Origin of the sequence: Diaphorobacter nitroreducens (assembly GCF_002214645.1) — a bacterium.
Classification (GTDB): domain Bacteria; phylum Pseudomonadota; class Gammaproteobacteria; order Burkholderiales; family Burkholderiaceae_C; genus Diaphorobacter; species Diaphorobacter nitroreducens.
Map to the genome: position 1 here is coordinate 1,969,608 of NZ_CP016278.1, position 56,089 is coordinate 2,025,696.

The 56,089-nt window shown below is 64.3% G+C and carries 56 protein-coding genes; 40 read left to right on the forward strand and 16 right to left on the reverse strand.

Annotated features, from left to right (window positions below):
- Positions 1-407 precede the first annotated feature (407 nt).
- The 12 genes from BA022_RS09215 (at position 408) to BA022_RS09270 (ending at position 12,227) form a co-directional block, all read left to right on the forward strand.
- On the forward strand, positions 408-851 hold the full coding sequence (locus BA022_RS09215; protein WP_228403799.1) for a hypothetical protein: 444 nt from the start codon (positions 408-410) through the stop codon (positions 849-851).
- Between the two features lie 178 nt (positions 852-1,029).
- Positions 1,030-1,263, forward strand: a complete 234-nt coding sequence (locus tag BA022_RS09220; RefSeq protein WP_088887307.1) for a hypothetical protein — start codon at positions 1,030-1,032, stop codon at positions 1,261-1,263.
- A 9-nt stretch (positions 1,264-1,272) separates the two neighbouring features.
- A complete protein-coding gene (locus tag BA022_RS09225; RefSeq protein WP_228403801.1) occupies positions 1,273-1,596 on the forward strand; it encodes a hypothetical protein in 324 nt (107 codons plus the stop codon).
- A gap of 75 nt (positions 1,597-1,671) precedes the next feature.
- A complete protein-coding gene (locus BA022_RS09230) occupies positions 1,672-3,273 on the forward strand; it encodes an ATPase (RefSeq protein ID WP_088887309.1) in 1,602 nt (533 codons plus the stop codon).
- Between the two features lie 229 nt (positions 3,274-3,502).
- The gene (locus BA022_RS09235) at positions 3,503-4,570 is read left to right on the forward strand and encodes a DUF7146 domain-containing protein (RefSeq protein WP_088888583.1); all 1,068 of its coding nucleotides are present in this window, start codon (positions 3,503-3,505) and stop codon (positions 4,568-4,570) included.
- Positions 4,571-4,851: 281 nt separating this feature from the next.
- Positions 4,852-5,913, forward strand: coding sequence for a DUF932 domain-containing protein (locus BA022_RS09240; RefSeq protein ID WP_088888584.1), 1,062 nt, complete (start codon positions 4,852-4,854; stop codon positions 5,911-5,913).
- Between the two features lie 74 nt (positions 5,914-5,987).
- Positions 5,988-6,440 (forward strand): 5' nucleotidase, NT5C type, encoded by a 453-nt coding sequence (locus tag BA022_RS09245; RefSeq protein WP_187306050.1) that lies wholly within the window; start codon positions 5,988-5,990, stop codon positions 6,438-6,440.
- A gap of 448 nt (positions 6,441-6,888) precedes the next feature.
- Positions 6,889-7,245, forward strand: a complete 357-nt coding sequence (locus BA022_RS09250; RefSeq protein ID WP_088887311.1) for a flagellar transcriptional regulator FlhD — start codon at positions 6,889-6,891, stop codon at positions 7,243-7,245.
- A complete protein-coding gene (locus tag BA022_RS09255; RefSeq protein WP_088887312.1) occupies positions 7,242-7,889 on the forward strand; it encodes a FlhC family transcriptional regulator in 648 nt (215 codons plus the stop codon). Before BA022_RS09250 ends, BA022_RS09255 begins: the two co-directional genes overlap by 4 nt.
- A 78-nt stretch (positions 7,890-7,967) precedes the next feature.
- Positions 7,968-9,698, forward strand: a complete 1,731-nt coding sequence (gene mobH / locus BA022_RS09260) for a MobH family relaxase (RefSeq protein ID WP_088887313.1) — start codon at positions 7,968-7,970, stop codon at positions 9,696-9,698.
- A 1-nt stretch (position 9,699) separates the two neighbouring features.
- Positions 9,700-11,607, forward strand: coding sequence for a conjugative transfer system coupling protein TraD (gene traD, locus BA022_RS09265; RefSeq protein WP_088887314.1), 1,908 nt, complete (start codon positions 9,700-9,702; stop codon positions 11,605-11,607).
- The gene (locus BA022_RS09270; protein WP_088887315.1) at positions 11,604-12,227 is read left to right on the forward strand and encodes an IncC plasmid conjugative DNA transfer DtrJ family protein; all 624 of its coding nucleotides are present in this window, start codon (positions 11,604-11,606) and stop codon (positions 12,225-12,227) included. Before traD ends, BA022_RS09270 begins: the two co-directional genes overlap by 4 nt.
- Before the next feature lie 141 nt (positions 12,228-12,368).
- Here the strand turns inward: BA022_RS09270 and BA022_RS09275 are convergent, their stop codons facing one another.
- Positions 12,369-13,439, reverse strand: coding sequence for a DUF6685 family protein (locus tag BA022_RS09275; protein WP_148665167.1), 1,071 nt, complete (start codon positions 13,437-13,439; stop codon positions 12,369-12,371).
- Positions 13,440-13,835: 396 nt separating this feature from the next.
- On the opposite strand from BA022_RS09275, the gene BA022_RS09280 reads away from it, so the two are divergent.
- The 23 genes from BA022_RS09280 (at position 13,836) to xth (ending at position 36,971) form a co-directional block, all read left to right on the forward strand.
- Positions 13,836-14,330, forward strand: coding sequence for a hypothetical protein (locus BA022_RS09280; protein ID WP_088887317.1), 495 nt, complete (start codon positions 13,836-13,838; stop codon positions 14,328-14,330).
- Between the two features lie 176 nt (positions 14,331-14,506).
- Complete coding sequence (locus tag BA022_RS09285; protein WP_088887318.1) at positions 14,507-15,052, forward strand: lytic transglycosylase domain-containing protein; 546 nt, start codon at positions 14,507-14,509, stop codon at positions 15,050-15,052.
- Between the two features lie 359 nt (positions 15,053-15,411).
- Entirely contained in the window at positions 15,412-15,741 is a 330-nt protein-coding gene (locus BA022_RS19325; RefSeq protein WP_187306051.1) for an OmpA family protein, read from the forward strand.
- A gap of 158 nt (positions 15,742-15,899) precedes the next feature.
- Positions 15,900-16,247, forward strand: coding sequence for a hypothetical protein (locus BA022_RS09295; protein WP_088887320.1), 348 nt, complete (start codon positions 15,900-15,902; stop codon positions 16,245-16,247).
- 27 nt (positions 16,248-16,274) lie between these two features.
- The gene (gene traL, locus BA022_RS09300; RefSeq protein ID WP_088887321.1) at positions 16,275-16,574 is read left to right on the forward strand and encodes a type IV conjugative transfer system protein TraL; all 300 of its coding nucleotides are present in this window, start codon (positions 16,275-16,277) and stop codon (positions 16,572-16,574) included.
- A 15-nt stretch (positions 16,575-16,589) separates the two neighbouring features.
- Positions 16,590-17,156, forward strand: a complete 567-nt coding sequence (traE, locus tag BA022_RS09305; protein WP_088887322.1) for a type IV conjugative transfer system protein TraE — start codon at positions 16,590-16,592, stop codon at positions 17,154-17,156.
- Positions 17,143-18,015 carry a type-F conjugative transfer system secretin TraK gene (locus BA022_RS09310; protein ID WP_088887323.1) on the forward strand — a complete coding sequence of 291 codons (873 nt, stop codon included), beginning with the start codon at positions 17,143-17,145 and terminating at the stop codon, positions 18,013-18,015. Before traE ends, BA022_RS09310 begins: the two co-directional genes overlap by 14 nt.
- The gene (locus tag BA022_RS09315) at positions 18,012-19,451 is read left to right on the forward strand and encodes a TraB/VirB10 family protein (RefSeq protein WP_088887324.1); all 1,440 of its coding nucleotides are present in this window, start codon (positions 18,012-18,014) and stop codon (positions 19,449-19,451) included. Before BA022_RS09310 ends, BA022_RS09315 begins: the two co-directional genes overlap by 4 nt.
- Positions 19,435-20,280, forward strand: coding sequence for a DsbC family protein (locus BA022_RS09320; protein WP_187306052.1), 846 nt, complete (start codon positions 19,435-19,437; stop codon positions 20,278-20,280). Before BA022_RS09315 ends, BA022_RS09320 begins: the two co-directional genes overlap by 17 nt.
- The gene (gene traV / locus BA022_RS09325) at positions 20,277-20,888 is read left to right on the forward strand and encodes a type IV conjugative transfer system lipoprotein TraV (protein WP_088887326.1); all 612 of its coding nucleotides are present in this window, start codon (positions 20,277-20,279) and stop codon (positions 20,886-20,888) included. Before BA022_RS09320 ends, traV begins: the two co-directional genes overlap by 4 nt.
- Positions 20,885-23,431, forward strand: a complete 2,547-nt coding sequence (traC, locus tag BA022_RS09330) for a type IV secretion system protein TraC (protein ID WP_088887327.1) — start codon at positions 20,885-20,887, stop codon at positions 23,429-23,431. The genes traV and traC overlap by 4 nt, the downstream gene beginning before the upstream one ends.
- Positions 23,432-23,439: 8 nt before the next feature.
- The gene (locus tag BA022_RS09335; RefSeq protein WP_228403803.1) at positions 23,440-23,793 is read left to right on the forward strand and encodes a hypothetical protein; all 354 of its coding nucleotides are present in this window, start codon (positions 23,440-23,442) and stop codon (positions 23,791-23,793) included.
- On the forward strand, positions 23,790-24,383 hold the full coding sequence (traF, locus tag BA022_RS09340; RefSeq protein WP_228403805.1) for a conjugative transfer signal peptidase TraF: 594 nt from the start codon (positions 23,790-23,792) through the stop codon (positions 24,381-24,383). Before BA022_RS09335 ends, traF (BA022_RS09340) begins: the two co-directional genes overlap by 4 nt.
- A gap of 11 nt (positions 24,384-24,394) precedes the next feature.
- Positions 24,395-24,799, forward strand: coding sequence for a hypothetical protein (locus BA022_RS09345; protein ID WP_088887329.1), 405 nt, complete (start codon positions 24,395-24,397; stop codon positions 24,797-24,799).
- Positions 24,796-25,440: a type-F conjugative transfer system protein TraW gene (traW, locus tag BA022_RS09350; protein WP_088887330.1), complete on the forward strand. Its 645-nt coding sequence runs from the start codon at positions 24,796-24,798 to the stop codon at positions 25,438-25,440. The genes BA022_RS09345 and traW overlap by 4 nt, the downstream gene beginning before the upstream one ends.
- Positions 25,437-26,447 carry a TraU family protein gene (locus BA022_RS09355; RefSeq protein WP_088887331.1) on the forward strand — a complete coding sequence of 337 codons (1,011 nt, stop codon included), beginning with the start codon at positions 25,437-25,439 and terminating at the stop codon, positions 26,445-26,447. Before traW ends, BA022_RS09355 begins: the two co-directional genes overlap by 4 nt.
- An 88-nt stretch (positions 26,448-26,535) precedes the next feature.
- Positions 26,536-27,177 (forward strand): type-F conjugative transfer system pilin assembly protein TrbC, encoded by a 642-nt coding sequence (gene trbC, locus BA022_RS09360; RefSeq protein ID WP_088887332.1) that lies wholly within the window; start codon positions 26,536-26,538, stop codon positions 27,175-27,177.
- Between the two features lie 12 nt (positions 27,178-27,189).
- Positions 27,190-29,505: a type-F conjugative transfer system mating-pair stabilization protein TraN gene (traN, locus tag BA022_RS09365; RefSeq protein ID WP_088887333.1), complete on the forward strand. Its 2,316-nt coding sequence runs from the start codon at positions 27,190-27,192 to the stop codon at positions 29,503-29,505.
- Positions 29,502-29,879, forward strand: coding sequence for a hypothetical protein (locus BA022_RS09370; protein WP_088887334.1), 378 nt, complete (start codon positions 29,502-29,504; stop codon positions 29,877-29,879). The genes traN and BA022_RS09370 overlap by 4 nt, the downstream gene beginning before the upstream one ends.
- 8 nt (positions 29,880-29,887) lie before the next feature.
- Positions 29,888-30,736, forward strand: a complete 849-nt coding sequence (traF, locus tag BA022_RS09375) for a conjugal transfer protein TraF (protein ID WP_088887335.1) — start codon at positions 29,888-29,890, stop codon at positions 30,734-30,736.
- Between the two features lie 9 nt (positions 30,737-30,745).
- Entirely contained in the window at positions 30,746-32,188 is a 1,443-nt protein-coding gene (locus BA022_RS09380) for a conjugal transfer protein TraH (protein ID WP_088887336.1), read from the forward strand.
- A 25-nt stretch (positions 32,189-32,213) separates the two neighbouring features.
- Positions 32,214-35,000 carry a conjugal transfer protein TraG N-terminal domain-containing protein gene (locus BA022_RS09385; protein WP_088887337.1) on the forward strand — a complete coding sequence of 929 codons (2,787 nt, stop codon included), beginning with the start codon at positions 32,214-32,216 and terminating at the stop codon, positions 34,998-35,000.
- Positions 35,001-36,194: 1,194 nt separating this feature from the next.
- Positions 36,195-36,971 carry an exodeoxyribonuclease III gene (xth, locus tag BA022_RS09395; protein WP_088887339.1) on the forward strand — a complete coding sequence of 259 codons (777 nt, stop codon included), beginning with the start codon at positions 36,195-36,197 and terminating at the stop codon, positions 36,969-36,971.
- Positions 36,972-37,013: 42 nt separating this feature from the next.
- Here the strand turns inward: xth and BA022_RS09400 are convergent, their stop codons facing one another.
- The 14 genes from BA022_RS09400 to BA022_RS09465 all read right to left on the reverse strand — a co-directional run bounded on the left by BA022_RS09400 (position 37,014) and on the right by BA022_RS09465 (position 50,328).
- Positions 37,014-37,967: a ferritin-like domain-containing protein gene (locus BA022_RS09400; RefSeq protein ID WP_015912810.1), complete on the reverse strand. Its 954-nt coding sequence runs from the start codon at positions 37,965-37,967 to the stop codon at positions 37,014-37,016.
- Between the two features lie 181 nt (positions 37,968-38,148).
- Positions 38,149-39,684, reverse strand: a complete 1,536-nt coding sequence (ntrC, locus tag BA022_RS09405) for a nitrogen regulation protein NR(I) (RefSeq protein WP_088887340.1) — start codon at positions 39,682-39,684, stop codon at positions 38,149-38,151.
- A gap of 51 nt (positions 39,685-39,735) precedes the next feature.
- Positions 39,736-40,806, reverse strand: a complete 1,071-nt coding sequence (gene glnL / locus BA022_RS09410) for a nitrogen regulation protein NR(II) (RefSeq protein WP_047351613.1) — start codon at positions 40,804-40,806, stop codon at positions 39,736-39,738.
- 34 nt (positions 40,807-40,840) lie between these two features.
- A complete protein-coding gene (locus BA022_RS09415) occupies positions 40,841-41,344 on the reverse strand; it encodes a hypothetical protein (protein WP_015912808.1) in 504 nt (167 codons plus the stop codon).
- A gap of 206 nt (positions 41,345-41,550) precedes the next feature.
- Positions 41,551-42,966, reverse strand: a complete 1,416-nt coding sequence (gene glnA / locus BA022_RS09420; protein ID WP_047351607.1) for a type I glutamate--ammonia ligase — start codon at positions 42,964-42,966, stop codon at positions 41,551-41,553.
- Positions 42,967-43,122: 156 nt separating this feature from the next.
- A complete protein-coding gene (locus tag BA022_RS09425; protein ID WP_088887341.1) occupies positions 43,123-43,944 on the reverse strand; it encodes a competence/damage-inducible protein A in 822 nt (273 codons plus the stop codon).
- Entirely contained in the window at positions 43,941-44,831 is an 891-nt protein-coding gene (locus tag BA022_RS09430; RefSeq protein ID WP_228403807.1) for an EI24 domain-containing protein, read from the reverse strand. The genes BA022_RS09425 and BA022_RS09430 overlap by 4 nt, the downstream gene beginning before the upstream one ends.
- 27 nt (positions 44,832-44,858) lie before the next feature.
- Positions 44,859-45,857 carry a sterol desaturase family protein gene (locus BA022_RS09435; RefSeq protein WP_088887343.1) on the reverse strand — a complete coding sequence of 333 codons (999 nt, stop codon included), beginning with the start codon at positions 45,855-45,857 and terminating at the stop codon, positions 44,859-44,861.
- 50 nt (positions 45,858-45,907) lie between these two features.
- On the reverse strand, positions 45,908-46,744 hold the full coding sequence (locus BA022_RS09440; protein ID WP_088887344.1) for a polysaccharide deacetylase family protein: 837 nt from the start codon (positions 46,742-46,744) through the stop codon (positions 45,908-45,910).
- On the reverse strand, positions 46,731-47,666 hold the full coding sequence (locus BA022_RS09445; RefSeq protein WP_088887345.1) for a YncE family protein: 936 nt from the start codon (positions 47,664-47,666) through the stop codon (positions 46,731-46,733). Before BA022_RS09445 ends, BA022_RS09440 begins: the two co-directional genes overlap by 14 nt.
- A gap of 242 nt (positions 47,667-47,908) precedes the next feature.
- The gene (locus BA022_RS09450) at positions 47,909-48,481 is read right to left on the reverse strand and encodes a DUF3102 domain-containing protein (protein ID WP_088887346.1); all 573 of its coding nucleotides are present in this window, start codon (positions 48,479-48,481) and stop codon (positions 47,909-47,911) included.
- Positions 48,478-49,008: a hypothetical protein gene (locus BA022_RS09455; protein WP_088887347.1), complete on the reverse strand. Its 531-nt coding sequence runs from the start codon at positions 49,006-49,008 to the stop codon at positions 48,478-48,480. Before BA022_RS09455 ends, BA022_RS09450 begins: the two co-directional genes overlap by 4 nt.
- 10 nt (positions 49,009-49,018) lie before the next feature.
- Entirely contained in the window at positions 49,019-49,234 is a 216-nt protein-coding gene (locus BA022_RS09460; RefSeq protein WP_088887348.1) for a hypothetical protein, read from the reverse strand.
- A gap of 734 nt (positions 49,235-49,968) precedes the next feature.
- A complete protein-coding gene (locus BA022_RS09465; RefSeq protein WP_088887349.1) occupies positions 49,969-50,328 on the reverse strand; it encodes a hypothetical protein in 360 nt (119 codons plus the stop codon).
- A gap of 153 nt (positions 50,329-50,481) precedes the next feature.
- Here BA022_RS09465 and BA022_RS09470 point away from each other — a divergent pair, with 153 nt between their 5' ends.
- Genes BA022_RS09470 through BA022_RS09480 form a run of 3 tightly spaced genes read left to right on the forward strand, consistent with a single transcriptional unit; the run spans position 50,482 to position 52,451 of the window.
- On the forward strand, positions 50,482-51,075 hold the full coding sequence (locus tag BA022_RS09470; protein WP_148665168.1) for a Mor transcription activator family protein: 594 nt from the start codon (positions 50,482-50,484) through the stop codon (positions 51,073-51,075).
- An 8-nt stretch (positions 51,076-51,083) separates the two neighbouring features.
- The gene (locus BA022_RS09475; RefSeq protein WP_088887351.1) at positions 51,084-51,842 is read left to right on the forward strand and encodes a hypothetical protein; all 759 of its coding nucleotides are present in this window, start codon (positions 51,084-51,086) and stop codon (positions 51,840-51,842) included.
- Positions 51,843-51,854: 12 nt separating this feature from the next.
- A complete protein-coding gene (locus BA022_RS09480; RefSeq protein WP_088887352.1) occupies positions 51,855-52,451 on the forward strand; it encodes a hypothetical protein in 597 nt (198 codons plus the stop codon).
- 33 nt (positions 52,452-52,484) lie between these two features.
- On the opposite strand, the gene BA022_RS19555 is transcribed toward BA022_RS09480, so the two are convergent.
- Positions 52,485-52,610 (reverse strand): hypothetical protein, encoded by a 126-nt coding sequence (locus BA022_RS19555; RefSeq protein ID WP_257789743.1) that lies wholly within the window; start codon positions 52,608-52,610, stop codon positions 52,485-52,487.
- Positions 52,611-52,631: 21 nt separating this feature from the next.
- Between BA022_RS19555 and BA022_RS09485 the strand changes: the two genes are divergently transcribed.
- Together BA022_RS09485 and BA022_RS09490 are read left to right on the forward strand one after the other, a co-directional pair.
- Positions 52,632-55,667 (forward strand): tape measure protein, encoded by a 3,036-nt coding sequence (locus BA022_RS09485; RefSeq protein ID WP_088887353.1) that lies wholly within the window; start codon positions 52,632-52,634, stop codon positions 55,665-55,667.
- The gene (locus BA022_RS09490) at positions 55,664-55,927 is read left to right on the forward strand and encodes a hypothetical protein (protein WP_088887354.1); all 264 of its coding nucleotides are present in this window, start codon (positions 55,664-55,666) and stop codon (positions 55,925-55,927) included. The genes BA022_RS09485 and BA022_RS09490 overlap by 4 nt, the downstream gene beginning before the upstream one ends.
- Positions 55,928-56,089: the final 162 nt, after the last annotated feature.

Here is a 56,089-nt window from a genome sequence, read left to right on the forward strand (position 1 = left end):
GTCCAAACCGCTCGAATTTGCCATCACCTGGTGGACTTCGCCGCCAGGAGGATTGACCGGCCGAAGTCCCCACGGCAATCTACGACGCATGCAGTAGCTGGCCCTGCGCACCGTCCTGGCGAGCCCTTGAGTCCCCCCTGGATCACCCCATGATCCCCGTCGCCATGTTCTCCTCCTTGGCGGCCGAGTCCCGCGCCGAAACATGCTTTCGAGGCGGGAGCTTGTCGCTCCCGTGCCGAAAGCAGTTTTCTCAGCGGTAGCTGGCACACCGTCATCCGGCGGATCGTCCGCCCCAAGCCAGCCATTTTCTTCACTGGTCGTTGTCCTTAGCGCATCGACCTTTTCCAACCCCGTGGGGCATTCGCCCCTTGGGTGCGTCGTGCCCCCGTTTCCTTTTGGAGGCCACGATGCCGCGCACAAACCTTCAGCCGGTCACTCTCCGCACCGGCGACACGCCCCTACCGCCACGCGCCTTTCCTTATGTGGCGTACGCGGCGAACAACCCACAGGCAGTGGAACACCAACTCGATGCCAGCGCCGATGAGCCCATCGAGTGGACGGAAGAAGACATCGTCTTTCTCCATTGCCTGCTGCTCGACGAGTTGAACGGATTGGCGGACCCCGCCACGCCGCTCGAGGAAAAGCTCGACACCTTGCGCTGGGTCTTCACCGATCCGGACAAGGACGACAAACCTTTTTCCTTCGCCAGTTGCGTGCGCGTCGTCGGCTGCAGTCCGCTGTCGACTTACACCTATTGCGGCCTGGTCGATCTGGAAACCTTCCGTGAACTGCTGCTCTTCAACGTCCGGCGCTGGATGCGCGAATCGCTGAACCGCCTCCCCCCTGGGTGAGCGAAGCCCTCGCGCACAACCTTCAGTGGGCCTCCACGCGGCTGAGCAAGAACCCGCAGTGGATCAACGAGCAGATCAAACGCAAGACCGTGCAAGGAGACCTCTTCGTTTGAAAACAAACCCAACAACCCTTCTACGAGGGCCCTTTGCGGCCCTCTTTTGTTTCGAAGGAGACGTCATGACGACGTTGAAAGACATCCTTGCCCTGCTGGCCGTTCTGGCCTGCTACGGCATCGCCGGCCGCATGGACTACGACGACGCCCTGCGTCAGGAAGAGAGCATGCGCGGCAGTCACCTCGAAAGGCGTGTCTGCATCCATGACGCCTTCCCGAGCGCAGAAACGTCGCCGACGGACCGTGATGAATTGGCCGCGGCCGTACCGGATCGCGACTGTGAAAAGACACCTCTTTAGGAGCGTCTCATGCAACTACACATTCAAAGACAGATGCCCGTCGCGCAGAACCTGCTGCAGCGCGTGCGCGGCCTGACCGAGATCGAGTTCCTCGTCAAGGAAAGCGAAGTCCTCACCGGCTGCGCCGGGCGCGTCTTCGTGATCTCCGGCGCCGACCAACTGACGTACCGGGTGCATTGGCACCCCGCGATCATCGAAGTCGAACGCCTGGATGCCGACGGCACGGTTCTCGACACCCAGCACCTGCTGCCCAGCGACTTCGCGACGCATAGCGTCGTCGAGGCCTTGATGGCAGGTCAGCTTTATACGGAGCCGGTGCGCACCGCGCACTGACCATCCTTCATTCAACCCTTCGCGGGCCTGCTCCCGCGAGGGAAGCGGGCTCGCTTGCACTGACAGGAGCAAGTCATGGAATACGTCCAAGTCCGCATCAATGAAGACGGAACGCTGCGCAACCAGCGCTTCGCGTTCAGTGATCGGTTCACGCTGATCACCGAACTGCTTCAGAACGGGCGCCGCGCCGGCGCCACACTGATCGAGATCAGCCACGATCCGGTCTCACAGACCCTCCGGGTCATCGACGACGGCCACGGTATCGAAGACTTCAGTAAGTTGCTGACCTTCAACGAATCGGGTTGGGATGAAGCCTTGCAGGCTGAAGAACACCCCTTCGGCGCGGGCTTCTCGCGGTGCCTGTACGCATCGACGCGCGGCATCGTCACCTCGCGCGGCAAGCGCATCGACTTCGATACCGCAAGCGCCTTGTCGAAGGCACCCATCGGCGTCGAGGAGGTCGGTGACGAGCGCAGCGCGGGCACGCGCATCGAGCTCCACGGTGTGGATCTGCCGGATCTGGCCTCCCGCATCGAGGAGCTGTGCAAGGGATTTCCCGTACCGATCGAATTCAACGGCAGGCCGGTGCCTCGCACCCACGCCCTCACCGAGTTGCGGCCGCTTTCGACGCCGGTCGGAGACATCCACCTCATCGGCACGCACAGCGGCCGCTTCGCAACGGGGATCGTGGCCTACCTCCAGGGATTCCGCGTGATGACGCTACCGAACTACGTCATCTACGACGAGGCGCCGAACGTGGTCCACCTGGACTCGCAGGCGTTTCTCGCACGCCTGCCCGACCGGGACAAGCTGATCGACGCGGATGTCCAGGAGCTGAAAATCAGGGAACAGGTCCGGATGGCATGGCGCGAAGCGCTGGCGCATCGCAAGGCACAGTTGGCGTCCGCCGAGTTCGTCGAGGACTTCTACGGGGTCATGCGGTTTCATCGCCACCTCGACCTGCTCAACGATGCCGCGGCACTCCCGCGACAGCTCTGCGAGCTCGCTGCGGACTATCCCGTGCAATCACGCTCGCCTTATGGGAGTTACCTGAAGCAGCCCGCCATGCCGCTGCGCCGTGCCCAGGTCGAGGAAGGACAGGTGAAACTGGTCAAGCTCGATTGGGTGGATGGCACCAACAGCGCGAAATGGATGCTGGCTCGGGCCAAGGGCTATGTCGTGCTCACTGGCGATCAGTTGGACGACGGGCATTGGGTTCACCCCTATGTCATGGACTTGAACGAGCAAGCGGTCGAGGTGACGGTCACCAACCAGCGCGTCGATTCGTCCATCGAGACAGACTGGATCTCCGCCGAGGTCATCCTGTGCGACGAAGTTTCGGTACGCATCGGCGACGACACGGTCACGCTGACCGACGAAGGGCTGTACCACGACGGGCGTTTCTACATCCCGAATGGCGAGCACTCGGGTCGCGTGGTTCGGCAATGCGCTTCCTATGTGGACGGGAATGACAGGCTCTACGAATCAGATCGGGATGCCGACATGGCCTCGCTCGAACACCTGATCCGCCGCCTTCGCATGACCGATCCGGTCGAGGCGATGCGTTCGCTGCTCAGAGACCTGCAGTCAAACCGCTATCCGTGCCTGCACGGGCAGACCTTCCAGGTCCGTATCGAGCAGGAGGCGGATGAGCACTCGGTCGAACTGATCGTGTGAATCAGGCGTTGCGGCGGAGGTGACACACCCGCTTCCGTAGCGCCATTTTTGGGGAGATGCGTGCAAGTGCGCACGCCGCCCCATCCTCGACGGCGGCCATTCGGCCCCGTTCATCGCCCGCATGTCCGTCAGCCACGACGTCGACGTGCGTCTTGCCCAGCCCCGCATCCGAGCCGGCTCGCCTCTGCGATCCGGCCCTGCGCCTGGGCGTTTCTTCATGGAGATCGCCATGACAAACGAAGAGTATCAGCGTCGCATCGACGACGCGAAGGCACGGGCCCATGGCCGCTGGCCAGAGATCCTGCTGCACCTGGGACTGGAATCCCGGATGATCAAGAAGCGCGTCAACATGCCCTGCCCCTTTTGCGGTGGCCGCGATCGCTTCCAGTTCACCGACAAGTTCGGCGAGGGCAACTATTTCTGCCGCAGTTGCGGTTCCGGTGGCGGCTTTCAACTGGCGCAGCAGGCCAAAGGCATGGACTTCCACGAAGTCCTGGAGGCAGTGGAGCAATACTTGGGCCTCTATCCAAAGCCTGTCGCTTACCGTTCCAACGAGCCATCCGACGAGTACATGAGAAAGCTCGTGCGGCAGATATGGACCGAGTCGCAGCCGATCAGTCGCGGCGATGAGGTCGATCGCTACCTGACCTCGCGCGGCCTGGCGCTCCCCGAGTACCCTTCCGTGCTGCGTTTCCACCCGAGGCTGGCCTACTACCGCAAGGATGAGCACGGGAAGTCGCACAAGGTTGCCGAGTACGCCGCGATGGTGGCACGCATCGACGGTTCCGATGGGGAGATTCGGGCAGTAAACCGGATCTACCTGCCGAACGGCCGCAAGCTTGGGACCAACGACACCAAGAAGGTGCTCGGCTCCGGCATCGCCGGCCAGCCCGTCAAGCTGTTCGAGGCGACCGACGAGTTGGTGATCACCGAGGGCATCGAGAAGGGACTGGCGCTGCACCTCGCGACGCACAAGCCGGCATGGGCGATGCTCGGCGCGGGTAATTTCGAGCAGCTCGTGATTCCCGACACCGTGACCAAGCTTTGGATCTACGGCGACAACGATGCTGATGGCGATTTCACGGGGCAATACTTCGCTTTTTCACTCGCCAGGCGTGCCAGACGAGAGCAAAAAGAAGGCGTCCGGCGTGAGGTTCAGGTGTTCATACCGAAATGTCCGGGCACCGACTGGTCGGACATCTGGTTCCGTCGCTGGCAAGCACTGCTTGCAGAGGCGCGGCGAGCCCAGCCGCGGCAGGCCAGGCGGCGGGATGCCGAAGTACGGCAAGTCGCTTGACGGCCTTGAAGGGGATGCAGCATCACGCTGCATCCGCCTTTTCAGTGGCATCCCCACAGGAGATGCCAGCGAAAAGATTCTTCCCCGGGAGCCTCGCTCCCTTGGTAGCTGCCACACCAGCCACGCCTCTGGCGTGACGCAGGCAGCCTTGAAGCCCAAGCGCGATACCTTCGCGCCGTCATCGGGCCGGCCATTCGGCCGGCCTTCATCAACCCGTGCGGGGATGCGCTCCCCGTCTGGGGTCGGCCGTCCCCGCTTTTCATTTCCGAATGGAGATTCTCATGAAAAGTGGACGTTCCCTCTCCGCCTTGGCCCAGGAACTGGATCGCCAACTCAACAGCAAGAAGGACTACGTTGTCCCTTCCACGCTCGTGCACCACACGACACGCGAAGACGGCGACACCGTGCTGGAGATCGAAGCGCCGGAAACGCCGGCGCCCTTCGAAGTCACCCCGCTGGCACGCCGCCAGTTGGCCGACAAGCTGAAGATTCCGCTCGCCTACTTCGAGCGGATGCGCACGGAGCAACCCGCCCTGCTCGACCGCAACGTGAACACGTGGCTGCAGCAGGATGAAGCCCGCCCCATGCTGCGCACGCTTGATGGCCGAGTGCGCGCGGTGTTGTCGAACCGCTATCGCTGCCTCGACAACTTCGACCTTGCCGAAAGCGTTCTACCGATCCTGGGTCAGTTCAAGGACGGAAGCTTCGAATCGGTGGAGCTGACGGAAACACGGATGTACATCAAGTTCGTCCTGCCCCGCCTGCAATACGAGATGCAGGTCGGCGATGTGGTGCAGGCCGGCATCGTGGTCACCAACTCGGAAGTCGGCCTCGGCACGCTGGCCGTGCAGCCGCTGATCTACCGGCTGGTGTGCAGCAACGGCATGATCGCCGCCGATCAATCCATCCGCAAGACGCACCTCGGGCGCGCCCTGGGCAACGACGATGGACTGACGATCTTCCAGGAAGACACGCTCAAGGCCGACGACAAGGCCTTCTTCCTGCAGGTGCGTGACGTCGTCCGCTCGGCGCTGTCCGAAGACACCTTCACGAAGATCGCGCTGAAGATGCAGAAGACGATGGGCATCGAGCTCAAGGCCAGCCCCGTGAAAACGGTCGAGGTCCTGCGCCAGCGCTACACGCTGAGCGAGGAAGAAGGCGATGGCGTGCTCAACCACCTCATCAAGGGCGGCGACCTGTCCGGTTACGGCCTGGTCAACGCGGTGACGCGGTATAGCCAGGACGTGGCGGACTACGACCGAGCCACGGAATTCGAGGTCTTGGGCGGCAAGCTGATCGAGCTGTCCAACCGCGAATGGAAGGCTCTGGCCGAGACGGCTTGACCCGATAGACGGTGCTCGGCGAGGGAGGGATGAACCCTCTCACGCCCTGTCCAAGCATTTCAGGAGCAAAAAACATGGTAATACGACACTACCCCGACAAAGTCCGCGTCTACGTGGACATGGATGGCGTGATCGCCGACTTCGAGGGCGCCGCGCGGGCACATGCCATGGAGCCTTCACACTTCAAGCGGGTCGCAGGTGCCTTCCTCGACCTCGACCCGATCCCCGGAGCCGCCGAAGCCGTGGCTGCCCTGGATACGGCCGGCCACCTGGTCTTCGCATTGACCAAGATCCCGCGCAGCAATCCACACGCCGCCACCGAGAAGCTGCTGTGGGCCCGGCGGCATTTTCCGTCCCTTGATGACCGCATCATCATCACGCCCGACAAGGGCGCTGTCGGCACGGAGCAGGATTTCCTGGTGGATGACCATCCCGAATGGGCGAACGCGAGCAACTTCCCCGGCACGGTGATCGTCTTCACCGGGGACTGGGAGCAGACGATGCGCCAGATCATCCGACCGGCCTAGAAGCCCGCGTCACGGGCAAGTTTCGAGCTCGGACGATCTCAACTGACCAGCACACCGGAGGGGGTTGCCCCTTCGGTGCCTGCTGCCTGACGGCACCGCTTCGTGGGCGCCTTTTTTCATCGGGCAGAACGTCACTCATAGTAGGCACCCGCTTGATATCCCTCATTTGAAAATGCCGGTAATTCGGTCATGCTCCAAAATTGCCAGAACCGGCAATTGCCCCACGCTTGGCCGCATAGGCGTCGATTTCATGACAAGATAATGAGGTCTGTACGCAATAACCGCCGCCCACGTGTTTTGCGTATCGCCGCCAGCGGCGACCGTTGACCGCCCCGACGCCTACCGAATAGCCTCGATTCCAACGACGCATTCGCTTGGCGGCTCATCTTCCTGACGATGAAATTGGCATTCGACTGCGTGTCTTTTCAAAGACTGCGTGGAGAATGCGATGGGTCGACTCGAACTCTCGCATGTGCAGATCGCGAATCTGAACATGCTCCTCTTGATCGCCGAATGCGTAAAGCGCGATCACGCGATCGCTTGCAGCCGATTCGGACTCGACGCAGACCAGGCTGAATTCCTCGCCACGCTGGCCTACCAGGAGATCCTGATGCTCGTGGCGCATCTCGGTGACGAGTGCCTGTTTCCGCCACGCACCGACCTGATCCAGGTGCTCTCCTGGCCGCCACAGCTCGCCAACGCGATGCTCCTGGCACACCCGCCCCAGCCGAGCCGACCGGCACGCCCGAACGAGGTCACGTCGCCCGTTTCGCCCCATCCCTGTGGCGAGCAACGATCCGAATGAACCACGAGCGCAATCTGCTTCACGCACAGCGCCACATCCGCGCGCTCGCCCTGGCGACCGAATGTGCGGAACTCGGCGCCCGGATTCGCACCATGCAACTGCTGACAGGCCTCTCGCCCAGCCAGTTGCAGCACCTCTTCCGCCACCCCTTGAGCGGCCCACGCCGTGGGCGCCACCCGGATTCTCGCGAGTGGTACCACACCGCCAATTTGCTGTGCCGCACCGAGGCCTCGATCGTCGTGGTGCTCTTCCGGCGCTTGGCCGCCCGCGGCATCGATCCCCCCAACGCCCTGATCGCCGCCTACCGCCACTACGCCGCGGCCTGCAAGACAGCGCCCCGCATCACCTTCGACCGCGCTTTCGATCTCGTCGCCCACACGACGGGCCGCTGGTTCGTCACGGGTCGCAGCTTCTCGGTGTTCACCTGCCCCGAATGCCAGAGCGAATACCTGACCAGCCTCAGTCTCGCGCCGATGACCAACCACGAATGCCCTTTCTGCAAGCTGCTCAAGCGCTATACGAAGGATCCGCGCATCCAGGCGAGCTATCCCGTGCGTCCACTGCCCTGCGTCGCCCAGATGTTGTGGATCAGGTCGCTCTGGTACGAACCCGTGGGCAATCAGCCAGTGGCGAATTCGAGCTGATCAGCCGGTAATTTCAAGTGGGCAGCCAGGGCTGCGAAACGCACGATGTGGTTTCCCATGTTGTGAGCGTCCAGCCCGATGTCCGTCGATTCGACCAGCCCGCCCTCCGGCAACGGAGCGCATTCCCCAGCGTTTCGTTATCCGTCCGTCGACCCGGGCATCCCCGCACTCGAGATCGACGCGCTGCTCGACGCGCATCACGAGCTGATCGACCGGATCAAGCTGTGCTTCGGGATGGATCGCGCCGATTTCGAGCAGTCGGTGCGTCCGCTGCTTCGGCGCTACGCCGGCTTCGTTCACCTGCTGCCCTGCACCGCCGACAACTACTTCAACGCCCCCGGCGGCCTGCTTCGCATCGGCCTGGAGACCGCGTTCTACGCACTCCAGGGCACCGATGCCCACATCTTTTCCGGGCGGGCCACCATCACCGAGCGGCGCAACCTCGAACCACGTTGGCGCCAGGCCACCTTCATCGCGGGACTGTGCTGCGAGGTGCACCGCCCGCTCAGCCACCTCATCGTCACGGATGAGGCGGGCAACGAATGGTCGCCCTATCTCGGACCGCTGACCGACTGGCTCAAGGCTCACCACGTTGCGCGCTACTTCCTGAAGTGGCGGCCGAACGCGCTCGAAAGCCGATCGCTTGGACTGTTCGCACTGCCGCATGTCGTCGCTGCAGAGGTACTGCAGGATCTCGCCAGTGGCAACACGCAGATCGTCCCTCACCTGCTCGCCACGATCGCCGGCCTTCCGATCTACCGCGATCACAACGTGTTGGAGACCTTGGTTCGGCGTGCGCTGGCACTGGTCATCGACCGCTTCTTGCTGGCCAGCGCGGAGCGCTACGGGAAGCCCCAACTTGGCTCTCATCTCGAACGCTATCTCGTCGACGCGCTGCGCCGTCTGGTCACCGCCAATGCGAGCTGGACGCCGAATGCGGACAAGTCCCGGGTTTGGCACGGCACCGACGGCATGTTCCTCGTGTGGCCCAGCGCCGCCGACGATGTCCGCAAGCTGCTCGAGGCCGACCAGCTCCCCGGTATCCCGAAAGCGCCGGAGACGATCCTCGAAGTCCTGCTCACCGCCGGCGTGCTTTGCGCACAAGAAGGTGGAAAGGCAACCTGGCTCATTCATCCCCCCACCAGCAAGAGCCCGCTCGAAGCCGTCAAGCTCAGTGCGCCCGGCATCCTCTACGCCGAGTCGGACAAGATGCCGGAGTCCTTGCCGGCTTCCCTGTTGACGCCCCCGCGCCCCGCCGAACCATCGACGGCGCCCGGCTCAACCGAGGCCTCCCCAAACGTGCCCTCGCCCGCCAGACGCCGCATCCGCACGGCACCATCCGACACCGCCGAAGCGCCGGCAGAACCACAGTCCGCGCAACTGCCACTCAGTGCCGCGCCGCCCTCGCCATCACCTGACGAAGCCGGCGATACGACAAGCAACGCAGCGCAAACCACCGCCCAGCCAACAGCCGAGCCCCCCTCGTCGCCCCCCAAACTGCTGGCGCCGCTGCGCCTGCCTTTGACCGTCCGTGATGCGTTGCAGGACATCGTCGCGACGCTGGGCGGTGCAGAAGAGGGCTGGTGGGCCGCACTGCCGGCCGAGGATGGGCTGTTCATTCCCCTCGCTTCGCTGGCGACGCGCAAGCTGACGCCACCCGCCGCCATTCGCGCGATGAACGAGGCAGGGATGCTCGCCGCCCCCGTTCCGCTGACCCGCGCGTTCCAAGGCCAGGAAGTTGTCGGCATCCTGCTCGCTGCCCGTCATGTGCAGGGCATGCCGCAGGCTGCGACCGGCGGAGAGCATTGACATGCTGGCACGCGCTTACGAGATGCCTTGGCGACGTGCCTACGAGGTCTACGCGAGCACCACCTGGTTCGTCGCGCTCGTGGCCACGGTCATCGCGTCAGCGCTCACGCAAGTGCCGATGCAAGCATCCGTGCCAATGGCCTTCGCCTGCCTGAGCATGGCGGTGTGGCGGGCCGCCCAGGCTGCGCACATTATGGTGTTGCGCGCTGCGCTCACTGGACGGGCGATGCAGGTGATCGGCCCGGTCGAGCAGGAGAAGCTGACCGAGGATCCAGCACAGGTCTTTCTGGGCTTCGGATTTGACTGGTTGCCCCAGCACTCACAACGCCTGTACGAGCTTGCCAAGATCGACTACCGCCAGTACACGGCCTCCCCCGCCCTGCTCAATCTTCTTGGGTACAAGGTCACCCCCCAGCCGGATGCAGAGATCGGGCTGCCGTACATCCACGGGGTCGAGCCTCGGGAACGGGCGCTCTACCGGCCGCTGCAGAACTTCGAGGGCGGAACGCTGCTGGTGGGCACCACCCAGGCCGGCAAGGGTGTTGCGCTGTCGAACCTGGTCACCCAGGCCATCCGCCGCGGCGATGTCGTCATCGTCATCGACCCCAAGAACAGCCGGCGTCTGAAACGCGCGGCCATCCGGGCCTGTGAGCGCTACCGCGATGCGGACACGTTCATGGAATTCCATCCGGCGTTTCCGGAAACTGGTGTGCGGCTCGACTTCGCATTCAACTGGCAGAAGCCGACGGAACTTGCGTCCCGGATTCAATCCATCCTCCCACCCGATACCGCCGGTGCCTTCGGAGCATTCTCGTGGGATGCCGTCAACGTTGTCGTCCAAGGGCTCGTGGATCTGGAGGAGCGACCGAGCCTGGCCAAGCTGACCCGCTACATCGAGGGAGGCATCGAACCCGTGCTGGAGCAATCGTTGCGCCGCTTCTACGAGGCCGAGTTCCGCGACGGCTGGCGCGAGCACCCGGAGATGAAGCGCCTGCTCAATGAAGCCCACAAGGGCAATATCAAGCGGCCGTCCGAAGCGGCCACGGCCGACCTGATGGCTTTCGTGGCCTTCTACGAGCACCACGTGCCCCAGGGCCAGCGCAACAAGGTGATCGATTCGCAGGTACGGGTGTTCCGCCACAACAGGGAGCACTACCAGAAGATCACGGCCAACCTGCTGCCGATCCTGTCGATGCTGACCTCGGGCGATCTGGGACGCAGCCTGAGCCCGGATCCTTTCGACCCGGCGGACAAGCGGCCGATCATGAACTTCGAGAAGTTGGAGCGAGGCGGCCACGTGCTTTACATGTGCCTGGATTCGCTACCGGATCCCTCGGTCGCCTCCGCCATCGGCGCCCTCGCGCTGGCCGACCTCGCGGCCCGTGCCGGTATGCGCTACAACCTGGGCGGCTACCGCCGCATCTCGCTGTTCGTCGACGAAGTCAGCAACGTCATCAACCAGCCGCTGATCGAGATTCTGAACAAGGGCGCCGAAGGCGGCATCTTCACGACCTGCGCAATGCAGACGCTGGCGGATCTCGCCAAGCGGCTGGGCAGCGAAGACGCAGCCCGCATGGCGTTGGGCAATCTCAACAACCTCATTGCGCTCCGTTCGAAGGACCGGCCCACACAGGACTTCGTCGTCGAGACTTTCGGCAAGACGGCCATCCACTCGCTGCGCGTGGGCATGGGCCACGGCGCCGATGCCCATCTCGGCGACTTCTCGGCCAACTACTCGACCCAGATCACGGAGACCTTCGAGGAGATGATCCCGGCCGACGTGTTGGGCAAGCTGCCCAACCTGCAGTACTTCGCGTCGGTCTCGGGCGGGCGCATCATCAAAGGCCGCTTTCCGATCCTCGATACGGAAACGCCCTTCCCGGAACCGCGCCAGCGGCTGGCGGCATGATCCGCATCATCTCGATTGCAGCGCTGACCCTGCTGCTCATCTTCGTGCTGTACCTGCCGGCCGCCAATCCACCCGAACGGTTCACGGCCCAGATCCGCAACGAACACGAACTGAACGCGACTTTATGGGGCGAAGCCCGAGCCGAACGCATCCTCGATCGCACCTTGGCAATGAACAAGGCCCTGAGCGGCGCCAGCCCAGTGCCAAACGCCACCCATGCCCCGCAGACCGACCGCATGGCACAGGCCGTCGCCCAGGAAATGGAGCGAGTGAACCAGCGCTTCTTCGGCAACGCCTACTTCCGCTCGATCGATGCCCTGCTGCTGCTTGCCACCTTTCGCCTCGCCGCGCTGTACGAATGGCTGCCCGTACAGGCATTCGTGATCCTCGCCCTGGTGGTCGACGGTTTGATCGTACGCGTCCTGCGGTCCAAGGAGTTCAAGCCACATGACCCGGAATGGTTTGCCCTGCATGCCAGTGCCTTCGTCCTCCTTGTCTGCGGCAGTGTCGTGGCCTTCGTAGTGCCGCTGACCATCGCGCCGCCTCTCCTGGCGCTCGTGCCGGTCACAGGCTCACTCTTTCTGAGCCGTGTCATCGCCAACTTCCACCGCCAGGGCTGACATACCCGCAGCAATGGCGTTTTGTACGAGCATGACTTCAGCCAGCTCGAAGGCCCCAGCATCCCAGCCTCGCCACAGCAGCGTCACGTTGCTTCTCTCGAAGCGTTCTCCGATGGGCCGTCCGGCATTCCACCTCGCGCATCACCGCGGGATTTGACCGAGCCAGGGACACAGAACCGGAAAACGCTGCCCCAACGTCGCGAGCATCGCCGCCTGCCGGCTGAGCAGGCTCTCGATGTCTTCGGCGACTTCTCGCAGCCCAGCCTTCAAATGAAGCTCAACGACATCTCTGCTCACCGGCACGTGGCGGGGAAGCAGCAACAGCGAGGATTGGCTGACCCAATTGGGCAATTCGATCAGGTACGCCGCCCCGGTCAGCACCGCGATGTCGCCCAGCCCACGGTAGGCCTGCGGCACCTGCAAGATGAAGAACGTTTCAATCAGCCAGTGCCACGCCGGCGCATTGAGCCAATCCAGCGAAAGCCGCGCCCGCAATGGCAGTGACTCTCCAATCTCGCGTGCAATGTAAGCGGCACCAGCCAAGTGATGGCTGCCACCGCCGTTGCACACGAACAGCCTCCCATCCCATGCCTGAAGCATGAGCGTATCGGCACCTGGCGAGTGGATCAGACGAACCTCCCTGTGCCGGATCATCATCTCCAAACCGGCCGCGTCGACGGAAGCTTGCTCATACGCCACGTAGTCCCGACCGAAGTCCTGGACGCTATCAAAAACGCGGTCTTCCGATTGGCTGTTGCAGATCCCGTCGATCTCGGTGATATCGAAATCGAAGTCGGCAACCCTGGTCGCCACGGCGAGTGCGCCATGCGGATTGGTCACGCGCGACCGGCCGACCTGCCCTCCGATAAAGGTGCGCCCCCTGTAGATCGATCGGTCGATAGACGGCGAGTGCTGCGCAAGGTGATCCCACATCACGGTCGATCCCTTGAAGATGCCCGCCTTGCGTCCTGGTGGAAACGCCAGCCCCTCGATGCCCTGGAGCTGTCGAACTCGATTAGCCACGTTCCACCAATGCGCCGTACGCAACCTGACCATCGGTGGCGGAAGCTTCAGCCATTGGCGCCACGCAGGCCACGCCTGCGCCTGAAGCACGGCCGCCGGGACGCGCTCTGTGTTTTCGATTTTCGTTTGGTGGCTCGATGACTGGTCAGCGCCCCCCGTTTTCTCTGCAGTCGTATTTCCTGAAATCATGAGGTAGAGCCTGCCACTTCGAGCTGGCGATGACAATCGAATCCGACGGAATCCCCAGCGCAAATCCATTCTCCCGTCGCCGTGCCAACTCGCCCAGGACTACCTGCTCTGCACGAGCGGCCCGTGCATCGCCTTGGAGGTGCGCGCCGGTAGAGCCTTGTGGGGCCAGGCTCGCAACACGCTGGGTTTTCTCTCAGGCGCAGGCTTGGTCACGAGTCCCTTCCCTGCGTCGCTGCGGATAGCCAACCTCGCCCACACCCCTCGTCGACTGCGAAGACACCGGACTGTAAAGAAATCCCAGTGACGAATTCGCCATCAAAGCACCCGAATTCGACCGAGACCCGAGGGAACTGCATCGGTACGCTTCTCCCCATGTCACATCGAGAGATCACCCGCATGCAACCGGTCACGAACACCCATTCCAGCGAGGCGCTTGCCGCTCAACCGAGCACCGGTGCGCCGGACACCGTCGAGACACGCTTGTGGATCGAGGAACACGCGTGGCTGTATGGCGTCCTCAAGAGCCCCGCGAACCAGGCACCCACCTTTCGTCTTCCCGATCTGATCAGTGCGTGCGTGACCGCCGTGCTGACACCGCCGGAGGGCTACCGGGCGTTGTTCGCATACCTCGGCACCCAACTCGTGCTGCGCGACCCTGCCACCGCCCGGCGCCGCGAGGCCATGTGGCGGGCCCAGTACGAGCAGTTGCAGGACGTACAACGCTCACCCGCCAACCAGCACCCCAACCCCAAGTTCCAGTTGGATCAGCTAACCACCGCGGCGGTTGCTTTGTGCCGCGAGGCCGACCCATCCGGCGCCTTGGTGCTCAAGTACGCCCGGCTGAACATGGCCAGTCGAGCGAAGCACCGTTCATCGGAAGCGAGCGCCTGACACGCCGCCCCACCCTCCAACCCACCCTCCAACCCACCCTCCAACCCACCCGCCTGAATCATCCCGCCTGCCCGACGCAGGCCGACCTGCTGCCCACTCTGGCCGGCTCACCGGCCCTACCAACCCTGGTCCTTCCGCCCCGTGCGGAAGGTGGTCTGGCTGTCGAGAGGTGATTCATGCCCCGCCCACTGCTCATTGCCGTTTGCCTGCTGTACGGCCTACCCGCCGGCGCACAAGCCTGCTGGAATGACGTCGCCCAACGCCACGGTGTCCCGGCAGATCTTCTCTATGCGGTGGCGAAAGTCGAGTCGAGCCTCGACCCGAAAGCGGTCAATCGTTCGCACTTCAACCGCACACGGTCGATCGACATCGGGCTGATGCAGATCAACAGCCGGCATCTGCCCAAGCTGGCCCAGCAGGGCATCACCGAAGCACGACTGTTCGAGCCCTGCACGAACCTCGACGTCGGCGCTCAGTTGCTCGCCGACCTCTTCGCCCGCAAGGGGCTCAGTTGGGACAGCGTTGGCGCCTACAACGCCGCCTGCACCGAACTGAAGGGTGACGCCTGTACCGAGGCAAGAGCACGCTATGCGTGGAAGGTGTACCGCCAACTGCCAGGCAACAAACCGGTGGCGCATCGCGCCCCAGCATCTCGTCAACTCGAGGTAGCTCCGGCTGCGCGCCCGACCATTCCTCTGCTTGCCGTGCGGGTGGCGCCATGAACGTTCGCCGGTCCGCCGCCCTCCTGCTCTGGCCATTTCCGATGATGGCCACGGCGTTCATGCTGTCCTCGTGCACACATCCGGCGATGCGCTCGACACAAGCGTCGTCCCTGCAGGTGTCGGCCCCCCAGATCGCACAGATGGGCTATGGCGCACAGGCCGATTTCATTCAGTGCGTGCCGCCGCAATGCCCGATACGCACACCCAAAACGCTCGGCGCGCCATTGATACCCGAAGCGCCAGTAACACCTGTTCCTGAAGCCGCGCCCTCGGCTGCGTCTGCACCCGTCCTCGAAGTCCCCCCTGGACCGAGCCGACAAGACAGCATCCCAAGCGCTCCAGAGCAACTGACCTGGAGCATGCCATTTGCCTTCGGCAGCGCCCAGCTCGGTGCGCAGGCCCAGTCCGTCCTGCGGCAGGTGATCGACGAACTGCCCCCCAGCTCGCGCATCACGATCGCCGGCCGCACCGACAGCAGCGGCCCCGCGGGCGTCAACGATGCACTGGCCCATGCGCGTGCCGAGGCGGTGCGAAAGCACTTGCTGCACGCGCGTCCTGATCTCGCTGGGGCAATGACACTGGATGCGCAGGGCAACTGCTGCTTTGCCGCATCCAACGACACCGCGACAGGACGTGCGCGCAACCGACGCGTCGAGATCCTCGCGGAACCTCCAGCGCCTCCGCCTTGAACGAGTCGTTCCCCAACGTCTCGCCCACCCCCCGATTTTCCACCCGCTCACGCCACCCGCCTTTCCCTCGCTCCGACCCGCGTCCGCAACCCGCTCATCGACCCGCTCCGACCCGTCCGCGACCCGTCTCTCGACGCTCATTTCAACGGAGGTCTTCCATGAGCACTGCAACGCTTGCGCCGTCCCGCCCGGACGTGCGTCGTCCCCTCGCCTTTCTCACCCTGCTCGCGATCAGCCTGCTCGGGCTGTTCGTGGCTTTCCCGAGCTATGCGCTCGACCTGGTGGGCTTCACGGGTATCACCGGCCCCCTCACGTCGGCATTGACGCAGATCTCCGCGCTCGGGCCGGGCATCAAGGCATTGGTCGGCTTTGTCGGCTTCGTCGTCGCATTGATCAGCCTCGCCGCCCTGCGCAACTTCGGGCCGGTGCTGTTCTATGTCGGTCTTGCCATCTTCGGTGCCGTGGGCCTCGTGATCGCCGGCGCGATCATGGGTGCGGTCATCTAAGCCGGTCTCGGATCCAGGGAGTCCGGCATGCGCACCGACACCTACATCCCGCGCCGTCTCGACGACGCCTGGAAGATCGGCTTCTGGGACGTCGATGTCGCTGCGCCCGCGATGTTCGCCTTCTTCATCGGCTACCTCTCCGGCACCAAGCTGGCCTTCGCGATCTGCATGACCGCAGGCATTGCCGTGTCGCGCTGGGTATCGAAGCTGAAGGCGGACAAGCACCCTTCGTTTGCCGTGCACTGGCTTTGGTGGAACCTGCCGAGCACGCCGCTGACGGCGCTCGCGGCCACGCCGCCCTCCCACATCCGCCGCATGGTCGGCTGAGCCGGGAGGACGCCCATGGACTTCGAACGGCTCAATACCGACCGCAAGGAACTCCAGCGCCGCAACCGCGGCCTGGGCCTGGCGGTGGGCGCCCTCGCGATTGGCCAGATCCTGACGCTGGTCGCCCTCCTCAACGTGCTGGGGTCGGAACGCACGGTGATCGTGCCACCGACCTTGAACAAATCGTTCTGGGTCACGGACGAGAAGGCCAGCGGTTCCTATCTCGAACAGATGGGCACCTTCGTCGCCTGGCTCGTGCTCGACGTGACCCCCGCAACGATCGACTGGAAGAAGGACGTCCTGCTCACCTACGTCGAGCCGTCGCAGTACGGCGAGCTCAAGTCGCGCCAGGAGGTCGAGGCCGAGCGCTTGAAGCGCATCAACGCCACGACTGCGCTCGCACTCGAACAGCTCGTGCCGAGCAGCACCGGCCAGAGCCTCGTGATTCGCGGCCGCCTGCGCACCCTGGTCAACGGTGTCGAAACCGCCAACGAACCGAAGGCCTACCTCGTCGAGTTCAGCTTCGGTGGCGCGCGCATGCACCTCAAGACATTCAAGGAGGTTCCCTATGGGACCCGCTGAACCGCGCGCCAACGCATTGCGCCTGGCGCTGGCACTCGCCCTCTCGGGCGGCATCCACAGCGCAAACGCCCTGCAGGTGATCGACACGAACGACGGTGCCTCGGTCGAGGCCATTCTGTCGATTCAAGAGCCGACCCGCATCCGCATCGAGGGCACGCCGATCACGGATGTGTTCGGGAACATCTACAGCAGCGGCTGCTCGACACCGCAGCCGACAGCGGCCCTGCCCGCCGGCATCGGGCCTGCGACAGGCCTGACTCCGCAAACGTCTGTGCCGATCTCGTCCTCGGTCAACCAGGCTGGCGAGATCGTGATCGAGTGCGATCGTGACAAGGGTGAGATCTACGTTCGCCCGGTCGGAGACGGCAAGAGGCCGATCAACCTTTTCGTGTCGTCGGCCAAGGGCACATACACGCTGCTGCTGCGCCGTGCCGACACGCCTGCCGACACGATCGTCATCCGCGACAAGGCGGCGCTGCAGCGGCGAGCCGACGCCACGGTACCACGGCCCGCGCCGGGCAGCGTCGCCAGTCATGTACGCAGCCTGAAGGCACTGCTCGTGGCAATGGCCACCGAACGCGTCCCCGCCGACATCCAGGTCGACGACGTCGCGCAAGCGATCACGCTGTGGCGCGAGGCGCGTTTCACGCTGGAGCGCACGTATCGCGGCCGCGGCCTGGTCGGCGAGCGCTACATGCTGCAGAACGTTAGCGAAGTCCCCATGGTGCTGACCGAGCAGGAGTTCGACCGCGAGGACGATGAGGCCGGCGGCGTCGCCGGGGTCGCCATCGAGCACCACAACCTGCGCCCGGGCGAGCGCACGCAGGTCTTCGTGATCCGTCGGGAGGTGCAGCCATGAGCGGCCACATCCCTCCCATGCGCGAACGCGCCAACAACGCGCTGCGCGGCGTGATTGAACGGCTCTCACCGCGCCAGCGCCAGTACGGTCTACTCGGACTGATCCTGGCAGGTGGCTTCGGCCTTCTCTGGCTGATCCTCGCGCTGACTTCGCCGCCGAGCCATCCGACCGATGTCGCCCAACGGCAGGACCAGCCCGGCAGCGTCACCAACATCGGCGTGATGCCGCCGGGCACACAGGTCAATCCTGTGGACCAGTGGGTGGGCACCGCAGGCCGACGGCTCGCGCAGTACGAATCGGAGCGCGATGAGCAGAGCCGTCTCAACAAGGAACGGTCGGCCTTCGAACAACGCACCATGCAGCGCTTTGCCGACCTTGAGCAAAAGCTCACGTCGGCAAGCCAGGCTGCTGCGGCGCCCGCTCCCACACCGCAACCTGCACCAGCCCCGCAGCCCGCACCCCAGCCCAGCTCGCAACCGTCGTTCACGACGATGCCACCGGCGAGCAGCCTGCCCGCGCGACCAGCCGGGCAGGACGGCAGCCAGTTCGGCATGCCGCCGGGAATGCCGGGCCAAGGCACCTCGCTCACGCCGCAGGCACCGCCGGAAGCCCCCCGCATTGCCCGCGTCTCCGTCACGCCACGCGAGCGCTCTGCAGAGAACGGCCAAGGCCCCTCCACCGGCCCGAAAGCGAACGCTGCTCCTGCGGAAAACGGGAAGGCCGACGAAGCCCGCACGGTCACGACCTTCCTCCCGGTGAGCCTGACGCGAGGAACCTTGTTGGGTGGCCTGGACGCACCCACCGGCGGCCAGTCTCAAAGCAACCCGCACCCCGTCCTCATTCGTCTTTCCGACAACTCGGTATTGCCCAACCGCATGCGCGGCGAGTACCGGGAGTGCTTCGTGATCGCAGCGGGCTACGGCGATATCAGTTCCGAGCGCGCCTATCTGCGCACTGAGTCCTTGTCTTGCGTCCGTGCCGACGGCGCCGCGCTCGAAGTCCGCATTCAGGGCACGGTCTACGGCGAAGACGGCAAGGTGGGCCTGCGCGGCCGCCTGGTCACCAAACAAGGGCAAATGCTCGCCAACGCCCTGCTCGCCGGCGTCGTGAGCGGCATCGGCCAGGGTCTGGCCACCTCATCGACCGAGTACAGCACCTCCGCGCTGGGAACGGTAGCCAGCGCCAACGGTGCCGAAGCCTACAAGGCTGGGTTGGGCACCGGCGTCGGCAAGGCCCTGGATCGCCTCGCCCAGTACTACATCAAGTTGGCCGAGAACACCTTTCCGGTCATCGAGGTGGACGCTGCCCGTGAAGTCGACGTGGTGATCACCAAGGGCGTGCGCATCGACACCCCTATGACGCCAGCCGCCACCGTCCGTGCCAACAGATCCCCTGCCAACCGCTACCTGGAGGTCGCTCATGATCCCGACTACTGAGGGCCGGCGCGCGGCCCCGTCCACGCCCCGTTCGTCCCCCATCCTTGCGGCTACCCGCAAGCGCATGGTCGTCACCGGCGCACTGCTCGCACTGCTGATCGCCCCTGGCCTTGCGATACAGGCCAACGCCGCACCCGACGAAACTGCGCGCCTGCGTACCGCGCTCGAGAAGGCTCACCCCGGCACTCGCTTTACCGACATCACGCCGGCCCCGGTCAAGGGTCTGTACGAGGTGTGGATGGAGGGCAACGTAGCCTACGTGCTCGCGAGCGAGCCGCGCTATTTCGTCTTCGGCAGGGTATTCGACACGCAAACCATGCGTGACCTGACGGGCCCAAAGCTCGCGCAACGCGCCCAGTCCGATCCGGCCAATGCCGCAGTGCCCCAAGCCATCGCCTTCGACCGACTGCCATTGCAGGACGCCATTCGCACCGTGCGCGGCAACGGCGCACGCAAGATCGCCGTGGTCAGCGACCCGGCCTGCCCGTACTGCAAACAACTCGAGGCCGAGTTGGCCGACATCGACAACGTCACGATCCACACTTTCCTCGTCCCCTTCCTGGGCGAGGCGCGGCCCATCGCCATCTGGTGCGCTACTGATCGTGAGGCCGCCTGGCATGACTGGATGGGCAAGGGCGATGCAAGCCGGCAGCATACCGGCGCCCCTTGCGCACACCCGATCACCCGCAACCTGGCAATGGCGCGCGGTATCGGCATTCAGGGCACCCCCACGTTGATCTGGGCCAACGGCGAGCGCACCGAAGGCTTCATCGACCGAGCCGCCATCGAGGCACGCCTGGCAGCGACAGGCGCGGGGAGCCGGCCATGACCGCCCCCCTTCGTACCGCAGCACTCCTGCTCCCGCTCGTTGTCGTCTTGTCCTTGAGCGGCTGCATGTCGATGTCCGGCCTGGGCGGCGACTCCAAGTACGCCTGCAAGGCCCCGGACGGCGTGACCTGCGACTCGGTTTCCGGCACGTATGCAAACGCAGTAGCCAACAACCTGCCGAGCCAGCGCAAGCGCCAAGCCTCGAGGAGCACCGATCAGGTAGAGCGCCAGGCCCAGCGGCCTGCCGCAGCACCCCGCGCCGGTCTGCCGCCAGCGGATGGATCGTCGTCTCAGGAAGCCGGTTCGGCGCTGCGTGCGCAAGCGCGCTACCTGCGCTTGTGGATCAAGCCCTGGGAAGATATCGACGGCGACCTCTATGACCAGGCCCACGTCTATGTCCAGATCGATCAGGGCCGCTGGCTGATCGATCACGTCCAGCAGCGCATCCGCGACGCCTACACACCTCTGCGCCCACCGCCGGCAGCGAGCAGCGCAGTGCCCGCGAACGACAGCACAACGCCCCGGAGCGAAACGACGCCCACCATCGCGCGGCCCTCGCCGCTGCTGCAGGGCCTCGGCACCGGGAACGCCACGGAGGTGCCGCGATGAAAGGCCACCACGCTGAATGGCGCCCGCCGCAGCTGCCCTTCGGGCTGGGCGTGTCCCCCGACAGCCCGGCCGAGCAGTTCGCCGCCTGGCTTCCGTACATGGGCTATCTCGAAGCCGAGAAGCTCTTCGCCAACCGCGACGGCATGGGCTTCATGCTCGAAGTGATGCCGCAGTCCGGCGCCGATGACCGGATGACCGAGGTGCTGGTGTCGCTCTATGCGAATTGCCCGGCCGGCACTGGCGTACAGCTCCACCTCTTCGCTTCGCCGCACATCCGGCCACAGCTTCGCCGCTACGCCAACCTGCGGGTGGAGGACGCGGACCAGCTTGAAAAGGCCCAGCACTGGGGCCGCCCGGCGCGCAACGAGAACCTGTTCCGGGCATTGGCGCGGCAGCGTGTCGGACATCTACTGGCTGGCGCCCAAAAATCCCTCACCGCCGGCTTCCACTACACGATCCGCGACTTTCGGCTGATGCTCTCGGTGTCCTTCCCAAGCGACCCGGACAACCTGAACAAGCGCGACGAACTGCTGGCACTACGCGACTCGATGGCGTCGACCCTGCGCTCGGCCTCGCTACCCAACCGCGTGTGCGACGCCGCCGATCTGATCAACTGGTGCGCGATTTTCACGAACCCGGATCGCCTCTCCAGCACCGATGCGCCCGATCTGAACTACGACGATGGGCGTGAGCTGCGCGACCAGATCGTTGACTTCGACACGATCCAGGATCCCCACCCCAGCGGCCTCACCTTTTGGAAGGAATCGAGCCCGGACGTACTCGAGGCGCGCTTCTACTCGATCAAGTCCTTCCCGGAGCGCTTCGCCTTGTGGCAGATGGGATCGCTGATCGGCGACCTGATGCAGCCGGCACTGCAGTACAGCGCGCCTTTCCTGCTGACCCTGGGCGTACACATCCTCGACCCGAACGCCACCAAGTCGGTGGTCACCGCCAACCACGTTCGCGCGACGCAAAACGCCAAATCGAAGATGGCCGACGTCATGCCGGACGTCCGGAAGAAGCTGGACGACTGGACCGCCGCCGCCGATGCGATCGACACCGGCGGGAACCTGGTCAGCATGTACCACCAGCTCGCGATCTTCTCGAAACCGGAGAAGGCGGCAGCGGCACACGAAGCGGCCAGTGCGATCTGGCGCGGTCGCGGCTTCACCTTGAACGCCGACGCCTACATGCACCGGCAGGCGCTGCTCGCCAGCTTGCCGATGACGCTGACCGAGCGTTTCCACAAGGATCTGGCCAAGATGCGCCGGGTCACGAGGAAGACGATGGCCAACGCCATCCACCTCGCGCCGCTGATTGCCGAATGGCGCGGCACGCGCACGCCGGCGCTGGTCTTCGGCGGGCGGCGCGGGCAGTTGATGACTTGCGATCTGTTCGACAACGATCTGGGCAACTACAACTTCGCCATTATTGGCGCGCCGGGCTCGGGCAAGTCCGTGCTGATGAATGAGATGGCGTGGTCGTATCGCGCCATCGGCGCCAAGGTCTGGATGCTCGACCTCGGCCGCTCCTTCGAGAAGCTGTGCCGCAAGGCGCGCGGGACGTACATCGAGTTCAAGCCCGACGTCGATCTCTGCCTCAACCCTTTTTCCATCGTTCAGGACATCAACGAGGACATCGACATGCTCGTGCCGGGCATCTCGAAAATGGCCTCGATGCAGCACTCGCTGGAGGAAGTTCAGTACAAGGCGATCTCGGCGATGGTGCTCAAGCTGTGGCGCGAGTACGGCCAGGATCTGACCATCACCGGCCTGCGTGATGCGTTCCGCACCGGCACCCTCGAAGAACTCGGCGCGGTCAACGATCAACGCATCAAAGACCTCGCGATCATGCTCAACCCCTACGCCAAGGGTGGGCAGTACGAGCGCTTCTTCGAAGGCCGGTCCAACGTCGACTTCTCGAACGACTTCATCGTCATCGAGAACGAGGAATTGAAGCGCCGCCCCGACCTGCACGCAGTGGTGAACATCCTGCTGCTGCACCAGATCACCGGCGAGATGTACCTGACCCGGAACCGGCGCAAGGTGCTCTTCATCGACGAGTTGAAGCAGCAACTCGGCGACATCGGAGCAGACGACCCCGTGAAGGCTGCGGTGGTCGAGGAAGCCGCCCGCCGCGCCCGGAAGTACGGCGGCGCACTCGGCACCGCGACGCAATCGGCCGACGACTACTACGGCTCGGCCCAGATGGAAGCCGCTTTCAACTGCTCCGACTGGGTCTTCCTGCTGCGCCAGAAGCCCGAATCCATCGAGATGCTGGACCGCAAGGGCAGGCTCACGATGGACGAGCCGAAGAAGCGCCTCTTGAACTCGCTGCGCACGGAAGCCGGCGCCTTCTCCGAGCTCTACATCTCCTCGCCGGTCGGCGAAGGTGTGGCGCGAAACATCCTCGACCCGGCCACGCACCTGCTGTTCTCGAACAAGCTGGAAGACAACGCGCCCATCGACGAGCTGCGCGCCCAGGGCTATTCCATCGACGAGGCCATCGCCACCTTGCTGCGCCAACGGGGGCATGCAGTATGACCCCGCGCATGCTTCTCATCGCCAATGCGCTCGTCAGCCTCATCGTCGCGGCCGGGGCACTACTCGCCTACGACCGGCAGGTGATCCGCCCGGCGCGAACCATCGGCGTCGTGGACCTCGCCGAGGTGTACCGCGTCAAGGAAGACGAATTCACGCGGCGCCTCACCGCGGCCCGCTCGGAAGAAGAACGCCAGTCCACGCTGCAGATGGCGCGCAGCTTCGCCCAGCGCCTGCCGGCTGCACTCGAAAGCCTGCCCGCCGAGTGCGGCTGCCTCGTGGTGCTGAAGGCATCCGTCGCCGGCCCCACCCCCTACACGGTCGACCTCACGGCGCGGCTGCGCCAGAAGGTGGAGGCCCCATGACCATCCTGCCCCTGCCCGAACTGCGTCAGCCCGCGCCGCGCCCACGTGGCATGGCACGGCTGCACCACGCCAGCGTGGATTTCCTGCAGCACATGCGCCGGCGCTGGTACTTCTATCTCCCGATCTTCGGGATCTGGGCGTTGGCCTACCTGCGCCTGTTCTTCGATGCGACACCGCGCGTACCGGTGCTCTTCAACTGGACGCCGAGCCTGCCCTACAAGGTCGCACTCCTGCATCCAGGTCAGCGCCCTCTGCACCGCGGCGAATTCATCGTCTTCTCGTTTGCCGGCGACGGTGTTCGCGACTACCCGGGGCTCGCGGGTCAGCCCTTCTTCAAGATCGTGCGCGGCATGCCTGGTGACACGGTAACGGTCCAAGGGCGTGAGGTGCGAATCAATGGCGAGCCGGTCGGCATCGCCAAGACGCACGCCTTCGACCGACGGTCGCTCGATCCGATCGCAGCCGGGGTCATTCCACCCGGCCACCTCTATGTGCAGGGCCTGAGTCCCGATTCATTCGATTCGCGCTATCGCCAATCCGGCCTCGTGCGGGTCGAGCAGGTGATCGGCGTCGTCGATCCGATTTTCTGAAGGGAGCAGCCATGTATCGACCTTCCCGCACCGCCCGTCTCATCCGCTTCTCGCTGCTCGTGGCCATCGCCGTGCTGTCCGCACTCATCGCACTGCTGGCGTTTTCGTCAGCCCAGGCGCAGACCAGCCCAGCGCGTGGAGCCATCACCGCCGAGGGCGACATGCCGATGCCCGATTTCCTAGCCCTGCTCCAGCAGATTGCGCCGGCCGCCGCCGAGGGCGCCAAGGTCTATCTCGGCGCGTTCCGCTTGCAGTGCGGCCGCACCCTGAGTACCGCCGAGTTGCGCCACGCGCTCGCCCGCGAGGGCGGCGACTCCGTATTGATGGGCCTGATCCGCGCCAGCCAGCAACAAGACCTGGCCGCCCGCAATCAGCTCGTGCGCCAGATCCGCTGCCCCGCCGGAGCTGCGCGATGAAGCCCCCAGTCACATCGCTCTTGCTGCTCATGGCAAGCGCCGCCCTGCTGCTGCCTCTCCCCTCGGCACACGCCCTCGACGCCGGCGTGATCGGCCCGACCTACGAGATCGCGGAGCCCCATCTGCTCAAGTTCATCGAGCAGCGCTTGCGCCAGAAGGAAGCCAGCGGAGAACTGCGCCGGTTGCAGGACGAAGCCCGCAAACGCGGCGTCGACACCGTGCGCCATCCCGAGCCGGTTTCCGGCGTCGCCACGACGCAGACCAGGCGCAGCTTCTACTACGACCCGACCTACACGCTCGACCGCAATGTCCAGGATGGCCAGGGCCGACTGATGTTTGCCGCCGGCACCCGCACCAACCCACTCGACATCGTGTCGCTGCCACGGCGCCTGCTGTTCTTCGATGCCCGTGACCCACGCCAGGTTGTCCAGGCACGTGCACTGATCGCCCAGTACGACGGCCGTGTGAAACCCATCCTCACGGGCGGCTCCTATCTCGACCTGATGAAGACCTGGCAACTGCCGGTGTACTACGACCAACTCGGCATGCTGACCAAACGCCTGGGCATCCGGCAGGTGCCGGCGCTGGTCTCGCAGGAAGGCAAGCGGCTGCGCATCGACGAACTGGAGGTCGCGCAATGACCTGGCTTCGTCTTCTTGTTGTGCTCTTCATGGGGCTTGCCGCGCTGCCGACGCAAGCCGCCGGTGCAGCCACCTGCGTCGGTCGCTTCCCCAACCCGATCACCGACATCTGCTGGTCGTGCATCCTGCCGCTGTCCATTGGCGGCGTCACGTTGGGCGATATGGGCGGCCAGGAAGACATTCCCAATCCGTCGAGCCCCCTGTGCAGTTGCGGCGTCAATCCCATCATCGGTTTGTCGATCGGCTTCTGGGAACCTGCGCGCCACGTCGAAGCAGTCAGGAAGCCCTTCTGCCTCGTGTCGCTGGGCGGCATCGACCTTGACCCGGGATTGCCGGCGCCGGAGGCTGCGCGCTTCACGCGCCCGGAAGCCGATGGGGACGGCGGCAGCTTCTATCAGGCGCACTTCTACATCAATCCCGTCATGTACTGGCTGGAAGTCGTCACCGACTTTCCTTGCTTGGAGCGGGGTTCGTTCGATCTGGCCTACATGACCGAGGTCGACCCGCTGTGGGCCGACGATGAACTGACGCTGATCCTCAATCCGGATGCGGTGCTGTTCGCCAATCCGGTGGCCGTGGCCGCGTGCGCCGCGGACTGCGTGGCCGCAACCGTCGGATTCGGCATCCGCGAGATGTTCTGGTGTGCCGGCTGCCAGGGCGGCGTCTTCCCCCTGGACGGACACGTGCCCTATCACCTGGGCGGCGTGCGCACCGCTGCGCTGCTGGCTCAGCGGCTGACCGCCAAGATGCACCGCGAATTGATCGCTTGGGGCTGGCACGGAACACCTGGGCTGTGCGGCCCCTACTTCCTGCCGGTCATGGACAAGACGGCCTACAAGACGCAGCTGACCTACCCCATTCCCAACACCGGCAAGGAAGGTGGCCGCTGCTGCCAGCCCTTCGGCCGCACCACGATCACCTGGGGTGCCGGCAAGGAATACCCGGTCAGGGGCGAAGACTTCGCGTTCATGCTGTTTCGCAAAAGGAACTGCTGTGTGGGCTACTGAACTTCTCACTGTCCGCCGGCATGTCCGGTCGGGAACCCTCGCAGCCGTCCTCACGGTTGCGACCACGGCGCATGCGCAGTCCGTGCCGATGATCACCGAGGAGGACATCGCGCGGGCTCGCCGCGATACGCCCTCGGTCACCGAAGAGGACATCCGCCGCGCCCAGCGCCAACACGCCGCGCCGGTGGTGTTGCCTGCACCCGATGCATCGCCTCGCATCGATGCGCTACCCAAGCCGCTGACGCAAACCCTGCCCGATCTATCGGCGATCGCCCGTGGCTACGCTGCGGACCGGCCACCCGCCGAGGGAATGGGCAAGGGCCCGGGCCTTTTTGTGTTTGCGAGCCTCGCCATGCCCGAAGCCGCCCTGATGCGAATCTTCGAGCAGGCGGCCCGGGCCCAGGCTTCGATCGTCATTCGCGGCCTGGCCGGCGGTTCGCTGCGCGACACCGTGGCACGGGTACAGAAGCTCATCGGGACCAGACAGGTCAGCGTTCAGATCGACCCACAGGCCTTCGATCGCTACGCGGTCAAGCGGGTCCCGACTTTCGTCCTCGCCCGCAACGGCGAGCGGCCCGAGGCCTGCGCCAGCGGGGCCTGCCCGCCGCCCACGGATTTCGTCAGTACTGCCGGCGACGTGTCCCTGGACTACGCGCTGCAGCACATGCGGCGCACAGCGCCTGCCTTCCAGCAAGAGACCGGCGTATTTCTCAGCCGCCTGAAGCGATAGGGAGGAATTGCCATGCGCCGTCTCATCGTCTGGTTCACCCTGTTCTGCTTCGTCTCGACACAGACCTCGGCACTTGCCCAGTCCCACGCGGAAGGTACTGCCGCAGGGCAGGCGGCCAACACCGCTGCGCGGCCGACCGTCAACGCGACCAGCGCCACCAGCGTCGTGCCGGGCTACACGACGACGCCACCCGAGTCGGCCTACTACGGGCAGCCCAACCTCTCCGGCGCGGCGAACAGCCGCCTCGCGGCCTGCGCCACCACACCCAACGATCCCAGTTGCCAGGCGCAGACCGGTGCCATGACGTCCGCGAACACGCCCAGGACACCCGTCTCGGCCTACGACCCCGCGGTCACCGCCTCACGGGGTATCGCGGCCAATCCCAACAGCGTACTCGGCAGCCTCTCAAGCTACTACTCCGGTTGCACGACCTCCGACAGCAGCACGCCCGCCGGCACTGTCTCGAAGGTCTGCCATCGCTACACCGGCGTCGGCAACTATTCGACCCGCCGCGACCTCACTGTGGCGGTCGAGTTGACCCCCAGTTGCAGCGAGGGCACTTGGTTCGCCCATGGACAAGCCAATCGCAACGGCGCCGACTACATGGTGGCGGAAGCACAGTGCCGCATCCGCGCCGACGGCCTCCAGCGCTTCCGCTTCTATGCGGCTGGGGGCCAGGGCGCATGCATCGGCTGGCAGGCACTCGACCTGCCGTCCACACCATCCGCGCAAGCCGCCCTCATCACCAACCTGTCGCCCCACTGGCAGGGCTACTGCTGGAGTCCATTCCAGGTCGTCATGATGCCCGGCTCCGGGTGCACCGACGGCACTTGCAACTACAGCTTTCAGTTCGGCACACCCGTCTATGCCTGCCCGGCCGGGAGCGTGAACGGGAACACCCTGGCGCTCGACGAATGGGGCGGCACGTTGGGCACCGCCGATCAGTGCTTCGTCATCAGCCAACCGGATGCGGAATACGGTTGCCCGGCGGGCAGTTCGGGGGTCTCCCTCGACTCCGGCACGCGCTGCGCGACGCAGGCGGGCAACGCCGTCCTCACCGGCGCGTCGGGGTGGACGCTACCCCTGTCCTTCCGGCAGCCGACCATGGATCAGCATGAGACGGACAGCTGGGTGGATCACGGCGCCACGCTGCCAGCGGGTGGCCGCTGCAGCGTCGCCACGGCCGATCGATGCGTCGACGGCCCTGGCAGCAAGATCATCGACGGACGCACCGTGACACGCGCCTGCTGGTCGTACGAGCGGACGCTGAGTTGCAGCGCCGGCGCGGCAACGGACGAATGCGCGGCACTCGCCAGCAGCGGATGCACGCCGGCCACGAGCAGCTGCAAACAGGCCAACGCCGATACCGGCGTCTGCGAGGTCTATCAGGACACCTACACCTGCCCGGCGCCAGCGCAGACCACCACCTCGGTGTCGAGTTGCCCATCGAACGTCTTCTGTCTGGGCAGCAACTGCTTCAGCACGACCTACACCAACGACGCCGACTTCGCACGCTCCATGTCGTACATGGAAGCTGCACGCGAGGCAGGTGTCTACCTCGATCCCGACAACCTGCGCGTCTTCTCCGGCGAAACCGGCAAGTGCCGAGACCGTCTGCTGAAGAACTGCTGCCAGTCCGATTCCGCCGGTTCCGGCATGAGCAACCAAAGCATGTTCGGGGTCGGCTCGCGCCTGGTCTTCGACGTACTCATGAACTCGGAGAACCGCCAGTTCGTTTACCAGGGCATGCAGGCGCTGCTGATGAGCGGCGGCTTCTCAGGCACCTTCACGACCTACGGGGTTACCTTCGCGGTGAACGGGGCAGCCCTGCCCGCCGGCTCGGCGGTCCTTTACTCGGGCGAAAGCCTGGTCATTGCTTTCGACCCGTGGTCCCTCGCCATTGCGGTGGTCATCTACATCGTGATGTCGATGATGTCCTGCAACGAGAGCGAAGGCCGCGTCGCCATGCAGGAAGGCGCGCGGCTGTGTCACACCGTGGGCACCTACTGCTCCTCATGCATCCGCGTCTTCGGTAGCTGCGTGTCGTGCATCGAGCACACCACCGGCAAGTGCTGCTTCAACAGCGTGCTTGCGCGAATCATTAATGAACAGGGCCGCATGCAAATCGGCAAGGGCTGGGGCAGCGGCGAGAACCCGGACTGCTCGGGTTTCACGATCGACCAACTGCAAGCCCTCAATTTCTCGGCGATGGATCTCACCGAGTTCTACGCCTCGATCGTTCCCACCCTTCCCAACGTGGGCGCGCTGCAGTCGGGCAACGCCGTCCGATCCACTAACTGCTACTACGGACAGGGGCGCTGCCAATGAAGACTTCCTCCCTCCTGGCGCTCGTCGCCCTCGGCCTGTCGTCGCTTGCCCACGCCGAGGATCCGATCCGCACGCCGGTTCCCGACGCACGTCCGGTGATGTTCGCCGCCTTGCGCGCAACCGACGGCAAGGCCCACGGCATTCTCACCGGTGAGATCGCCGATGCGATCTCGCAGCGCTTCAAGGCCACGTCGCCCATCTACATCGACGTCTCGACCGAACGGAAGTACGCCCAGCCCGGTTGCGCGCGCCTGAAGGTGAGCTTCTGGCAGGAAGGCGTTCTGCTGCCCGGTGCGGCGTCACCGCGACGCCAGACGGTGGACGTCGGCATCAACTATTGCCTGGACGGCCTGCCGTCCCGCTCGCTGCAGTAGGAACCACCATGCGACGCCGCCCCCTGCACCATCTCGTGCTCACGCTCGGCCTGTCGGCCCTCCTCACGGTCTCTTCAGCCCAGGACAGTGCCTCGCCTTACTGGCGGGATGCCTGGCGCGGTTGGCACTTTTACGAGGATCCGGCAGCCGACGAGAAGCCAGCCGCGCCCCTTGCTCCTCTCGCTTCGCCCCAGCCGCCCGCGAAACCGAAGACAGCACGCGCGCCCGAACTCGACGAGTTCGAGCGCCTGCAGAAGACGCTGGAGGAATACCGCAACGTCGCGATCATCCGCCCCACTGAAGCGAACGTACGTCGCTACATGGAGCTTGAGGCCAAAGTGGTCAACCAAGCGTCCAACTTCGCCGACGTGGCGCGCCGCGTGGCCTGGTCAACACCCGAGCTCGACCCGACGTTGCAAGGCCGTCCCGTCAATGCCAAGGCGCTGGAAGTCTTCGAGGAAACGCAGCGCACCGACCGCTCACGCACGGTGGCCCAGTTGGGCAAGGATCACGTCCTGTTTTTCTTCTACCGCTCCGACTGCCCGTACTGCCATGCCTTCGCGCCCGTGCTGGAAGCCTTCCAGGGCCGGCACGGCATCCAAGTGGTCGCCATCAGCATCGACGGCGGGCCGATGCCAGGCTTCCCGTCCGCGCGCCGGGACAACGGGATCGCCACGGCCCTGCAGGTCTCGCAGGTGCCGGCGGTTTTTCTCGCTCAGCCTTTCACCGGCCAGATCACGCCCATCGGTTTCGGCGTGCTCTCCGAATCCCAATTGCTTGAGCGCATTTCCATCATCAGCAGCCCGGAAGGCGTCGCGATGCTACCCAGCGCGACGCGCCAACTGGCCCTGCCCTAGGAGAACACCATGAGCCCCACCACGCCCTTGCGCCGTGCGCTGGCCGTATCCGTTGCAGTCAGCCTGGTGATGACGTCACCGACGCTGCGCGCCGGCGACCTCAATGCCGAGGTCAACAACATGTTCAACAACCTTGGGGCCATCGGCAACTACACGGCACCCGGGGCGTTTCGGGGACAGGCTTACAACACGTATACGGGCGGCAACTTCATGATGCGCTCGCCGAACAAGGTCTATCAGCTTGCCGCGATCCAGTTTCCGAGCGCCAAGGCCGGGTGTGGCGGGATCGACGTCTTCGGCGGTTCCTTCTCGCACATCTCCGCCGAAGAGTTCAAGAATATGCTCAGGAACATCACTGCGGCCCTCCCAGGCATCGCGTTTCAGTTGGCCCTTGAAGCCGTATCGCCCTTGTTGGGTGGCCTCACAAAGTGGGCCAAGGGACTGGAGACGTGGATCAACAACGCACGCATCAACTCGTGCGAGACGGCGAAGGCCATCGTCAGTACCGCAGCGGAATCCATCGGCTACAGCTCGCAGGAAACCTGCGCCGACCTGGCAATGGAAATGGGTATGGAAAGTGACCGGGATGCTGCGCGCCGCCGCTGCTCCAGCGATCGTCCGAGCATCCTCGCCTCGGCGCGCAGCTCAGGCGACGCCAACGTCCGCAACAAGGCGCCCTTCGTCGGCAACCTGACTTGGAAGGCTCTGCAGAAGGCCGGCACCTATCTCGACGACAACGAACGCGAGCTCATCATGAGCATCGTCGGCACGGTGATCTATTACCCCGAGGAATCGGCCCGCGACCCCGAAACCATCGCGCCGACGCTCACCTCGATCAGCCAGTTGCTCTACGGCCAGGCAGCCGGCAGCGGCAGCAACGTCGTCCAGCATCTTCTGCGCTGCAACGACTACACGGCATGCGACGTGGTGACCGTGAACACGGGCTACAACCACGCCCCCTTCACCGCCAAGGTCGAAGCGCTGATGCGCTCGATCGCCGAGAAGATTGCCACCCGCACGGCGATCCCGAACAACTCAGCCGAGATCGGCTTCGTCAATCAAACCACGGAGCCCGTCTACAAGATGCTTTCGATCGGCACGAGCATCCCAGGCTCGGGGCTGGCCGACAGCCTGATCGGGCAATACCGCGATCTCATCGCTGCGGACTACGCCTACGTCTTCCTGGAGCGCAACCTGCGCCTGGGCCTGGCTGCCCTCGACAAGGACTACACGCTGCAGCAGACACAACGCGAGCAGGCCCGGGACATCCGGCAACGGGCGCTGACCATGCTGTCGCAGATCGCCCAGGAAAAGAACACCCTTTACCAGAAGGTCGGCTCCTTCCGCGCCGTCTCCGGCCACCTGGAAGAACTGGAACGCCAGTTGCGATCAAGCATGCCCCAGCACGTCATGGACATGCTTGGCCAACAGGCCGCCTACCTCGCCCGCTGAACCCAATCACCCGGAGAACAGCGCGATGTGGGAGATCTACGCTTATCAGAACTCGGCGAGCCTTTTCGGCGTCTTCAACGCCGCAGCCGCCATCCACGCCTCGGGCGACTACATGTCAGCGGTGGCGGCCGTCGCTTTCTGCGGATTCGTCGCCGCGCTCATTGCCTATGCCTTCGCCCCGGAGAAGCTGCAAGGCTGGAAATGGCTCGCCACCGTCGTACTCGTTTTTTCGCTGCTCATCGTTCCCAAGGTGACGGTGGGCATCGTCGACAAGACGGGCAGCGCGCCGGTACAGGTCGTCGACAACGTGCCGTTCGGTGCCGCGTTATTGGGGAGCCTCACGAGCACGATCGGCCACACGCTGACCGGGCTATTCGAGACCGCATTCCAGGTGATCCCGGGTGCGGGCGCCCTGCCCAGCGAACTCTCCTACGAGCGCAACGGCCTGATGTTCGGCAATCGACTGATCCGGGAAACCAGCAACGTGGTCTTCCAGGACCCGAATTTCCGCACGGACCTGATCAACTTCATTCACAACTGCGCCACCTACGACCTGCTGGACGGAACGATCTCGCCGGCAACATTCTCCACATCCGACGATGTGTGGCCCCTCATGGCGACGCCGAATCCGGCCCGCTTCACGCCCATCACGGGCGCCAGTGGAAGCACGGTCGAGACCTGCACAACGGCTTACCAGAACCTCAACGGACGCCTGCCCGCGCAGATCACTCGGATCCAGGGACAGCTGGCTTTCCAGCTCAATCCAACCCTGCCTGGCGCCGCAGCGGCGAGCGTGATCGCGGGCCAAATCCAGCAGGCGTATCTCAAGAACAGCATCGCCTCAGCATCTGCAACTGCGGCTGACGTGATCCGTCAGAACGCCATGCTGAACGCGATCGCCGATACCGGAAAAATCGTCGGACAAAAGGTCAACGATCCGGCCGCGATGGTGTTGGCCGTGGGCAGGGCCCAGGGCGTCGCACAACAGAACGCTGCCTGGATCAACGCCGGCAAGGTGGCCGAGCAGGCGCTGCCAGTGTTCCGCAACGTCATCGAAGCGGTGAGTTACGCGCTTTTCCCGTTGTTCGTCCTGCTGCTGCTTCTGACCAGCGGGCGCGAGACCATGATGGCGTTCAAGGGCTATGCCGCGATCCTCATCTGGATCCAACTGTGGCCACCGCTCTACGCGGTACTCAACTACATGGCGTCGATCTACGCCTCCTACGACATCGCGGCCGCCGCCGACCTTGGCACTGGGCTCAAGGGGCTGACCCTGCAAACTGCGTCCAGCATCTACTCGCGGACGATCTCCGGCGAAGCGATCGTGGGCTACCTCTCCATCAGCATCCCATTCCTTGCTTGGGCTGCCGTGAAGCGGATGGAGAACTTTGGGTCTGCGATGGTCGGAGGGCTTTCCGGGCTACAGGCCATGCTCGGTTCGTCCACGGGCTCCGCTGCCTTGGGCAACACCAGCCTGGGCAACGTGTCGATGGATCAAATGCGTCTTGCGCCGAATCGCACGTCGGCGTTCATGAGCAGTTGGCAGAACGATCTCACCGGCGACACCTTCTCCTCGAACGCCCTGACTGGCCGGTCAGCTGTCAGCCTCTTGCGCAACCAGGGATTCGCATCACGGGTCGTGTCGATGCGGGTATCCGAACAGGACGTACAGCAAGCTGGCCGGCAGGTCGATGCGGCACGCGGTGAAGCCGTTGCGGCAACCACCGAACGTTCGGCCGCACTGTCCGAAGTGTTCTCCCGTGGGCTCAGCAAACTGCGCTCGACACGCAACAGCCAGGGCTCCACATCGAGCAGCTTCGAGCAGCTCGGCGACACGCTGAACAAGATGGATCAGGTCGTTCAGACCGTCGCGCAAAGCACAGGGCTCAGCCAATCCCAAGTTGCGCGTCTGGCATTCGGCGCCGCAGCCCATGCGGGCCTGGATGGCAAAATCATCGGCGGCCAGCTTCGCGCAAGCGGCGACAAGACCTACCAGTCGGGTCTTTCCGCCCAGGAACAAAAGGCACTCAGTAGCCTCACCGGGGAGCAGCTGGTCGCCTTCAAGCAATTCGGTGACCGCATCTCCCGAGACTCCAGCCTCATCCAAGCCGTGTCGAGCGACGCCAGCGAAGCCCGTGAGATGTCAGCAAGGCTCAGCTCGACGACGGCGCGCTCTGAGCGCGCGGACGCCACGCTTGCCGATCGCACGAGTTTCGCCGAACGACTCTCGGTAGCTAGAGAGAAAGGCGAGTCGATTTCCATCGACATTGCCCAGGATCCGCACAACATGGAGATGTTCTTGCGGTACGCCCAGACCTATGGTGGCAACAGCGCTGCAGCCCATGCCTTGATGTCAGCGGAGCTGGCGCGGCAGTCTCTGCGCCCAAACCACACGCTCCACGACGGGAGCAGCCTGCCCACCTCCTTCGGCGAGGTGCGTGGACTTCATCAACAGCAACTGAAGGACGCCGCGCTCACCACCGACATTTCCGCAGCACACCGCGCCCACCGTCGCACGACGTCTGGCCATGGAGTAGACCCAAGCCGTCCACTGCCGCAGGGAACGGAACCACCTTCACCAGTTAGGGAGGAAGTTCGACAACGGGCCGAACAGCTTCTCGGAGAAACCACTGGAAGAGGCAGAGAGTTCGACAAGAAAGCCGAAATCGTCAAGACGGACGACGGGACGTTGGAGTCGAAGAAGTCACTGGTAAGACAGTCCACACAGCAGGTCTACAGCGACGGAGAAGCGACACTCGACAACACCAAAGAACTCGTGGAAAAGTTGATCAAGTCGAAACGGGAACCCTAGCGATCCCAGCGACGCAGCGGCGAATCTCCCTTAAACAAGGGGCCGGAGGCACCTGAACCTCCGTTACCCCAGCCTCGCCCCGATCTACCTTCACTTCGACCAATTCCGGTCAATGCCGCTGCAAGCGGGGCGGAGATCATTAAGCCGAGTCCCATCATCAATACAGCGAGGCCCCACTTATCGTTCGACGCAATCGAGATAAGCAGACCAATCCCTGGTCCCATAGCCAGGATCAAGAAAAAGAAGAACTTTCGCATATCGAACCTCCTGAACCCAGACTACCTGCGCTCGGTGCTGCGTCAAGTCTGCGCCACAGAACCTGAACTACCGACATCACCATCGCTCAAGCCCGCACAGGCTGCCAGCACTATGCAGAAGATGGTGCGTTCACACAGAGACGAGTCAAGCCCGTGTTTGTTCAGGTTCAAGCTGATCCGCAGAAAGGCCCCGGACATCACACCCTACGCTCCTTCACCGAAAGCGTCCCGGCAAGTTCCCAAGGCGTTCATCACGTCCCGGACCATGAAGTTCACCAGAGTCGGCGACACACCGACTTCTTTCGCGTTCTCCCGCTGGGTTTTGCTGTGCGGCCAATCCATCTCGAACACCAAGAGCGTGCCCGCCGATCACCGCCAGAAGATTTCCCTCACGCGATCGCACTTGCTGGTGGACTCTTTGTTTTTGAGGGGGTCGTGCGTCCAGGCATTGAGCCCATGTCTCCGCTGAACAAAGAGCCACTATCAGCAAGCTTTTCGCCAAACCCAAACTTCTTACAACCATTGCACTTTTACACGCCGCAGCATCTTTGTTGCGCAACATGAAAAATCATGGATAAATGCTCAGCATTCAGTGTCAGTGCTCAGATGAAGCTTCTCCCCTCTTCCCATCCATGCAGTACGTTCGGTTGCGCCATTCTTGATGCATTGCGTTCCTGCGCCTTGGCCGACGGACAGCGTAGCTCATCTGCCCAGACACGTCGCCACGAACGCTTGTATGGCGCGAAGTCTCTTGGTGGGCCTCAATCCACGACAATCACCCGAAGCGCATGGCTAGCTACAAAAATGATGAGCGCTACGGTCGTGTCTCAACGTGTCATCCCATCTCGCCTCAACTTCGTAGCTAGATTCGTAGCCAGAACCAAAAATAAGCAGGCACACTCAGAAAATACAAATAAAATCAATAGGTTATAAAACAATGAAACTAGCCACCTGGAACATCAATTCCCTCTCCGTGCGCCTGCCGCAGGTGTTGGCCTGGCTGGAGGCCAACCCCGTGGACGCCATTGGCCTGCAAGAGCTCAAGCTGGTGGACGAGAAATTCCCGCACGACGCCTTCGAAGCAGCGGGCTACCACGCGGTGTGCTTCGGCCAGAAGACCTATAACGGCGTGGCCATCCTCAGCCGCACGCCGCTGCGCGACGTAGTGCGCAATATCCCGGGCCATGGCGACGAGCAGGCCCGCGTCATCGCCGCTACGCTGAATACGCCTGAAGGCCCGCTGCGTATGGTGAACTGCTACTTCGTGAATGGCCAGGCGCCCGGGACCGAGAAATTCAGCTACAAGCTGCTGTGGCTGGAGGCGCTGCGCGACTGGCTGCGCACCGAGCTGGCCGCGCATCCGCGGCTGGTGCTGGTGGGCGACTTTAACGTGGCCCCCGAGGACCGCGACTCCTTCGATCCCGTGGGCTTGAAGGACACCATCCACCACACGGTAGAGGAGCGCCAGCACTTCCAGGACTTGCTGGGGCTCGGCCTGACCGACGCCTTCCGCCTGTTCGATCAGCCCGAGAAGAGCTATTCGTGGTGGGACTACCGCATGCTGGGGTTTCAGAAGAACCGCGGGCTGCGCATCGACCACATCCTGGTCAGCGCTGCGCTGCGACCCTCCGTGACGGCCTGCCGCATTGACCGCGCGCCGCGCAAAAATCCGCAGCCCAGCGACCACGCGCCGGTCGTGGTGTCGCTGGGCTGACAGGTGGCCGACGCGGGCGACAGGCGCCCGCGCTGAAGGCCATCAGGACGCGGCCTGGTAACGGTTGCGCAGCGCGCGCACTTCGTTGTGGTTGCGCTTCACGCCCTGGGCCTGGCGCTCGACCAGGGTGCGCACGGCGGGTGGCAGTGCGTTCTCCAACGCCTTGTTATAGCGGGCCACGGCCACGTCCTCGCCGCGCTCGCACTCTTCCAGCACGGCCTTGTCGTCATAGGTACTCAGCGCCGCCTTCACCGACACCCAACCGCGGTGCAGCGCGCCGGCCATGGTGCCACCGCTGGAGGGCTCGCCGCCGTGGCTGCGGATCGCGCTCTCCAGCTCCGTGGCGGCGGTTGCGCATTCCTGGGCGCGGCGCTCCAGCAAGCTCTTGAGTTCGGGCGATTCCGCACGCTCGGCCGAGGTGCGAAACCCGTACTCGCCGTCGCGGCTGCATTCCAGCAAATCGTCCAGCACGTCCACTACGTCCTCGTTGTCCATCAGCGTGGCGCCTGCCGCGGTGCCCGACGCGGTCACCGTGGGGTTACGGCGCACGCGGTCCCACGCGGCGCGTGCGGCGGGCTGGGCCTGCGCCCATTCCAGCGAGCTTTGGGCCCGGGCGCGGCCCCAGTCGCGCGACAGTTCGGGCTCCACCGTTTCAAAATCACCGGGGTAGCGGCTGGCGGCGCTCCAGCCCATCTCATAGGCGGGGCGGTATTCTTCGTAGGCCCGGCCGGTCACGTAGTACGGTTCGCGCTGATAGGTTTCACGCCAGTAGGCGTCCTCGGCCGTGGGGTTGACCGCCTCGGCCGCCGCCTTGCCGGCCAGACCGCCGACAACGGCTCCCGCCACACCGCCCACGGCAGCACCGATGGGGCCGCCGATAGCGCCCGTGGCGGCGCCCGCAACGGCTCCGCCCGCGGCGCCTACGCCCGTGCCGATGGGGTGGGCCCCCGGTTCGTTGGTCAGGGGGTCACGATTGGCATCCTTGAAATCCGACATGTATCGACTCCGGTTGGTTGAACAATGAATTCATTGTTGAAGCCCCCCGGGCACCATCGGGTCGGTGACGGCAGCCCCTGCCTGTAGGACTCACGCGCACGCTGTGCATGCGCGCCACAAGGTCTTATGCTATCGAATTAATAGCTACTAGCGCTTGTTCTTAAAGCGCCAGCGCCTTGTTTCACTCATCATCGTGCGCATCCAGGCCCAGTTCCTGGATCTTGCGCGTGATGGTGTTGCGGCCGATGCCCAGGCGCTGCGCCGCTTCCATGCGCCGCCCGTGCGTGGCCTGCAACGCCGTGCGGATCAGGCGCGACTCGAAACGCCGCGTGAGCACGTCCCACACGTCGGCCTGGCCGCTGCGGAGCAACTGCTGGGCCTCGCTCACCAGTGCGGGCTCCCAGCCCACGCCATCCAGGGCCGCAGCCTGTTCGGTGCGCGGGCCCGCCGGCGCAGGCGGCAGCGCGGGGGACGACGCGCTCGTCGCGCCAGCGGCAACCTCGTCCGCCACGCCCTGCAACGGCGCGGCGGGATGCGGCGTGGCCTCCAGCACCTCGGGCGGCAGGTCCTGCGTCGAGATGACCTGCGCGGGCGCCATCACCGTCAGCCAGTGGCAGATGTTCTCCAGCTGGCGCACGTTGCCTGGGAAGGCAAAGCGTGTGAGCAGGGCCAGCGCCGCGTCGGAGATGCGCTTGGGCTCCACGCCCAGTTGCCGTGCGCTGCGCTGCAGGAAGTAGCGCGTCAGCATGGCCACGTCTTCGCTGCGCTCGCGCAGCGCCGGCAGGCGCAGGCGGATCACGTTGAGGCGGTGGAACAGGTCCTCGCGGAAGGCGCCGTCCTTCACGCGCTGCTCCAGGTTCTGGTGCGTAGCGGCGATCACGCGCACATTGGCCTTCACGGCGGCATGGCCGCCCACGCGGTAGAACTGCCCGTCCGACAGCACGCGCAGCAGGCGCGTCTGCAGGTCGAAGGGCATGTCGCCGATTTCGTCGAGGAACAGCGTGCCGCCCTCGGCCTGCTCGAAGCGCCCGCGCCGCTGCGTCTGCGCACCCGTGAAGGCGCCGCGCTCGTGGCCGAAGAGCTCGCTCTCCAGCAGGTCCTTCGGGATGGCCGCAGTGTTGATGGCCACGAAGGGCCCACCTGCCACGGGCGAGTGCTTGTGCAGCGCGCGTGCCACGAGTTCCTTGCCCGAGCCGGATTCGCCCGTGATCAGCACCGTGACCACGCTCTGGCTCAGACGGCCGATGGCGCGGAACACGTCCTGCATGGCGGGTGCCTGGCCCAGCATCTCGGGCATGGCGGTGAGCTGCTGCTCGGCGACCTCCTCGCGCTGGCTTTCCTCCACGGCGCGGCGGATCAGCTCCACCGCCTTGGGCAGGTCGAACGGCTTGGGCAGGTATTCGAAGGCGCCGCCCTGGAAGGCGGACACGGCGCTGTCCAGGTCGGAATACGCCGTCATCACGATGACCGGCAGGCCGGGTTGCAGGCCGCGCACCTTCTCCAGCAGTTGCAGGCCGGAGCCGCCCGGCATGCGGATATCGCTCACCAGGACCTGCGGTCCCTGGTGGGTGGGGTCGCCCGCGGCCACATCGGCCAGCGCGTCCAGTACATCGCGCGCCTGCGTGAAGCTGCGCGTGGGCAGGTTTTCGCGCGCCAGGGCCTTTTCGAGGACGAAGCGGATCGAAGGGTCGTCGTCTACTATCCAGATCGGCTTCATGTGTTCCAGCTCCCTTTACCTTTACCCGTTGGGGTCGTGCGTGTCAGGGACTCAAGGCAGTGGTATGAGGATGCGGAAGTCGGTGCGGCCCGGCTGGCTCTCGCACTCAATGAGCCCATGGTGTCGCTGCACAAAGGTTTGCGCCAGCGTCAAGCCCAGTCCCGATCCCCCGTCCCGCCCCGTCACCAGCGGATAGAAGATCCGCTCCTTGATGGCTTCGGGCACGCCCGGTCCGTTGTCGATGACATGCAATTCCAATGCCAGCCGGTAGCGTTGGCGCCCGAACGTGACCTGCCGCGCCACGCGCGTGCGCAGCGTGATGACCGCGTCGCCCGCGGCAATGCGCTCGTGCAACGCCTGCGCCGCGTTCTGCACGATGTTCAGCACGGCCTGGATGAGCTGCGCGCGGTCGCCGCGAAACTCAGGGATGGAGGTGTCATAGTCGCGCAGCACGGCCAGGCCCTGCGGATGCTCGACCAGTACCAGGGAGCGCACGCGCTCGCAGACTTCGTGGATATTCACATCGCCGACGAGGTGCGGGTGGCGGTGCGGCGCCAGCAGCCGGTCCACCAGGCTTTGCAGGCGGTCGGCCTCGTGGATGATGACTTGGGTGTACTCGGTCAGGTCGCGGCTTTCCAGCTCCATCTCCAGCAGCTGCGCCGCCCCTCGGATGCCGCCCAGCGGGTTCTTGATCTCGTGCGCCAGATTGCGGATCAGCTCCTTGTTGGCCTGCGCCTGCTCGCGCAGCCGCTCCTCGCGGTCCTGGCGCGCCTGCGCCTCCAGGGGCCACAGCTCCACGATCACGTCGCCGCTGTGCTCCACCACCGCCACGCTGGCGTGCACCGGCAAAGGCTCCTGCGGCGAGCGGCGCAGCACGGCTTCGAAGCGCAGCGCCGCGAAGTCGCGCCCGCGCGCGCCGGCCAGCGCCGTCTGCAGGATGGTCGGATCGGTGAACAGGCCGGCGAAGTCCACGCCTTCCAGCGTGCGGCGCGACAGGCCCAGGGCGTTTTCCAGCGCAGCGTTGACGAAGAGGGCCGCCCCGCCGGGGTGCAGCACGGCAATCAGCGTGGAGACGAGGTCCAGCGCCTGGTAGCGGTCCGTTGGGGTGGGCTCTTGGATGATCGCGCCTTTGTGCCGCACGCAGGGACCGCGGCGCTTACTTGTTCAGGCGCGAGAGTTCGCGCTTGATGCCGGCCACATCGGCCTCGGCCCGGGCCACACTGGCCTTGAGCTCGGCCGTGCGCTCGATGTAGCCCTGCGGGTTGCGCAACTCCAGCGCCGTGCGCTGGGGCGAGCCGTCGTTGTACTCCTTGCGCAACTCGGCCAGGCGGGTTTCCGCCTTGCTCAGTTCAGACTCCAGGATGGCGCGCGCATCGGCGTCGCGCGCACGTTGGTCGGCCGCGCCCACGCGCGGAGCGTTCGCGGGCGAACTGCTGGCGCTGGCACCGGAAGCGCCGGCGCTGCCGCCCGATGAGGCCGCCGCCGGGCGCGAACCCTGCAGCACCGTCACATTGCCACCTTCCACGAGCTTGCAGCCGCGCTCCTTGGCCTGCGTGGCGTTGTTGGTGTATTCGTTGCCGCAGCGGTAGATGCGGTCCTGCGCCCAGGCGGGCTGCAGCACGGCGGCGATAACGGTCAGGGCGAACAAAGTGCTTTTCATCGAATTCCTCACATGGCATGCGTCGGGCATGCGCGGTGCCGGTGAGTATCCCCCAATCACTCCAACCCGCCAATTGCGACGGCCCAACGCTGCGGTTTTGGTGCGACGGGCTGCCGTGTTCCGTCAACCACGCACGCAGCCCATCCATAGAAAAAGGCGGCCGGAGCCGCCTTGTTGACAACAGCCGGGGGCCTAAGCCCCTGCCATCACAGCGAGTAGTACATGTCGTACTCGACGGGATGCACGGCCATGCGGAAGCGCGTGACTTCCTGCATCTTCAGCTCGATGTAGGCGTCGAGCATGGAGTCGGTGAACACGCCGCCCTTGGTCAGGAACGCGCGGTCCTTGTCCAGCGCTTCCAGCGCCTGGTCCAGGCTGTGGCACACGGTGGGCACCAGCTTGTCTTCCTCCGGCGGCAGGTGGTACAGGTCCTTGGTAGCGGCTTCGCCCGGGTGGATCTTGTTTTCCACGCCGTCCAGACCCGCCATCAGCAGGGCCGCAAAGCCCAGGTAGGGGTTCATCAGCGGATCGGGGAAGCGCGCTTCCACGCGGCGGCCCTTCGGGTTGGCCACGAACGGGATGCGGATGGAGGCCGAGCGGTTCTTGGCCGAGTAGGCCAGCTTCACCGGCGCCTCGAAGTGCGGCACCAGACGCTTGTAGCTGTTGGTGCCAGGGTTCGTGATGGCGTTCAGTGCGCGAGCGTGCTTGATGATGCCGCCGATGTAGTACAGCGCGAAGTCCGACAGACCCGCATAGCCGTCGCCGGCGAACAGGTTCTTGCCGTCCTTCCAGACCGACTGGTGCACGTGCATGCCCGAGCCGTTGTCGCCGTGGTAGGGCTTGGGCATGAAGGTGGCGGTCTTGCCGTAGGCATTGGCCACGTTGTGGATCACGTACTTCTGCAGCATGGTCCAGTCGGCACGCTCCACCAGCGTGCTGAACCGGGTGCCGATCTCGTTCTGTCCGGCACCGGCCACTTCGTGGTGGAACACCTCGACCGGAATGCCCAGGGATTCAAGGATCAGGGACATCTCGGCGCGCATGTCCTGCGTGCTGTCGACCGGGGGCACGGGGAAGTAGCCGCCCTTGGTGGTGGGACGGTGGCCGCGGTTGCCCCCTTCGAGCTTGGCGCCGGTGTTCCAGGGGGCTTCGTACTCTTCGATCTCGTAGAAGGTGTGGTTGGGATCGGTGCTCCAGCGCACGCCGTCGAAGATGAAGAACTCGGGCTCCGGGCCGAAGTAGGCCGTGTCGCCCATGCCGGAGGCTTTCAGGTACGCCTCGGCACGCTTGGCGATGGAGCGCGGGTCGCGGTCGTAGGCCTTGCCGTCGGCCGGCTCCACCACGTCACACGCCATGATCATGGTGGTTTCTTCGAAGAACGGGTCGATGTTGGCGGTGTTCGGATCGGGCATGAGCAGCATGTCCGACGCCTCGATACCCTTCCAGCCGGCGACCGACGAGCCGTCGAACGCATGGCCCGAGGCGAACTTGTCTTCGTCGAAGTGCGAGATCGGCACGGTGACGTGCTGTTCCTTGCCGCGGGTATCCGTGAAGCGGAAGTCCACGAACTTGACTTCGTTTTCCTTCACCATCTTCATCACGTCTGCAACGGTCTTGGCCATCAGGGTTCTCCAGGGATAGAAGTGCTCATCAACAATGATGCGCACAGAAAAGCAGTTTGCGTGCCAGCGAATGGGGACACCCGTACGGGGCAAGCCGGGCGCAGAGCCCTGCGACGGCGCACCAAACGCGTGCAGGATTTTAAGTGGTCCGCCTTCTTACCATTTGCGCACCATTTCAGGGCCTATGGATGCACCTGTTTGGTGCAAACCTTCCTGCAGCGCCTGCCACGCGGCAGGCACCAGGGCAGCGGCCCCCTTGACGCCCAATTCCACATGCCGCCCGTGCACCGGATGGTCCACGCTCGGCAGGCTGAACACCTTGATCCCCGGATGTCCGGCCTCGACCCGCTCCATGAGCGGGGTCAGCGCGGCTTCCATCGCGCCGTAAAGCACGACGGAGCGCTCCATCTGCGGCTGCTGGTTGAACCACGGGGCACAGTAATGCTGGAGTGCCCAGTCCACCATAGGCCAGGCCATGACCGGGAACCCCGGCACGAAATGCACCATGCCGCCCCCAGGGCCGTCACACGAGAAGCCGGGGATCTTGTTGTAAGGGTTGGGAATGATGCGCGCGCCCTCAGGAAAAACGCCCATGTTCAGCCGATGCAGATTGTCGGCGCGGTCGGGGTCGAACGCCTCGCCCTGTTCGCGTGCCACATCCTGCATGCGCTCGGTGATCAGGCGCTTGGCCTCGGGGTGCAGGACCAGCGGGCGTTGCAATGCGGCCGCCGCGCATTGGCGCGTGTGGTCGTCGGGAGTGGCACCAATGCCGCCGCAACTGAACACGATGTCCGACGAGGCAAAGGCGCGCTGCAGCGCCGCCGTGATGCGCGGACGGTCGTCGCCCACGTAGTCCGCATAGGACAGCGCAAGCCCGCGTGCCGCAAGCAGTTCGATGACCTTGGCGAGGTGCTTGTCCGCCCGCTTGCCCGAGAGGATTTCATCGCCAACGATGATGAGGCCGAAAGCCGGTGTCATGGGTTGTCCTGCAGGTGAGACGAGGATGGCAAAGAAGGCGCTGGCGTTGCGGGCGCGGCGGTTGCAGGCGTATCGCCCGGCGGGCGTTCGCCTCGCTGCTCGCGCAGCTGTTGCAGCGCGGCCAGACAGAAATGCGTGAACCACAGCGATGAGAAAGCGAACACCAGCGTGTAGATCCAGATGGCGATCGGCACTAGGACGAGGAACGCCGCTGCGAACACCACGCCCGACGCCCAGACAATGCCGGGCGCGGCCCCTAGAAATCCGCTCAACACGCCAATGCTCAGCAGGCTGAGCTGATGGCGCTTGAAAATCTCCTGCCGCTCCGGCTTGCTCGCGTGTTCGGCCAGTGCGTCAAAGGCCATGACACGGTAGGTGAGCCATCCCCAGATGAGTGGAGGCAGGATCAACACCAGCGGCGGGACCAGCCACAGCGGCATGGACAGCACCAGCGCAATGAGCGCCGCGATGGTCGCCCCCAGAGACCACAGCACGCTGGCGAGGAATGAACCGCCCCGCTTGCGCTGCAGTTGCGCAAAACGCCGCTGCGCCACCAGAGTCACGATGGCAGGGGCCATCAACACCGCCACCGCGAGCACGCAGACAATGACGATCAGTGGCGTGGCTCCCATAAGCACCAGCAGCGGCGCCAGCGCCACGGGCAGGTTATCCACGCCAAAGTTGTGCAGCCACCCCCACAGCAGGCCCAGCCAGGTGGAGCTTTCCAGCGCCGTCTGCGTCCAGTCCACGGCAGTTGTCCAGAACAGATAGCCGCCGCCCAGCGCCACCACCGTGATCAGCACCAGCGGCAGCAGCGACAGCGCAATGACGCGCGGCATCAGGCAATAGCCCACTGCGCGCCAGAAGGAATCGATGAAAAGCCCCATGCGCGCGAGCATAGCGCGATCGGCGCTCTACGCCCGCCCCACCAGCCGCAGCAGGCCGCGCCACTGCTGCGCCCAGAACCCCCGCCCGTAATCACGCACGCGGCCGCCCGCGTCCGCCTCCACCTGGTCGCGCACGCCCGTGGGCTCGTAGCGGTGCTCGAAGTTGGCCGTACCGAACAACATGTCCCACCACGGCAACAACACGCCGAAGTTATTGCCCCCCAGCACTGCCGCATGCGGGTGCTGATGGGTTCCCTGCCCAGGTGCAGCTTCAGGGCCCAGGCCCATGGCGTGGTGCATGCGGTGGAAACGCGGGCTGACCCACAGGCGCTCGCCCACCTGGCCGAACCACAGGCGCAGGTTGGCGTGGTGCAGGTTCTCGCTGAGCTGAGTGAGGGCCACGATGGCGACAAACTGCCCCGGCGCCACACCGATGCACTGCGCGACGAACACGATGATGGCATCGCGCAGCAGATCGTCCAGCAGATGGTTGCGGTTGTCGCTCCACATCGTCATCTGCCGCTGCGAATGGTGGAGCGCATGCAGCCTCCACCACCATTCAAAGCGGTGCTGGCCGCGGTGGATCCCATAGTCCACGAAGTCGAACACCAGCAGGTACAGCAGCAGGCTCACAACGGGCAAGTCGGAGACACCCGGCCAGAGCGCATCCAGCTGCAGGGTCTTCCAGCCATGGGCGCGCAGGGCGCCAAACAGTGCATTCCACAGAGGCTCCGTGGTGAAGAACAGTGCCAGGCGAAAAAGACCCAGGCGATGGATCAGCGTGTAAAGCATGTCCACGTGCACGGCACCACGGTCGCGCAACGGCTCCACCGGGCGCCAGCGCTCCAAAGGCCCGATCACTGTGACCATCACCCCCAGTTGCAGCAGTCCCACCAGCAGCCATCCGGTGGCGGCATAACCGTCCTCCAGCACATTGGCCTGGCCCAGCATGAAGAGCGCGGGCTGTACCAGCGTCTCGAACAGCCATTGCTGCGCGGTATCGAATAAATAGGTCAGCCCTGACATGAGTCACCGTGGCGTTGCGTGGGTGCGCGGCAGCATAGCCGGGCGTTGTGTCATTTTCTCTGCGATTGTGCTCCGTACACAGGATGCTCGCGCAGCGTGCGAAAGCACAGGCCCCGCGCCTTCAGGCCTTTGACGAGAGGTTCCAGCACAGCGGGTGCCCATGGATCCTTGCGTGACCAGATGCCCAGATGCGCCAGCAGGATGTCGCCGTCACGAACGGTGCGCAACGCACGCTCCAGCAGGGCCGTATTACTGTATTGGTCGCTGGGCAGCTCGTCCCCGAGGAATCCCGCAGCACTCCATCCCACATGCGTATAACCGCAGGATTTGGCAGCCTCCAGCAGGCGCTGAGAGGTCTTGCCACCCGGCGCGCGGAATAGCGGGAGCGGCTCCCGGCCCGTCAGGGCACGCAACCGGCTCGCAGCGCCATCGATCTGTGCGCAGTATTGCGCCCCCGTCATCGTCAGGTCCTGACCTGCCTGAGGACCGGCCGATGGCCTGACCTTGAACCGCGGCTGCAGCGGCGTCCCCTGGTCGGCACGCCAGTACACATGGTGCAGCGTGTGCGATGCGAACTCGTGCCCTTCTGCAGCGCGCGCGCGCCACCAGGGCGCCCAGTAGCCACCCAGGCTGCTGCCGCCCGTCTGAGTCGGTTCGTCTGCGGCAAAGAAGGTCGCCTTTACCTGCTGGCGCTGCAGCACCTCGGCCACCAGATGCGCAACGCCCATGTGGCCAGTGTCAAAAGTCAGGTACACAGCGCCTTTGCAGTCATTTTGGCCTGTAGCGCTTGCTGGATAAGCGCCAACAGCTATCAAAATTGAAGTGCAACAAATATGCCACCTCCGCCGTGCTCCGGGGGAGCGGCCGCGTGGCTCAGCGCTTGGCATGTCGGAGTGTCCAAACGCCGTGGGGAGACTTGCCCACTTGAACGGCCCGTGCCACCTTGCGCTCCACCGTGTCGATCACGAGCATCTTGCGCGCCCAGCGGGCGCTGACGTAGAGCCAGCGGCCATCCGCCGAGACATCCATGCAGTCCGGCCCGCCGGGCGCCGGATAGCCATCCACCACGCGCAGCGCCTGCATGTCGATCTTGCTGATGGTATTGGCCACTCGGTTGCTCACGAACAAATGGCGGCCGTCGCCCGCAGCGCGAAAGGCATGGGCGCCATCTCCCGTCTTGATGCGTTGCACGCTGCGCGGCTGCTCACCGGCAATATCGAAGACCTCCACGCTATCGCTGCCGGTAAGGCCGACAAAAAGATGCTTGCCGTCCGGGCTGCCGTACACATCCGCCGGCATGGCACCTGTCTTCGTACGCCACTTGATCTTTTGCGTCGATATATCGATGGCCACCAGCTCATCGCTGTCCTGCATGGTCGAATACACCGTGCGGCTGCCGGCATCGATCCACAGGTGGCTTGGCGTCTTGCCAGTGGACACGCGCTGCACGAGCGTGAGCTCCTTGCCGTCCCAACGGTAGAAGTCCACATGGTTGAGGCGGTTGGCGGCCGTGACCAGCCATTTCATGTCGGGTGAAAACCGCAAGTGGTAAGGATCCACGATCCCCCGCACCGTACGCTGCACTTGCGCTGTGGCAGGATCCACGAAGGTCAGGCTATCGCCGAGCGCGTTGGCAACAATCAGCGATTTCTCGTCAGGCGTGAGGTACAGGTGGTGCGGCTCCTTGCCAGTGGCAATACGGCCGATTTCAGTCCAGGTCGCGGGGTCGATGACGCTGATGTCCGCCTGCAGCGAATTGAGAACAAACACCGGTGGCTCACTCGCACCAGCGGATGTTCCCCACACCAGCCAAGCAGCCCACCACGCGCATGCTGAACGGGAGTGAGATAAAGGAAGAGTGAGAGGCGCGATAAATGGGTAGATCCGGGTAGTTCTTGGAAGAAATAATCCGGAGAATATGAAAATGTGTTTCGCGTAGGGAAACAGTCTCTAGAAACGACAAGGGGTGCTGCCATCATCCCATGGCGGCCCCCCTTTTTTTCGCACGCGCAGGTGTCAGGCGTGCTCTGTAAGGCGTTCTCGTTTGCGTGCTATGAGCGGGCCAGCTGCTCGGCCACGCGGAACAACGCTGCCTTGGCGGGCTTGGTGCACTTGCGGAACAGGCGCAGCATCCGCTCTTCTTCAACCGACAGGCGCACCAGATTGGCCTGCCGCACGGGCCTGCATTCGGCCCTATCACGCGCTTGCGCGTCGCGTTTCGCTACCCGCAGCTCAGTCACGGTCATGTGTTCGATGCACTCCAGCGTCAGGCCGTTGACTGCCTCGCCGCGCATCAGCAACTCCGCATCGTCCAGCGTGAGCAACTCGATCAGCTTGCTGACGCTGCCCACGGCGTCAAGAAAGGCGTCAGGCGCACCGCTGAAGCGTCGCGCAACCGCCATCAGGCGTTGGGCCGTTTTCGTGGGCAAGCCGGGCACATTGGCCAGGTGGTTGAGCCATTCGCCGTGCGGCAGCGACGCCTTCACCCGCAGCAGGTGGTTCCCCTGCTCGATGGCGGCGCGCGCCGTGCGAGTCGCCCTGAAGTCGCTCAGGTGCTTGAACCAATGGGGGACAAGTGCCTCCCACTCAGCATCGCTGAGGGCCTTACGCTGGGTCGCCATCATGCCGCCGCCGTTGTCAGGCGTTCTCGCTTGCGCGCAGTGGCCTTCGGCTTGGCCTGAGCGGCGGGGCGCTCAAAATTGATGCTTGCTTCGCCATTGCGCACCATGGACGTCACGCTGTAGCCTTGGCGTTGCAGTGCGGCGTAGAAGGCCTTTGGCGCCTCGCGGAAGCCATCGTTGACCGCGACTTGGAACAGTTCATCGTTGAGCTGCGCCAGAGCATCCTGGCCGACGTCCGCGCCGCTGCATGCCTCCATGATCCGCACCAGTAGATCAGGGGAGATGCCGACCGGCGCATGCTGCTGGTACACGCCTTGGTTCAACACCTGCTGTGCTTCCCGCCGTTCTTCTACCGCCTTGAGCGTGGTACACAAGCCCTGCTGTATGGCGCACAAAAAGCTCTGCAGGCCATCGATTGAGAGGCTGGGATGGCCCTTGATGTGGCCGCACAGATCGGTGATGAAGTCGAGCTGCTTCATGCAGTCATCCAGGCGGCTCAGTTCGGTTTCGGAGAGTTCGTAGTGCAACATGGACGCTCCCTCAGTGAATGGAACCGGACTCAAGGGAAATGAGCGCCGCCAGGGCATCACGCGCGCTGTCCATGTGCGACTGGGCCACGTCATAGCAAGGCGTCGCTGCGCGCAGCTCATGCTGGCAACGGCTCAAGCTGTTCATCAGCTTGGCATAAAGCCGGATCGGGTCCGTGGGGAAAGCGGCGGCGGTGTGCGCGCCGATGGGGGCGAGGGTGTCAGCCATGATGGCTCCTTCGTGACAGGTGAAGAACCTGCCGCCCACTCCGCCAAGAGAGGGTGGCAGACCGTGCGGGTTGGCGGACCGGACGAAGGGACCGGCACCCTCCTTTCGGAGAGTCCCGCACGGCCCGCCGAAACCGGGTACCGTGCCCCAGCGCAGCCTGGGGATGGAAAAAAGAAAAGCCGCCGTCTCGTTTAGAGGCGCGCGGCTGCTGCGCCTTCGTCCAGGAGCCGCCAAGCTCCGCATCCCCGAGGGGATTGCCAGATGATAGACCAAAGTTGCCGACGTCGGCAACTTTGCGGGTTTCGCCAAATGATGCGACGTCGCAGCATTTTGCGGAGCCCTTGCGATCCGCTGAAAGTTGCCGTGAACCGCAACTTTGCGCTCGGAGCGGCGGCAGAAATCTTCCAAATTACCCGCCGTGGCGGGTAGTTTTTCGGTGCTTCCCTCTGTAGCACCTTCAAAATTACCCGCCGCTGCGGGTAGTTCCGGCAACGGAATGCGCCGCAGTTGTGCCCAGGTGCGAGAACAGCCGATACAGCATCTTGCGCGCCTCCATGAAAATCTGCGCCACGGCGCAGATTGAACTGTCTGCACTGCCAATGTGGTTCCTTGAGAGAGGCCGTGTTTTCAGGACCTACTGACTGAAGAAATCTGCGCCACGGCGCAGAAAAAACCTGAACGTTCGGAGTTTTTCCGGCCTTTTCTCTAGAGAGAAGTGCGAACGTTCGGAGTTTTCATCCTCTCCCCACCTTCGGCATTGTGCCCAGGTGCGAGAACAGCCGATACAGCATCTTGCGCGCCTCCAGGTACTCCAGCGGCTCATCCTGCTTCGCAGGCAGGCCCTGCACATGGATGCGTTCGAAGTCGCGCGCCGCGATGTGCCATTCCTTCGCTAGCGCTTGACCGAGTTCCGGCGCGCCGCGCAGCTGCACGGCCAGCAGGTCACGCAGCGCCGCGAAGATGCCATTGGCCCAGTCGTCCACCTTGTTGATTTCCTCGCGCAGAACGGCGGCGGTGCGGGCGTTGTTGATCGCCATTTGCGCCTGCATCCATGCAGCGGTCTCGGGGCTCAGATCAGCGGGGGTTTGATTCATGGCGGCACCTCGTGCAGTGGGTAGTTGCGATGACTGCATTGTTCGGCCGGGGCGGGTCGAAAGGCCAGTTCTGATTCTGGATTTGTTTGGAGGCGCGTTGGCGCTGGCGTTGCGAGCCCTTTCCAAGCGGGGAGCGAGATTGGAAAAGCGGCGTTGACGCCGCATTTCGCGGAGCTTGCTGCGCCCGTCAATAAGTGGAGCGCATCATCGGTTAGCGCAAATGGTCGCCAAAGATCATTGATGCGTTTCAACAGAACGCATCAGCCAATGCAGCCGACGAACCGCACCGTGCTACAGCACCTCACCAAGGAGCAGATATCGCCCCTTGAAGCCTTTTTTACGGCGCAATGGTCTGACGCGTGGCGTGACTTTGCGCGCAGTTTCTATGTCACGCTGATTACGCGCCCAAAACCGCTTTCCATGGATGCATCGGCAGAGTTGGCCGTGCAATTGGTCTATGGCATTGCGCGTGATTTTGGAGGCACGCAGCCTTACATCCCCTCAGGTGCTGGATATGCGTTTGAGGAGCGGCGCAAACGTGTGTTGGAGCTGATCAAAGAGGGACGCGACTACCTTGAGGTAGCACGGATGACTGGGCTGACTTCAAGTCGCGTTCGCAACATTGAGCGAGAGGTGATCAAGGACCGCCGCAAGAAGACCACCTCCAAGGCCCAGGAATCAATCCCAGGGCGTCCCAAAACAGAAACGCACCCCAAGGGTGCGGCATCGCCATTTAAGGGCTTGTAGAGGCTTGTATGCAAATAAAGAAGTTTCAGATTTTCCGGGCGGGAAAGTTCAAGACGATGGGGGGAAATGAGTTTGAGTACTCCAGAGCTGACATTCAGCAGATCGCTGAAAGCTTTTCTCCTCACATCAAACCCGCCCCGCTGGTGAGCGGTCATCCAAAGACAGATGGCCCCGCCATGGGATGGGTCAAATCGCTTTCGACAAGTGGTGATCGGCTGTATGCAACAGCCGAGTTCAGCGAAGAGCTGGTGAACCAAGTCAAAAGCGAGCACCACACGGGCGTATCCGCCTCATTTTTTCCACCCTATGACCCTCGCAACCCTTTGCCCGGTCAATGGTACCTAAAGCATGTGGGCTTCCTTGTTTCCATGACGCCCGCAGTAAAGGGGATGGAGCCCGTTGAGTTTGCAGAAGTCGCGCTAGACAGTTTCGAGAGAAGCGAAAGGAGGCCCGTTATGGGAATGATTCAGCAGCTTGAAGTTGCGTTTTCGGAGGCGAGGGCGAGCCGAGCGGACACGCATGGCCAAGAGCGTATGGTTCTTCAAAGGATGGCGCAGCTGCTCATGAAAAACAACGTAGGCATGAGCTTTGCGGCCGCAGCGCACGAGGCGGACCGTCACATCAAGGACTACAAAGCACGTCGAGCCAATGGCAACAACTTTGATCGCGAGCGCGTCTCGGATCATGAGTCCATCCTGGACATCCAGATGTCAACGCCAGGCCTGACTTACGCGGGGGCCGCGCACCAATTTTTTTCTCGTCGATAGGCAGAGGTGATTATGAGCATCCCTGATACAGCAAAGTCTGCACTGGCAGCTGTTTCCGATGAGCTGCAGTCCTTGCGTGGCAAGCAGGCAGCGACACAAAAGCGCATTCTGGAAATCGATGCGCAGGTGAATACGTTGCGCGCAGCGCCCGTGAGCATCGAAGACTTCCGCAAGTACTTGGAAAACTACGTGAAGGCCCGGGGTGAAAAGTACGCGAGATCCTTGTTCATGCGGGAATGGACACGCCCCAACCGTGGCAACGGGCACGACCTACACAAGCCCATGCAAGAAAGGCCTTGGAGCAATTTTGAAGACGAAGATGGCAACCTGCGAGAGCAAGCCATCGCTTTGCCAGATCACGCCGCATTGTGGGATGGGCGGGACGCCTTCGGGGCCTGGTGCTTCTTCGTTCCTGACATCGTGACCGAGAAGCTGTACGGGGAGGTGTGCGCTTCAGTGGGCACAAAGTGGCCAGCGCCTGATGCACCTAAAGTCGATGAACGGCGCGGCCTGATTGAGGTGCTCGAAAGCGAGCGCGAAGACCTTGAAGATGAGCTGGAAGGCGTGAAGCAATCGATCGCTGAGATTCAGCGCGCGCTGGGAGCGTGAGCCATAGAGGACTCGACAGCAACCTACGCAAGCTTACAGCCAGAGCCCGCCTGGCCCAAACACCAGCCACCCACAGGCGCAGGCCAGCGCCAGCATGAAGAAAAACCCGGCCGCGCCCGCCAAGCCCATCAGTGCGGACAGGAGGGTGAGCAGCAGCAACAACCTTGACATTGCACCATTATGGCCGCCGATAAAAATTCACTGGAATTCGAGATTCGCCTTGCCACGCAGCAGTTTCTGGCCGCGTTGCAAAAGCTGGAATCGAGCTACGGCGGCACCATGAAGGCGGTGGCGGGCGAATCCAGCACTGCCGCCAGCGCCCTGGAGCAATCGTTCAAGGTGTTGGGCGTGAAGGGCGTGCAGGCGGTCGAGCAGGAGGTGCAGCAGCTGCAGGCGGCGCTGGCCCAGATTCGCAACGCGCCCGACGTGCTGCCCGCCGACAAGGCGGCGGCCGTGGCCGCCTTCAACCAGCGCCTGGCTGAAGTGCGCGGGCAGGCGCAGCAGACACCGCCCGCCCTGGCCGGCGTGGGCCAGGCGGCCGAGGGCGCTGCGGGCTCGCTGGCCAGCGCGGCGCACAAGGCTGTGGCCTGGACGGCGGCGCTGGCGGGCATCAGCAGCGCGGGGGACTTAGTGGGCCAACTGGTGGCCACCGGATCCGAGTTCGAGAACGTGCGCGTGCGCCTGGAAAACCTGCTGGGCGGCACCGAGAAGGCGCAAGCCGCCTTCGGCATGATCAAGGACCTGGCGGCCAGCACGCCGTTTGAGGTGGCGGGGCTGACCGAGTCCTTCATTAAGCTCACGGCCATGGGCATGCAGCCCACCGAGGCGCAGATGCGCTCGCTGGTGGATGTGGCATCCAACCTGGGCGGCGGTACCGAGACACTGTCGGGCGTGACGCTGGCCCTGGGCCAGGCCTGGGCCAAGGGCAAGCTGCAAGGCGAGGAAATCATGCAGCTGGCCGAGCGCGGCGTACCCGTGTGGGATGCCCTGGCCCGTGCCACGGGCCGCACGGTGCCTGAGCTGCAGCGCATGAGCGAGGCCGGCGCGCTAGGCCGCGACGTGATCGGCCAGTTGATCGACGAGCTGGGGCGCATGAATGCCGGTGCCAGCGACAAGCTCATGAACACCTACGCCGGCGCGGTGGCCAATGCCAAGGACGCGCTGGCCGAGTTCTACGACATGGTGGCCCAGTCGGGCGTGCTGGAATTCCTGACCGACAAGGTGCGCGAGCTGCTGGCCGAGTTCGACCGCATGAAGCAGACCGGCGAGCTGCAGGCGAAGGCCAAGGCGCTGGCGGACACCTTCATCTCCACGGCCATGACGGTGGAGACGGTGGTCAAGGCCTTGGCGGGCTTTGGCCCCCAGATCAAGCTGGTGGCCGAGGCCGCGCTGGCGCTGAAGGCGGCCAACATGGCAGGTACGCTGCTGTCGATGGCCAGCGGCGCCGTGGCAGCCAGCACGGGCATGACGGCCGTGGGCGCCGCCAGCGGGGCGGCTGCCGGGCAGATGGCGGTGGCAACGACCGCGGCCACGGGCCTAGCCACAGCCGTACGCGTACTGCGCTCGCTCACCGGCATTGGGTTGGCGTTGGGTGTGGCCGAACTGGTGCAAGAGTTTTTTCGGGCCAAGCGGGCTGCCGAAGAGGGCGATGCCGCTGTCAAGAAGATGCTGGAGGAGAAGCCCGTCAACGGCCCCAAGAAGGCCGCGGAGGCGGCCACCCAGGCCATCGGTCAGACGGTGAGCAAAAGCGACGATCTCGTCAAACAGTTTGACGTGCTGGTGGAAAAGGGCGACACGGCCGCCGAGGCGCTGGCCAAGATCGGCAAGGACTTTGACCTGGCCAGCGCCGCCGGCATCCACGATGCAGCGGTGGTGCTGGACAGCCTGGTGGCGCAGGGCAAGATCACGGCAACGCAGTTCCGCGATGCCTGGACGGTGGCACTCAAAGACGTCAACCTCAATGAATTTGAGGTGCGCGCGCGTCAGGCGCTGGAGGGTGCCAGTGAAGGCGCCGTGCAGCTGCAGCAGGCATTGGATGCGGGCCTGCGCGAGGCCATCCGCCGTGCGGGCGGTGACTTCGATGTGCTCGCGGGCGGCATGGGCAAGGCGGCGCAGAGCGCGGTGGCCGACGTGGATTTCATGATCGCCAACCTCGGCCGCCTGAAGGACCAAGGGGTGGACACGGGCGCTGCGCTGGTGCAAAGCCTGGGCAAGGCCATCACCACCGCAGACAGCCAGGCCGCCATTGAGGCGCTGCGCACGCGCATTGAGGCCGTGCGCGCCCAACTGGGCGACAAGATTGCCGACGGCCTGCTCGACCAGGCCAAGGACAAGGCCAACGCTCTCAAAGACGCCCTGGACAAGGCCACCCCCGGCATCAACAGCGTGCGCGAGGCCATGAAGCAGCTGGGCATCACTAGCGATGAGGAGTTGAAAAAGGTGGCGGCCAGTGCCAAGGACGCCTACGACACGCTCACCGCCAGCGGCACGGCCAGCGCCCGCGAGCTGGCCGAGGCCTTCAAGAAGTCCGCAGACGCCGCCATTGCCGCCAACAACGGCATAGCGCCCAGCTGGGTGCAGGGTCAGGCCGCGGTGCGCGGCTACCGGGTTGAGGTGGACGCCGCGGGCAAGGCCACGCTGGTGTCAGCCGATGCTGTGCACAAGGCCGGCCGCGCGCACGACCAGACCGCCAAAAGCGTGGATACCCACCGCAGCGCGCTGGAGCGGCTCAATGCCGAAAAAGAGCGCGAGATCGCCGCGCAGGAAAAAGCCAACGATCTGGCCACACGCGCGCTCAAGCTGGAGGAGGCCAAGCGCGCCGCAGGCACCATCACCAATGCGGACGCGGTGCCGTCCTTCGAGTCCAATGAGCAGGCCAATGCCTGGCTGGCCGAGTGGGAAAAGCAATACGCCAAGAAAAACCCTTTCAGCACGCGTAGCGCGGGCAGCCTGGGCAGTTTTCAGCGCCAGACCACGCTGGCCGAATGGCAGGCCGAGGTGGACGCCATGGCTTTGCGCAACACCATGAAAGGTAACGGCAACGCCAGCCAGTCCAGTCAGACGCCGCTGGAGTCCATGCGCAGCGGCCAGACCATCACCATCAATCTGCAGCAAAACGGCCGGGGCTATGGCCAGCTCAGGACTGATGCCGCGGGAGCGGCCACGTTGCAGGCATTCCTACGTGATCTGGAGCGTGGCAAGGAAGTAGCTCAATGAGCATGCCGGAAGATGCACTCAGCGCTGATCCGCTCATCTTTGCGAGCCTTGATCGCATCCGCGATGCGATCTCTGACGTCGTGGCGCGCGGCGGTTCTACTGCTGGCATGGCGCCAGTCGTTGATCTTGTGGCGAGCGTGCTAGAAACCGAAGCATTGCTGGCACGTTCTGCTGGGAAGAGCCTCATCTTTGAAGGCAAACTCAGCGCGGCAGATGCTGTACAGCGAGCGAATGATCTGCGCGAATTGTTGTTGCGCTGAGTCCTGTATTTCCAGGTGTGCAATTTTGTTGCTCACTGCGAAATAATTTGAGCTTCGATTTATCGCGCTTCTGACGCTTCAAATATCGCGCCCCGCTTCAGCATGCCACGCGCCTCATCATCTGATTGACCACCCTGCTCCCCTTCCTACTGGGCACCCGCC

Excerpts from the sequence above, each read along its gene's own strand:
- BA022_RS09240 (WP_088888584.1), top strand. The coding sequence starts at position 4,852 with ATGAAAAGTGGACGTTCCCTCTCCGCCTTGGCCCAGGAACTGGATCGC.
- BA022_RS09250 (WP_088887311.1), top strand. The coding sequence starts at position 6,889 with ATGGGTCGACTCGAACTCTCGCATGTGCAGATCGCGAATCTGAACATG.
- BA022_RS09355 (WP_088887331.1), top strand. The coding sequence starts at position 25,437 with ATGACCTGGCTTCGTCTTCTTGTTGTGCTCTTCATGGGGCTTGCCGCG.
- BA022_RS09230 (WP_088887309.1), top strand. The coding sequence starts at position 1,672 with ATGGAATACGTCCAAGTCCGCATCAATGAAGACGGAACGCTGCGCAAC.
- BA022_RS09490 (WP_088887354.1), top strand. The coding sequence starts at position 55,664 with ATGAGCATGCCGGAAGATGCACTCAGCGCTGATCCGCTCATCTTTGCG.
- BA022_RS09320 (WP_187306052.1), top strand. The coding sequence starts at position 19,435 with ATGATCCCGACTACTGAGGGCCGGCGCGCGGCCCCGTCCACGCCCCGT.
- traV (WP_088887326.1), top strand. The coding sequence starts at position 20,277 with ATGACCGCCCCCCTTCGTACCGCAGCACTCCTGCTCCCGCTCGTTGTC.
- xth (WP_088887339.1), top strand. The coding sequence starts at position 36,195 with ATGAAACTAGCCACCTGGAACATCAATTCCCTCTCCGTGCGCCTGCCG.
- BA022_RS09285 (WP_088887318.1), top strand. The coding sequence starts at position 14,507 with ATGCCCCGCCCACTGCTCATTGCCGTTTGCCTGCTGTACGGCCTACCC.
- BA022_RS09370 (WP_088887334.1), top strand. The coding sequence starts at position 29,502 with ATGAAGACTTCCTCCCTCCTGGCGCTCGTCGCCCTCGGCCTGTCGTCG.
- BA022_RS09485 (WP_088887353.1), top strand. The coding sequence starts at position 52,632 with ATGGCCGCCGATAAAAATTCACTGGAATTCGAGATTCGCCTTGCCACG.
- BA022_RS09430 (WP_228403807.1), bottom strand. The coding sequence starts at position 44,831 with ATGGGGCTTTTCATCGATTCCTTCTGGCGCGCAGTGGGCTATTGCCTG.
- trbC (WP_088887332.1), top strand. The coding sequence starts at position 26,536 with ATGATCACCGAGGAGGACATCGCGCGGGCTCGCCGCGATACGCCCTCG.
- traF (WP_088887335.1), top strand. The coding sequence starts at position 29,888 with ATGCGACGCCGCCCCCTGCACCATCTCGTGCTCACGCTCGGCCTGTCG.
- BA022_RS09295 (WP_088887320.1), top strand. The coding sequence starts at position 15,900 with ATGAGCACTGCAACGCTTGCGCCGTCCCGCCCGGACGTGCGTCGTCCC.
- BA022_RS09345 (WP_088887329.1), top strand. The coding sequence starts at position 24,395 with ATGTATCGACCTTCCCGCACCGCCCGTCTCATCCGCTTCTCGCTGCTC.
- BA022_RS09450 (WP_088887346.1), bottom strand. The coding sequence starts at position 48,481 with ATGATGGCGACCCAGCGTAAGGCCCTCAGCGATGCTGAGTGGGAGGCA.
- traC (WP_088887327.1), top strand. The coding sequence starts at position 20,885 with ATGAAAGGCCACCACGCTGAATGGCGCCCGCCGCAGCTGCCCTTCGGG.
- BA022_RS09310 (WP_088887323.1), top strand. The coding sequence starts at position 17,143 with ATGGGACCCGCTGAACCGCGCGCCAACGCATTGCGCCTGGCGCTGGCA.
- BA022_RS09275 (WP_148665167.1), bottom strand. The coding sequence starts at position 13,439 with ATGATTTCAGGAAATACGACTGCAGAGAAAACGGGGGGCGCTGACCAG.
- BA022_RS09225 (WP_228403801.1), top strand. The coding sequence starts at position 1,273 with ATGCAACTACACATTCAAAGACAGATGCCCGTCGCGCAGAACCTGCTG.
- traD (WP_088887314.1), top strand. The coding sequence starts at position 9,700 with ATGCTGGCACGCGCTTACGAGATGCCTTGGCGACGTGCCTACGAGGTC.
- traW (WP_088887330.1), top strand. The coding sequence starts at position 24,796 with ATGAAGCCCCCAGTCACATCGCTCTTGCTGCTCATGGCAAGCGCCGCC.
- BA022_RS09380 (WP_088887336.1), top strand. The coding sequence starts at position 30,746 with ATGAGCCCCACCACGCCCTTGCGCCGTGCGCTGGCCGTATCCGTTGCA.
- BA022_RS09465 (WP_088887349.1), bottom strand. The coding sequence starts at position 50,328 with ATGAATCAAACCCCCGCTGATCTGAGCCCCGAGACCGCTGCATGGATG.
- BA022_RS09425 (WP_088887341.1), bottom strand. The coding sequence starts at position 43,944 with ATGACACCGGCTTTCGGCCTCATCATCGTTGGCGATGAAATCCTCTCG.
- traN (WP_088887333.1), top strand. The coding sequence starts at position 27,190 with ATGCGCCGTCTCATCGTCTGGTTCACCCTGTTCTGCTTCGTCTCGACA.
- BA022_RS09335 (WP_228403803.1), top strand. The coding sequence starts at position 23,440 with ATGCTTCTCATCGCCAATGCGCTCGTCAGCCTCATCGTCGCGGCCGGG.
- BA022_RS19325 (WP_187306051.1), top strand. The coding sequence starts at position 15,412 with ATGCCATTTGCCTTCGGCAGCGCCCAGCTCGGTGCGCAGGCCCAGTCC.
- BA022_RS09235 (WP_088888583.1), top strand. The coding sequence starts at position 3,503 with ATGACAAACGAAGAGTATCAGCGTCGCATCGACGACGCGAAGGCACGG.
- BA022_RS09245 (WP_187306050.1), top strand. The coding sequence starts at position 5,988 with ATGGTAATACGACACTACCCCGACAAAGTCCGCGTCTACGTGGACATG.
- BA022_RS09220 (WP_088887307.1), top strand. The coding sequence starts at position 1,030 with ATGACGACGTTGAAAGACATCCTTGCCCTGCTGGCCGTTCTGGCCTGC.
- traF (WP_228403805.1), top strand. The coding sequence starts at position 23,790 with ATGACCATCCTGCCCCTGCCCGAACTGCGTCAGCCCGCGCCGCGCCCA.
- BA022_RS09385 (WP_088887337.1), top strand. The coding sequence starts at position 32,214 with ATGTGGGAGATCTACGCTTATCAGAACTCGGCGAGCCTTTTCGGCGTC.
- BA022_RS09215 (WP_228403799.1), top strand. The coding sequence starts at position 408 with ATGCCGCGCACAAACCTTCAGCCGGTCACTCTCCGCACCGGCGACACG.
- BA022_RS09255 (WP_088887312.1), top strand. The coding sequence starts at position 7,242 with ATGAACCACGAGCGCAATCTGCTTCACGCACAGCGCCACATCCGCGCG.
- traE (WP_088887322.1), top strand. The coding sequence starts at position 16,590 with ATGGACTTCGAACGGCTCAATACCGACCGCAAGGAACTCCAGCGCCGC.
- BA022_RS09270 (WP_088887315.1), top strand. The coding sequence starts at position 11,604 with ATGATCCGCATCATCTCGATTGCAGCGCTGACCCTGCTGCTCATCTTC.
- BA022_RS09315 (WP_088887324.1), top strand. The coding sequence starts at position 18,012 with ATGAGCGGCCACATCCCTCCCATGCGCGAACGCGCCAACAACGCGCTG.
- BA022_RS09280 (WP_088887317.1), top strand. The coding sequence starts at position 13,836 with ATGCAACCGGTCACGAACACCCATTCCAGCGAGGCGCTTGCCGCTCAA.
- BA022_RS09440 (WP_088887344.1), bottom strand. The coding sequence starts at position 46,744 with ATGCCAAGCGCTGAGCCACGCGGCCGCTCCCCCGGAGCACGGCGGAGG.
- BA022_RS09400 (WP_015912810.1), bottom strand. The coding sequence starts at position 37,967 with ATGTCGGATTTCAAGGATGCCAATCGTGACCCCCTGACCAACGAACCG.
- mobH (WP_088887313.1), top strand. The coding sequence starts at position 7,968 with ATGTCCGTCGATTCGACCAGCCCGCCCTCCGGCAACGGAGCGCATTCC.
- BA022_RS09475 (WP_088887351.1), top strand. The coding sequence starts at position 51,084 with ATGCAAATAAAGAAGTTTCAGATTTTCCGGGCGGGAAAGTTCAAGACG.
- BA022_RS09455 (WP_088887347.1), bottom strand. The coding sequence starts at position 49,008 with ATGTTGCACTACGAACTCTCCGAAACCGAACTGAGCCGCCTGGATGAC.
- BA022_RS09435 (WP_088887343.1), bottom strand. The coding sequence starts at position 45,857 with ATGTCAGGGCTGACCTATTTATTCGATACCGCGCAGCAATGGCTGTTC.
- ntrC (WP_088887340.1), bottom strand. The coding sequence starts at position 39,684 with ATGAAGCCGATCTGGATAGTAGACGACGACCCTTCGATCCGCTTCGTC.
- glnA (WP_047351607.1), bottom strand. The coding sequence starts at position 42,966 with ATGGCCAAGACCGTTGCAGACGTGATGAAGATGGTGAAGGAAAACGAA.
- BA022_RS09415 (WP_015912808.1), bottom strand. The coding sequence starts at position 41,344 with ATGAAAAGCACTTTGTTCGCCCTGACCGTTATCGCCGCCGTGCTGCAG.
- traL (WP_088887321.1), top strand. The coding sequence starts at position 16,275 with ATGCGCACCGACACCTACATCCCGCGCCGTCTCGACGACGCCTGGAAG.
- BA022_RS09460 (WP_088887348.1), bottom strand. The coding sequence starts at position 49,234 with ATGGCTGACACCCTCGCCCCCATCGGCGCGCACACCGCCGCCGCTTTC.
- BA022_RS09480 (WP_088887352.1), top strand. The coding sequence starts at position 51,855 with ATGAGCATCCCTGATACAGCAAAGTCTGCACTGGCAGCTGTTTCCGAT.